This is a genomic window from Streptomyces sp. NPDC054813 (genome assembly GCF_053611365.1).
Genome location: NZ_JBSHAF010000001.1, coordinates 113,986 through 171,656 on the forward strand (window position 1 = coordinate 113,986; position 57,671 = coordinate 171,656).

General features: G+C 70.7%; 40 protein-coding genes and 4 pseudogenes (1 of these 44 running past the window's edge). 14 read left to right on the plus strand and 30 right to left on the minus strand.

The window, feature by feature from the left end; all coding sequences use genetic code 11:
• From ACWGJB_RS00515 to ACWGJB_RS00545, 7 genes are all read right to left on the minus strand, one after another.
• The coding region (locus tag ACWGJB_RS00515) for an amidohydrolase family protein (protein ID WP_453378097.1) at positions 1 to 530 on the minus strand (530 nt) is incomplete at its 3' end.
• A gap of 40 nt (positions 531 to 570) precedes the next feature.
• Complete coding sequence (locus tag ACWGJB_RS00520; protein WP_453378098.1) at positions 571 to 1,557, minus strand: aldo/keto reductase; 987 nt, start codon at positions 1,555 to 1,557, stop codon at positions 571 to 573.
• Entirely contained in the window at positions 1,554 to 2,309 is a 756-nt protein-coding gene (locus ACWGJB_RS00525) for an SDR family NAD(P)-dependent oxidoreductase (RefSeq protein WP_453378099.1), read from the minus strand. Before ACWGJB_RS00525 ends, ACWGJB_RS00520 begins: the two co-directional genes overlap by 4 nt.
• Complete coding sequence (locus tag ACWGJB_RS00530; protein WP_453378100.1) at positions 2,306 to 3,679, minus strand: L-fuconate dehydratase; 1,374 nt, start codon at positions 3,677 to 3,679, stop codon at positions 2,306 to 2,308. Before ACWGJB_RS00530 ends, ACWGJB_RS00525 begins: the two co-directional genes overlap by 4 nt.
• A 41-nt stretch (positions 3,680 to 3,720) precedes the next feature.
• On the minus strand, positions 3,721 to 4,755 hold the full coding sequence (locus ACWGJB_RS00535; protein WP_453378101.1) for an ABC transporter permease: 1,035 nt from the start codon (positions 4,753 to 4,755) through the stop codon (positions 3,721 to 3,723).
• Positions 4,748 to 6,280, minus strand: coding sequence for a sugar ABC transporter ATP-binding protein (locus ACWGJB_RS00540; protein ID WP_453378102.1), 1,533 nt, complete (start codon positions 6,278 to 6,280; stop codon positions 4,748 to 4,750). Before ACWGJB_RS00540 ends, ACWGJB_RS00535 begins: the two co-directional genes overlap by 8 nt.
• Positions 6,277 to 7,347, minus strand: a complete 1,071-nt coding sequence (locus ACWGJB_RS00545; RefSeq protein WP_453378103.1) for a sugar ABC transporter substrate-binding protein — start codon at positions 7,345 to 7,347, stop codon at positions 6,277 to 6,279. Before ACWGJB_RS00545 ends, ACWGJB_RS00540 begins: the two co-directional genes overlap by 4 nt.
• A gap of 162 nt (positions 7,348 to 7,509) precedes the next feature.
• Between ACWGJB_RS00545 and ACWGJB_RS00550 the strand changes: the two genes are divergently transcribed.
• Positions 7,510 to 8,211: a FadR/GntR family transcriptional regulator gene (locus ACWGJB_RS00550; protein WP_453378104.1), complete on the plus strand. Its 702-nt coding sequence runs from the start codon at positions 7,510 to 7,512 to the stop codon at positions 8,209 to 8,211.
• 135 nt (positions 8,212 to 8,346) lie between these two features.
• Here ACWGJB_RS00550 and ACWGJB_RS00555 read toward each other — a convergent pair whose 3' ends face one another.
• The 6 genes and pseudogenes from ACWGJB_RS00555 to ACWGJB_RS00580 form a co-directional block, all read right to left on the minus strand.
• The gene (locus ACWGJB_RS00555; RefSeq protein ID WP_453378105.1) at positions 8,347 to 11,364 is read right to left on the minus strand and encodes an alpha-mannosidase; all 3,018 of its coding nucleotides are present in this window, start codon (positions 11,362 to 11,364) and stop codon (positions 8,347 to 8,349) included.
• Between the two features lie 28 nt (positions 11,365 to 11,392).
• A pseudogene (locus ACWGJB_RS00560) lies at positions 11,393 to 11,704 on the minus strand (endo-beta-N-acetylglucosaminidase); the annotation flags it as partial.
• Positions 11,705 to 11,736: 32 nt separating this feature from the next.
• Positions 11,737 to 12,984 carry a glycoside hydrolase 5 family protein gene (locus tag ACWGJB_RS00565; RefSeq protein WP_453378106.1) on the minus strand — a complete coding sequence of 416 codons (1,248 nt, stop codon included), beginning with the start codon at positions 12,982 to 12,984 and terminating at the stop codon, positions 11,737 to 11,739.
• A 25-nt stretch (positions 12,985 to 13,009) separates the two neighbouring features.
• A complete protein-coding gene (locus tag ACWGJB_RS00570) occupies positions 13,010 to 13,876 on the minus strand; it encodes a carbohydrate ABC transporter permease (RefSeq protein WP_453378107.1) in 867 nt (288 codons plus the stop codon).
• Positions 13,873 to 14,760 carry a carbohydrate ABC transporter permease gene (locus tag ACWGJB_RS00575; RefSeq protein WP_453378108.1) on the minus strand — a complete coding sequence of 296 codons (888 nt, stop codon included), beginning with the start codon at positions 14,758 to 14,760 and terminating at the stop codon, positions 13,873 to 13,875. Before ACWGJB_RS00575 ends, ACWGJB_RS00570 begins: the two co-directional genes overlap by 4 nt.
• Positions 14,761 to 14,770: 10 nt before the next feature.
• Positions 14,771 to 16,063, minus strand: a complete 1,293-nt coding sequence (locus ACWGJB_RS00580) for an ABC transporter substrate-binding protein (protein WP_453378109.1) — start codon at positions 16,061 to 16,063, stop codon at positions 14,771 to 14,773.
• A gap of 265 nt (positions 16,064 to 16,328) precedes the next feature.
• Here ACWGJB_RS00580 and ACWGJB_RS00585 point away from each other — a divergent pair, with 265 nt between their 5' ends.
• Genes ACWGJB_RS00585 through ACWGJB_RS00595 form a run of 3 tightly spaced genes read left to right on the plus strand, consistent with a single transcriptional unit; the run spans position 16,329 to position 22,414 of the window.
• Positions 16,329 to 17,354 carry a LacI family DNA-binding transcriptional regulator gene (locus tag ACWGJB_RS00585; protein ID WP_453378568.1) on the plus strand — a complete coding sequence of 342 codons (1,026 nt, stop codon included), beginning with the start codon at positions 16,329 to 16,331 and terminating at the stop codon, positions 17,352 to 17,354.
• A 21-nt stretch (positions 17,355 to 17,375) separates the two neighbouring features.
• A complete protein-coding gene (locus ACWGJB_RS00590) occupies positions 17,376 to 17,711 on the plus strand; it encodes a CU044_2847 family protein (RefSeq protein WP_453378110.1) in 336 nt (111 codons plus the stop codon).
• A 2-nt stretch (positions 17,712 to 17,713) separates the two neighbouring features.
• Positions 17,714 to 22,414: a trypsin-like peptidase domain-containing protein gene (locus ACWGJB_RS00595; protein WP_453378111.1), complete on the plus strand. Its 4,701-nt coding sequence runs from the start codon at positions 17,714 to 17,716 to the stop codon at positions 22,412 to 22,414.
• Here ACWGJB_RS00595 and ACWGJB_RS00600 read toward each other — a convergent pair.
• From ACWGJB_RS00600 to ACWGJB_RS00610, 3 genes and pseudogenes are all read right to left on the minus strand, one after another.
• Positions 22,411 to 23,690, minus strand: a pseudogene (locus tag ACWGJB_RS00600) (alpha-L-fucosidase). The gene ACWGJB_RS00595 and the pseudogene ACWGJB_RS00600 overlap by 4 nt on opposite strands.
• 16 nt (positions 23,691 to 23,706) lie before the next feature.
• Positions 23,707 to 25,558 (minus strand): annotated as a pseudogene (locus tag ACWGJB_RS00605) (family 20 glycosylhydrolase).
• Complete coding sequence (locus ACWGJB_RS00610; RefSeq protein ID WP_453378569.1) at positions 25,551 to 27,926, minus strand: alpha-L-fucosidase; 2,376 nt, start codon at positions 27,924 to 27,926, stop codon at positions 25,551 to 25,553. Before ACWGJB_RS00610 ends, ACWGJB_RS00605 begins: the two are co-directional and overlap by 8 nt.
• 254 nt (positions 27,927 to 28,180) lie before the next feature.
• Between ACWGJB_RS00610 and ACWGJB_RS00615 the strand changes: the two genes are divergently transcribed.
• On the plus strand, positions 28,181 to 29,524 hold the full coding sequence (locus tag ACWGJB_RS00615; RefSeq protein WP_453378112.1) for an amidase: 1,344 nt from the start codon (positions 28,181 to 28,183) through the stop codon (positions 29,522 to 29,524).
• Positions 29,525 to 29,594: 70 nt separating this feature from the next.
• Here ACWGJB_RS00615 and ACWGJB_RS00620 read toward each other — a convergent pair whose 3' ends face one another.
• Entirely contained in the window at positions 29,595 to 30,176 is a 582-nt protein-coding gene (locus tag ACWGJB_RS00620; RefSeq protein ID WP_453378113.1) for a TetR family transcriptional regulator, read from the minus strand.
• Between the two features lie 105 nt (positions 30,177 to 30,281).
• On the opposite strand from ACWGJB_RS00620, the gene ACWGJB_RS00625 reads away from it, so the two are divergent.
• Genes ACWGJB_RS00625 through ACWGJB_RS00635 form a run of 3 tightly spaced genes read left to right on the plus strand, consistent with a single transcriptional unit; the run spans position 30,282 to position 33,221 of the window.
• Complete coding sequence (locus tag ACWGJB_RS00625) at positions 30,282 to 31,265, plus strand: aldo/keto reductase (protein WP_453378114.1); 984 nt, start codon at positions 30,282 to 30,284, stop codon at positions 31,263 to 31,265.
• Between the two features lie 48 nt (positions 31,266 to 31,313).
• Positions 31,314 to 32,201 (plus strand): MBL fold metallo-hydrolase, encoded by an 888-nt coding sequence (locus ACWGJB_RS00630; protein WP_453378115.1) that lies wholly within the window; start codon positions 31,314 to 31,316, stop codon positions 32,199 to 32,201.
• Between the two features lie 54 nt (positions 32,202 to 32,255).
• Positions 32,256 to 33,221 carry an SDR family NAD(P)-dependent oxidoreductase gene (locus ACWGJB_RS00635; protein WP_453378116.1) on the plus strand — a complete coding sequence of 322 codons (966 nt, stop codon included), beginning with the start codon at positions 32,256 to 32,258 and terminating at the stop codon, positions 33,219 to 33,221.
• A gap of 6 nt (positions 33,222 to 33,227) precedes the next feature.
• On the opposite strand, the gene ACWGJB_RS00640 is transcribed toward ACWGJB_RS00635, so the two are convergent.
• Positions 33,228 to 33,710, minus strand: coding sequence for an N-acetyltransferase family protein (locus ACWGJB_RS00640; RefSeq protein WP_453378117.1), 483 nt, complete (start codon positions 33,708 to 33,710; stop codon positions 33,228 to 33,230).
• Positions 33,711 to 33,768: 58 nt separating this feature from the next.
• Positions 33,769 to 33,942 carry a hypothetical protein gene (locus ACWGJB_RS00645; protein ID WP_189267454.1) on the minus strand — a complete coding sequence of 58 codons (174 nt, stop codon included), beginning with the start codon at positions 33,940 to 33,942 and terminating at the stop codon, positions 33,769 to 33,771.
• A gap of 483 nt (positions 33,943 to 34,425) precedes the next feature.
• Between ACWGJB_RS00645 and ACWGJB_RS00650 the strand changes: the two genes are divergently transcribed.
• Together ACWGJB_RS00650 and ACWGJB_RS00655 are read left to right on the plus strand one after the other, a co-directional pair.
• Positions 34,426 to 34,803: a hypothetical protein gene (locus tag ACWGJB_RS00650; RefSeq protein WP_453378118.1), complete on the plus strand. Its 378-nt coding sequence runs from the start codon at positions 34,426 to 34,428 to the stop codon at positions 34,801 to 34,803.
• 25 nt (positions 34,804 to 34,828) lie between these two features.
• Positions 34,829 to 35,587 (plus strand): SDR family oxidoreductase, encoded by a 759-nt coding sequence (locus ACWGJB_RS00655; protein ID WP_453378119.1) that lies wholly within the window; start codon positions 34,829 to 34,831, stop codon positions 35,585 to 35,587.
• Between the two features lie 155 nt (positions 35,588 to 35,742).
• Here the strand turns inward: ACWGJB_RS00655 and ACWGJB_RS00660 are convergent, their stop codons facing one another.
• The 6 genes from ACWGJB_RS00660 to ACWGJB_RS00685 all read right to left on the minus strand — a co-directional run bounded on the left by ACWGJB_RS00660 (position 35,743) and on the right by ACWGJB_RS00685 (position 44,609).
• Positions 35,743 to 37,236, minus strand: a complete 1,494-nt coding sequence (locus tag ACWGJB_RS00660; protein ID WP_453378120.1) for an SDR family NAD(P)-dependent oxidoreductase — start codon at positions 37,234 to 37,236, stop codon at positions 35,743 to 35,745.
• A gap of 103 nt (positions 37,237 to 37,339) precedes the next feature.
• Positions 37,340 to 38,668, minus strand: coding sequence for a wax ester/triacylglycerol synthase family O-acyltransferase (locus ACWGJB_RS00665; protein WP_453378121.1), 1,329 nt, complete (start codon positions 38,666 to 38,668; stop codon positions 37,340 to 37,342).
• A 148-nt stretch (positions 38,669 to 38,816) separates the two neighbouring features.
• A complete protein-coding gene (locus ACWGJB_RS00670; RefSeq protein ID WP_453378122.1) occupies positions 38,817 to 41,138 on the minus strand; it encodes a GH92 family glycosyl hydrolase in 2,322 nt (773 codons plus the stop codon).
• Between the two features lie 182 nt (positions 41,139 to 41,320).
• Positions 41,321 to 42,541, minus strand: coding sequence for a glucose-1-phosphate adenylyltransferase (gene glgC, locus ACWGJB_RS00675; protein WP_453378123.1), 1,221 nt, complete (start codon positions 42,539 to 42,541; stop codon positions 41,321 to 41,323).
• A gap of 92 nt (positions 42,542 to 42,633) precedes the next feature.
• The gene (gene glgA / locus ACWGJB_RS00680; RefSeq protein WP_453378570.1) at positions 42,634 to 43,785 is read right to left on the minus strand and encodes a glycogen synthase; all 1,152 of its coding nucleotides are present in this window, start codon (positions 43,783 to 43,785) and stop codon (positions 42,634 to 42,636) included.
• A gap of 38 nt (positions 43,786 to 43,823) precedes the next feature.
• Positions 43,824 to 44,609, minus strand: a complete 786-nt coding sequence (locus ACWGJB_RS00685) for a (2Fe-2S)-binding protein (protein WP_453378571.1) — start codon at positions 44,607 to 44,609, stop codon at positions 43,824 to 43,826.
• A 213-nt stretch (positions 44,610 to 44,822) separates the two neighbouring features.
• Between ACWGJB_RS00685 and ACWGJB_RS00690 the strand changes: the two genes are divergently transcribed.
• Complete coding sequence (locus ACWGJB_RS00690) at positions 44,823 to 46,112, plus strand: DMT family transporter (RefSeq protein ID WP_453378124.1); 1,290 nt, start codon at positions 44,823 to 44,825, stop codon at positions 46,110 to 46,112.
• On the opposite strand, the gene ACWGJB_RS00695 is transcribed toward ACWGJB_RS00690, so the two are convergent.
• Positions 46,102 to 47,277: a transglycosylase family protein gene (locus tag ACWGJB_RS00695; RefSeq protein ID WP_453378125.1), complete on the minus strand. Its 1,176-nt coding sequence runs from the start codon at positions 47,275 to 47,277 to the stop codon at positions 46,102 to 46,104. The two genes, ACWGJB_RS00690 and ACWGJB_RS00695, sit on opposite strands and share 11 nt — an antisense overlap.
• Positions 47,278 to 47,630: 353 nt before the next feature.
• On the opposite strand from ACWGJB_RS00695, the gene gndA reads away from it, so the two are divergent.
• On the plus strand, positions 47,631 to 49,070 hold the full coding sequence (gndA, locus tag ACWGJB_RS00700) for an NADP-dependent phosphogluconate dehydrogenase (RefSeq protein ID WP_453378126.1): 1,440 nt from the start codon (positions 47,631 to 47,633) through the stop codon (positions 49,068 to 49,070).
• A 349-nt stretch (positions 49,071 to 49,419) separates the two neighbouring features.
• On the opposite strand, the gene ACWGJB_RS00705 is transcribed toward gndA, so the two are convergent.
• The 3 genes from ACWGJB_RS00705 to panD are packed head-to-tail and all read right to left on the minus strand — an operon-like array spanning position 49,420 to position 50,853.
• A complete protein-coding gene (locus ACWGJB_RS00705; protein WP_453378127.1) occupies positions 49,420 to 50,052 on the minus strand; it encodes an aspartate/glutamate racemase family protein in 633 nt (210 codons plus the stop codon).
• Positions 50,053 to 50,067: 15 nt separating this feature from the next.
• Entirely contained in the window at positions 50,068 to 50,412 is a 345-nt protein-coding gene (locus tag ACWGJB_RS00710; RefSeq protein WP_360479393.1) for a GNAT family N-acetyltransferase, read from the minus strand.
• 21 nt (positions 50,413 to 50,433) lie between these two features.
• The gene (gene panD, locus ACWGJB_RS00715; protein WP_362722714.1) at positions 50,434 to 50,853 is read right to left on the minus strand and encodes an aspartate 1-decarboxylase; all 420 of its coding nucleotides are present in this window, start codon (positions 50,851 to 50,853) and stop codon (positions 50,434 to 50,436) included.
• Positions 50,854 to 52,594: 1,741 nt separating this feature from the next.
• Here panD and ACWGJB_RS00720 point away from each other — a divergent pair.
• Positions 52,595 to 54,703 (plus strand): FUSC family protein, encoded by a 2,109-nt coding sequence (locus ACWGJB_RS00720; RefSeq protein ID WP_453378128.1) that lies wholly within the window; start codon positions 52,595 to 52,597, stop codon positions 54,701 to 54,703.
• Between the two features lie 520 nt (positions 54,704 to 55,223).
• On the opposite strand, the gene ACWGJB_RS00725 is transcribed toward ACWGJB_RS00720, so the two are convergent.
• Positions 55,224 to 57,182, minus strand: coding sequence for a glycoside hydrolase family 15 protein (locus tag ACWGJB_RS00725; RefSeq protein ID WP_453378129.1), 1,959 nt, complete (start codon positions 57,180 to 57,182; stop codon positions 55,224 to 55,226).
• Between the two features lie 142 nt (positions 57,183 to 57,324).
• Between ACWGJB_RS00725 and ACWGJB_RS00730 the strand changes: the two are divergent.
• A pseudogene (locus ACWGJB_RS00730) lies at positions 57,325 to 57,671 on the plus strand (winged helix-turn-helix domain-containing protein) (its annotated part continues 328 nt past the right edge of the window); the annotation flags it as partial.

Consider the following 57,671-nt stretch of genomic DNA (forward strand, 5'->3'; position numbering starts at 1 on the left):
ACTGTGTTGTTTCTTTTTGTTTTTCTGTGTGTTCTTTTCCCTCTTTTCTTTGGGGGGTTTTCTCCTGCCTCTTTTCCGTCGCCCGGCAGCTGGTGGGCCTGTACGACCAGGTCGTAGACGAGGCCCGCGTCGGCGATCGCGGCCAGGCCCCGGTGGACGTCCGGGCGCAGCAGCCACTCCGGGTCCGGTTCGCCCTGGACCTGGTGGCGGATGCCCTTCAGGTAGGCGCCGCCGGGGAGTTCGCTGAGGCGGGCGAGTTCGTCGGCGATCCCCGGGTCGGTCAGGTCGGTCCAGCCGACGACTCCGGCGACCAGGTCGTGGGTGTCGGCGACGGCCAGGAACTCGGGGGTCTCCTCCGGGACGGTGACCGTCTGGACGAGGACCGTGCGGGTGACACCGGCCGCCCGTGCCTCGGGTTCCAGGTCCTCGACGGTGAAGTTCCGTCTGAGCGGCTGGAGTTCAGGGCCGGTGATCCAGTCCTGGTCCCGTACCGAGAGGTCCCAGACGTGGTGGTGGGCGTCGACGGTCATGGCAGCTCCCATACGACGGGCAGAGTGTGCAGTGCGGCTCTCATGACGGCTCCTGCGTCGGGAGCGGGGTGTCCACGCGCACGAGTCCGCTGTCGCGCAGCTCCTGCCAGAAGGCGGCGGGGACCGGGGTGGCGAACTGCCTTGCCCCGTCCTCGATCTCCGCCGCCGAGCGGGCGCCGACCAGCACGCTCGCCACGGCCGGGTGGGCCGCGCAGAAGGCGAGGGCGGCCGCGCGGAGCGTGGTGCCGTGCTGTTCGGCGAGTTCCTTGAGGCGCAGGGCGCGGGCGAGCAACTCCTTGGAGACCTGGGCGTAGTTGTAGGTGGCGTCGGGCTTCGGGTCGGCCAGCAGACCGGAGTTGAAGGCCCCGCCGATCACCACCGACGCACCGCATTCCCCGGCGGCCGGGAGCAGGTCGGCCAGGGCGCTCTGGTCGAGGAGGGTGTAGCGGCCGGCGCACAGCACCACGTCGATGTCGGTGTCGCGGACGAACCGGGTGAGCATGTCCGTCTGGTTCATGCCGGCGCCGATCGCACCGACGACACCCTCGGAGCGCAGCTTCTCCAGGGCCGGGTAGCCCTCGCGGAAGGCCTGTTCGACGTGGTCGTCGGGGTCATGGAGATAGACGACGTCGATCCGGTCCAGGCCGAGCCGCTCCAGGCTCGACTCCAGGGTGCGGCGGATGCCGTCGGCGGTGAAGTCCCAGACCCTGCGGTAGCTGTCGGGCACGGCGAAGCCGTGGGCGAGGTCGTCGCCGTCTCCGGGCCCCGGCTCCAGGCGGCGGCCCACCTTGGTGGAGAGGGTGTAGGCGTCCCGGTCGTACTCCCGCAGCGCCTCGCCGAGCCGCCGTTCGGACAGGCCGAGGCCGTAGTGCGGGGCGGTGTCGAAGTAGCGGATGCCCTGCTGCCAGGCGGCGGTGACGGTGTCGTGCGCCTGCCGGTCGGAGACTTCGGTGTAGAGGTTGCCGATGACGGCGGCGCCGAGGCCCAGGGGGCTGACCCGGACGCCGCTTCGGCCGAGGGTGCTCACTGGCCCGCCGGGCGCAGCCGCAGGCCCTGCATGCCGCCGTCGACCGCGAGGGAGGTACCGGTGGTGGCGCCGGACAGCGGGCTCGCCAAGTAGGCGATGGCGCCGGCGACTTCAGCGGCGGAGACCAGGCGGCCGGAGGGCTGGCGGGCCGCCAGGGCGGCACGTTCGGCGGCCGGGTCGGGGGCCTTGTCGAGGAGACGGCCGACCCACGGGGTGTCCGCCGTACCGGGGTTGACGCAGTTGACCCGGACGCCCTCGCGGAGGTGGTCGGCGGCCATCGCGAGGGTCAGGGAGTACACGGCGCCCTTGGTGGCGCTGTACAGGGCGCGTTGCGGGAGACCCGCGGTGGCGGCGATGGAGCAGGTGTTGACGATCGCCGCGTGGTCCGAGCGGCGCAGGTGCGGCAGGGCCACGCGGGCGGTGCGGACCATGCCGAGGACGTTGACGTCGAAGACGCGGCGCCATTCGTCGTCGTCGTTGTCCTCGACCGTGCCCTGGGCGCCGATGCCGGCGTTGTTGACCAGGACGTCGAGGCCGCCGAGGGCTTCCACCGCGCTCTCCACGGCCGTACGCACGGAGGCGTCGTCGGTGACGTCGGACCGGAAGCCGAGCAGCGGCTTCTCGACGGCGGACGGGTCGAGGTCGAGGACGGCGACCTGGGCGCCGCGCTCGGCGAGGAGTTCGGCGGTGGCCCGGCCGATCCCGGAGGCGCCGCCGGTGACCAGTGCTTTCAGGCCCTCGAAGTCGGTCATGCCGCCTGTCCCTTCCGCGTCTGTGTGCGCGTCTGCGTCTGCGTCTGTGCGTCGGTGGCCCAGAAGGTGCCGCCCGGATAGGTGTACTCCGCGATGGACTCCGGTCGCATGGCGGCCGAGAAGCCCGGTGCGGTGGGTGCCGTGTAGTGACCCTCCCGGATCACCACCGGGTCGCGGAAGTGCTCGTGCAGATGGTCGACGTACTCGATGACCCGGTCGTCGGTGGTGCCGGCGACCGCGAGGTAGTCGAACATCGAGAGGTGCTGGACGAGTTCGCACAGTCCGACACCGCCCGCGTGCGGGCAGACGGGGACGCCGAACTTGGCGGCGAGCAAGAGGATGGCGAGGTTCTCGTTGACGCCGGCGACCCGGGCCGCGTCGATCTGGACGATGTCGAGCGCGCCGGCCTGGAGCAGTTGCTTGAAGACGATCCGGTTCTGCACGTGTTCGCCGGTGGCGACCTTGACCGGGGTCACCGCCCGGCGTACGGCGGCATGGCCGAGGATGTCGTCGGGGCTGGTGGGCTCCTCGATCCAGTACGGCTCGAACTCGGCGAGCGCCTTGGTCCACTGGATCGCCTCGTCGACGTTCCAGCGCTGGTTGGCGTCGATGGCCATCCGGATGTCCGGGCCGACGACCGCGCGGGCCACCCGGCAGCGCCGGATGTCGTCCTCCAGGTCGGCGCCGACCTTCAGCTTGATCTGCCGGAATCCGTCGGCCACCGCCTGGGCGGCGAGCCGGGTGAGCTTCTCGTCGTCGTAGCCGAGCCAGCCGGCGGAGGTGGTGTAGGCGGGGAAGCCGACCTCCAGCAGCCGGGCCCGGCGCTCGCCGGCGCCTTCGCGGGCGCGCCGGAGGATGCCGAGGGCCTCCTCGGGGGTGAGGGCGTCGGTGAGGTAGCGGAAGTCGATCTGGCGGACGATCCACTCGGGTTCGGCGTCGGCGAGCAGCTGCCACAGCGGCTTGCCGGCCCGGCGGGCGGCGAGGTCCCACACCGCGTTGATCACCGCGCCGATCGCCATGTGCATCACCCCCTTCTCGGGGCCGAGCCAGCGCAGCTGGCTGTCGCCGATCAGGTCCTGGTAGAGGGTTCCGGGGTCGTCGCAGATCTCGTCCACCGGGCGGCCGAGCACATGGTTCCGCAGCGCGTCGATCGCGGCGACCTGGACGTCGTTGCCCCGCCCGATGGTGAACGTGAACCCGTGTCCCTCGTGCCCGTCGGCCGCGTCGGTGCGCAGCACGACGTAGGCCGCCGAGTAGTCGGGGTCCGGGTTCATCGCGTCCGAGCCGTCGAGCTCGCGCGAGGTGGGGAAGCGGATGTCGTAGGTGTCGACCGCGGTGACGCGACAAGAGGGGCCGGGGCTCGGGGACACGGATTGCCTTTCCGTCAGGGGGAGTTCGGGACGCGGGCCGCTCAGTCCTGCGCCCGTCCCGTGGTGACACGGGCGATCATGAGAGCGACGAGGATGATGCCGCCGTAGATGGCCTGGATCCAGAACGAGGGGACCTGTGCCAGGGTGAGCAGGTTCTGTACGACACCCAGCAGGAGTACGCCGGTCAGGGCGCCGAACATGGTGCCCTTGCCGCCGTCCAGGCTGATGCCGCCGATCACCGCGGCCGCCATCACCGTGAAGATCATGTTGTTGCCCTGGTTGGCGCTGATCGCGCCGACGTAACCGGTCTGCATGATCCCGCCGACGGAGGCGAGGACGCCCGCGACGACGGAGACGCCCAGCACCACCCGGTCGACGCGGATACCGGCCGCGCGGGCGGCCTCCGCGTTGCCGCCGATGGCGTACAGGGCGCGGCCCACCCGGTGGTACTTGAGGATCAGCCCGGCCACGCCGAAGGCGACCGCGGCGAGCCACACCGACAGCGGGACCCGCAGGAAGGTGGAGGTGGCCAGGGAGAAGAACGCGTCGGGCATGCCGAACAGCGTCTTGCCCTTGGTGGCGCCGACGAGCAGCCCGCGCAGCACGATCAGCATGGCGAGGGTGACGATGAAGGCGTTGAGCTTGAACTTCACCACCAGGACGCCGTTGAAGGCGCCGATGACCCCGCCGACGACGAGGACGGCGAGCAGCGCGAGCCCGGCCGGCCACCCGGTGCCCCAGCCGGACTCCGCGGTGGGCAGCACCAGCAGGGCGCCGACGGCGGGGGCGATGCCGACCACCGACTCCAGGGACAGGTCGATCTTGCCGGTGATCAGGATCAGCGACTCGGCGAGGACCACCATGGCCAGGGCCGCCGAGGCACCCAGGATGGAGATCAGGTTCCGTTCGGTGAGGAACGAGTCGTTGACGATCGCGCCGAGCACCAGCAGCACCAACAGCGCGGGTACAAGGGCGAGTTCACGGACCCTTCGGAACAGTACGGCCTTGGCGGCACGGGCGTCGGGGACGCGTACGGGGCCGGCGGTCGAGGCCGACGGGGCCTTCGTGTCAGCCATGGTCCACTCCTTCGGCCGGGGCGCCAGCTCCTGGGGGCATGGAGTCCACTCCTTCTATGGAGGCGATCAGCTCATGGTCGCGCCAGCCCGCCGGGTGCTCGGCGACGACGCGGCCGTGGAAGAGGACGAGGACCCGGTCACAGCGGCGCAGGTCGTCGAGTTCGTCGGAGACGACCAGTACGGCGGTACCGTCCTCGCGGGCGTTGTCCATGCGGGCGAGCAGCGACTCCTTGGACTTCACGTCGACGCCCGCGGTCGGGTTGATGAGCACGAGCAGCCGGGGGTCGGAGGCGAGGGCGCGGGCCATGACGACCTTCTGCGCGTTGCCGCCGGACAGGTCGGAGACGGGCTGCTCGGGGCCCTCGGCGTGGATGTCGAGGCGCTCGATCAGCTCGTCGGCGAAGCGGCGCTTGCGGTCGCCGGCGACGAAACCGAAGCGGCCGAGCCGGTCGAGGACGCTCATGGTGGCGTTGTCGCCGATGCTCATCCCGAAGACCAGCCCCTGCCCGTGCCGGTCGCGCGGCACACAGCCGACACCGGCCTTGAGTGCGGCCTGCACATCGCCGAACGGCAGCCGCTCGTCGCCGAGTTGCGCGGCTCCCCCGGTCGGCGTGTACAGCCCGGCGAAGGACTCCGCCAGCTCGATCTTGCCGCTGCCGCTGGATCCGGCGATCCCGACGACCTCGCCCCGGCGCACGGTGAGGTCGATGCCCTGGTACGTCGGCGAGGTCAGCCCCCGCGCGTCCAGCACGACCGGGGATCCGTCCGCCACCGCGTCGCGGCTGTGGTCCTGCTCGGCGATCGACTCCCCCGCCATGGCCTCCACCAGGGCCCGGCGCGGGAGTTCGGCGACGGGCGCGGTGGTGATCCAGCGGGCGTCACGGAGCACCGTGACGGTCTGGCAGACCTCGTAGACCTCCTGGAGATGGTGCGAGATGAACAGGAAGGTCACGCCCGAGTCCTGGAGCGCCCGCATCCGGCTGAACAGCCGCTCGATCTCCCGGTTGTCTAGCTGCGCGGTCGGCTCGTCGAGCACGATGAACCGGGCGCCGAAGCTCAACGCCCTGGCGATCTCGACCATCTGGCGGTCCTCGACCTTGAGGTCGGCGGTGCGGGCCTCGGGGTCAACATGGACGTCCCAGGTGTCGAGCAGGGCGGCCGCCTCGCTCCGCAGCCGCCGCCAGCTGATGAGACCCCGGCGCAGCGGCTGCCGGTTGATGAACAGGTTCTCGGCGACCGTCAGCTCCGGTACGACCGTGGGCTTCTGGTAGACGCAGGCGACCTTGCTCCGCCAGGCGTCCCGGTCGGTGAGCGGGGGCGCGGGCTCGCCGTCGAAGCGGACCGTGCCCCCGTCCGGGGCCTGGAGGCCGGTGAGGACGCCGACCAGGGTGGACTTGCCGGCGCCGTTGCGGCCGACGAGGGCGTGGGACTCGCCGGGCAGCACGGTGAGCCGGCCGTCGGCGAGGGCGACGGTGGGGCCGTACCGCTTGACGATGTCCCGGGCCTCAACAAGTGGCGTGCTCATTTGACGGTGTTGCCCCACAGCTTCGGGTCGTCCACGTTGTCCTTGGTGACCAGGGGCGCGGGGAGCTGGTCCTCCAGGATGCCGCTGGGCAGCTTGACGATCGTGGAGTCGTGGTCGGTCGGACCCGGCTTGAACGTCTTCCCCTCCATCGCCGCCTTGATGTAGTACATGCCGTACTTGGCGTAGGCGTCGGCGGGCTGGGAGACGGTCGCGTCGATCTGGCCCTTGCGGATGGCGTCGAACTCCTGCGGGATGCCGTCGTTGGAGACGATCACTATGTGCCCGCTCTGCCCGGCCGTCTTGAGCATGCCCTTGGACTTCAGGGTCTGCAGGGTCGGCGCCAGGTAGACACCGCCGGCCTGCATGTAGATGCCCTTGATGTCGGGGTTGGCGTTGAGGAGCGTGTCCAGCTTGGACGCGGCGGTGTCGGACTCCCACTTGGCGGGGATCTCCAGCACCTTGAGCTTCGGGTACTTCTTCTTCACGCAGTCCCGGAACGCCTCGGAGCGGTCCCGGCCGTTGACCGAGGCCAGGTCGCCCATGATCTGGACGACCTTGCCGCTGGTGACGTGCGAGCCGAGGTAGTCGCAGGCCTTGGTGCCGTAGGCGACGTTGTCGGCGCGCACCACCATGGCGACCTTGCCCTTGTCGGGCGCCACGTCCACGGCGACCACCGGCACGCCCTTGCGCTCGGCCTGGTCGAGACCCGCCTCGATGGCCGCGCTGTCCAGCGGGGCGACGACGAGACCCTTCACGCCCTGGTTCAGCTCGTTGTTGATGTCGGTGATCTGCTGCGAGGGGTCACTGTTGGAGTTGACCGTCTTCAGCGCCTCGACGCCTTCCGACTTCGCCATCTTGGGTACGTAGTCGTTGTACGACTGCCAGAACGGCGAGGTCAGCAGGGGCAGGATCACCCCGACCTTGCCGGTGCCGCCGCCTCCGGCGCTGCCGCTGCCGGTGTCCTTCGTGCTGCCGCACGCGGCGAGCGCGAGCGAGGCGCCTACGGCCACGGCCGTCGCGCCGATGATCCGGGACCTGTTCCACTTCCTCAGTGTTCTGCCGGGCATCTGGCAGCTCCTCATCGAGCGTGTTCGAGCAGATGCCCGCATACTTATCAGACCACTCGGCGCCGTCAACACCCCGTGGACGCGTTTTTCCGCGAAACTGGCCGTAGTGGTCCGACCACATCGCTGATTAGACTGCGGCGCACCGGCGAACGGAGGAGCGGTGTGGACGAGACAGCCCCGCAGAAGGGCACGGTGACGCAGCGCGCCATCGAGCGGATCAAGGCGATGATCGGGGAGGGCCGCCTGGAGCCGGGCCAGCGGCTGCCGACGGAACGGGATCTCGCCGCACAGCTGGGCATGTCCCGCAGCTCGATGCGCGAGGCGATCCGCGCGCTGACGGTTCTGGGCGTCCTGGAGGCCCGGCACGGCTCCGGCATCTACGTCACCCAGCTGGAGGCGGGTGACCTGCTGGAGACGTTCGGTGTGGTCGCCGATCTGTCACGTGGACCGCAGCTGGTGGAGCTGCTGGAGGTACGGCGGGTCCTGGAGTCGACGGCGACGGCACTGGCCGCCGCGCGGATCACGGCCGACCAGCTGGCCGAGGTGGAGAAGCATCTGACGGCGATGAACGCGACGGACGACCCCGAGGAGATCCTCGCGCACGACCTCGCCTTCCACCGGGTGATCGCGGGAGCGGCGGGGAACGACACGATGGCCGCGATCCTGGAGGGACTGTCGTCGCGGACGTTCCGGGCCCGGGTGTGGCGGGGGTTTCAGGAGGAGGGGGCGTTCGCGAGGACGCGCCGCGAGCACGCCGCGATTCACCGGGCCCTCGTCGCCCGGGATCCGGAGGCGGCGAGGGCTGCGGCGGCTTCGCATGTGGGTGAGGTGGAGGAGTGGTTGCGGGCTCAGCTACGGGGGTAGGCCGAGGGTTTTCGGCTGCGGGTGCGCCGTGGCTGGTCGCTCCTCCACTCTCGGCTTCGCTCGAGCGGGGGGACCCCCATCGCGGCGGTGGCCGCATGCCGGTACAGCCCCGCGCCCCTTTCGGGGCGCTCCGGCTCAGGTCCTTTTGAAGCGCAAGGTCATCAGCTCGAACGGGCGCAGTCGTACCGTCATGCTGTCACTCTCTCGATCCGGAATCGGCGAGTCCAACGGTCGTTCCAGCAGGTCCGTCACGCTGACCCCCGCGACCTCGAAGCCCGTCGTCAGTGTCGTGCGCGCCCGGCCCCCATGCGCCTCGTGGAACCGCACCACCACGTCGCCGCTGCCGTCGTCCGCCAGCTTCACCGCCGTGACGACGACCGCGTCGTTGTCGACCGTGACCAGCGGAGCCGCCTCCCGCGCACCCGTCACCCTTCGCTCCGGCAGGTTGATCCGCCAGCCCTCCCGTACCGCGTCCGCGATTCCCGCGCCCGGTACCAGTGCGTGCCGGAAGCGGTGGACGCCCTGGTCGGTCTCGGGGTCGGGGAAGCGCGGGGCGCGCAGCAGGGAGACGCGGACCGTGGTCGTCGTACCCCGGTCGCCGTCCGTGCGGACCGCGCGGGTCACGTCGTGGCCGTACGTCGAGTCGTTGACGATCGCCACGCCCCAACCCGGCTCGTCAAGGTGGATGAAGCGGTGGTTGCAGGCCTCGAACTTCGCGGCCTCCCATGAGGTGTTGGTGTGGGTCGGACGGTGGAAGTGACCGAACTGGGTCTCCGACGCATAGCGTTCGGCGTGCAGGTCCAGCGGGAAGGCCAGCTTCAGGAACTTCTCCGTCTCGTGCCAGTCCACCTCCGTGTCGATCAGCAGGCGGCGCTCGCCCGGCGACAGTGACAGCACCTGGGTGACGCGGGAGGAGCCGAAGGACCGGGTGATCCGGACCGAGCGGCCGTCCGCGCCGGCCGTCAGCTCGTCGGTGTCGGTGAGGTCCGTGACCGCGTTGCGGTAGAAGGCGTCGACGTCCCAGGCGTCCCACATGTTCGGGAAGTCCGGGTGGAGTTGGAGCAGGTTGGCGGCACTACCGGGGGCGATGGTCTCTCGGTCGGCGGCGAGGTCGTACGCGGATACGACCAGGCCGCGGGCGTCGATCTCGATCCGGAGCAGGCCGTTGGAGAGGATCCGGCCGCCGTCGGGGCGTTCCGAGACCGTCACCTCCCCGGGCGGCGCCTCCTCGCCGGCGCCCCCGGCCGGCACGCCGTTCCTGCTGTGCGGCGCCGCGTTGAACAGGAGGGGCCGGTCGCCCTCCCCCGCCAGGGCTCGCTGGGCCGCGTCGATGATCCCGTCGAGTTCGGCGGCGACCCGCTGATACGTCGCCCGGGCCTCGCGGTGCACCCAGGCGATCGACGAACCCGGCAGGATGTCGTGGAACTGGTGGAGCAGGACCGTCTTCCAGATCCGGTCCAGGTCCTCGTAGGGGTAGGGGAATCCGGTGCGGACAGCAGCCGTCGCGGCCCACAGCTCGGCCTCCCTCAGGAGGTGCTCGCTGCGCCGGTTGCCCTGTTTGGTCCTGGCCTGGCTGGTGAGGGTGGCGCGGTGGAGTTCGAGGTAGAGCTCGCCCACCCAGACGGGCGGGTCCGGGTATTCGGCCTCCGCTTTCTTGAAGAACTTCTCCGGGGTCTCCCAGACGACCGTCGGAGCGCCCTCCAGGTCCCGTACCCGGGCCGCCTTCGCGACCATCTCGCGGGTGGTGCCCCCGCCGCCGTCACCCCAGCCGGTCGGCGCGAGGGAGTGCCGGGCCCGGCCCTTGTCCTTGAAGTTGCGGGCAGCATGCGCGAGTTCGCTGCCCTTCATGGAGCAGTTGTAGGTGTCGACGGGCGGGAAGTGGGTGAAGATCCGGGTGCCGTCGATGCCCTCCCACTGGAAGGTGTGGTGCGGGAACTTGTTCGTCTGGGACCAGGAGATCTTCTGGGTGAGGAGCCGGGTGGAGCCCGCCGCCCTGATGATCTGCGGGAGCCCGGCCGCGAAGCCGAAGGTGTCCGGCAGCCAGGCCTCGTCGTTCTCGATCCCGAACTCGTCGAGGAAGAACCGTTTGCCGTGCACGAACTGACGGGCCATCGCCTCCGAGCCCGGCATGTTGGTGTCCGACTCCACCCACATGCCGCCGGCCGGCACGAACCTGCCGTCCGCGACCGCCTTCTTCACCCGCGCCCACACCTCGGGCCGGTGCTCCTTCACCCACGCCCACTGCTGGGCCTGGGACATGGCGAACACGAAGTCGGGCTCGTCCTCGATGAGGGCGGTCATGTTGGCGGTCGTACGGGCCACCTTGCGGACCGTCTCGCGCAGCGGCCACAGCCAGGCCGAGTCGATGTGCGCGTGGCCGATCGCGCTGATCCGGTGCGCGGAGGGGACGGCGGGGACGGACAGGACGTCGGTGAGCCGTGCACGCGCCTGCTCCGCCGTGCCGTTGACGTCCTGGAGGTCGACCGCGTCCAGGGCCCGTTCGACCGCGCGGAGGATCTCCCAGCGGCGCTGGGCGTCCGCCGGCAGCTCGGCCATCAGCTCGCCGAGCACCTCCAGGTCGATCACCAGCTGCCACACGGTCTCGTCGAAGACGGCGAGGTCCATCCGGGTGAGCGTGTACTGCGGCTCGTGCCCGGCGGTGTCCTTGTCGCCCAGCCGGGTGGGCCGGAAGGGGTGGTAGTCGAGGATGACGGGGTTGGAGGCGGCCTCGATGTGCAGCCGTACCTGCTCGCCGCCCGTCACCGGGGCGCCGATCCGGACCCACTGGTTGCGCGGGTTGAGGCCCTTCACCGGGGTGCCGTCGGGCCGGTAGACCAGGCCTTCGCACTGGAAGCCGGGCATGTTCTCGTCGAATCCGAGGTCGAGCAGGGCCTCGACGGTCCGCCCGGCCCACTCCTCGGGAACGGTTCCGGTCACCCGGAACCAGCTGGTGCCCCACGGAGCACCCCACCGGGCGCCCACCTCGATCGCCCCGGGCTCGGCCGCGAGCCCTTCGGCGACCGGCACGGGTTCGCCGGGTGCGTCCCACACGGCGACGTCGAGCGGCACGGACTCGGGGTACACGGCGGGACGGATGCGCTCATCGAGGACGCGCCTGAGGCGGGCTTCGACCAAGCTGCGGTCGTCATGCATGTGGGGTGCTCCGTTTGTTCGTTACCGGTTACCAGGTGTGCGTGACGGTCACTGGGGCCGACGAGGTGTACAGCTCCCCTACGGCACGCACTTCGAACCGTGCCGTCACCTCGCCCTGCTCCGGCTGCAGCCCGGCCAGGTAGCAGGCCCGCCGGCCGGTGGCGCCGAGGAAGCGCCGGGTGCCGTCCGGGAGCAGCCGGTGCAGGGTGTACTGCCGTATCTCCCCGGGCGCCGCGTCCCGGACGAGGCGCAGGTCCCCTCCGTCGGCCGCGGTGATCCGCGGATCGGCGGGTGCTGCGGGGTTGCTGACCGAGTCCCGTACGGCGATTCCGCCGAGCCGCCGGGCACGATCGCGTCCCAGTTCACGGAGGTTCACGAGCGGGTGCCCCCTGGTGGGGTGGGGAGCACCTGATCGGGAGTGACGACCTCGGTGATGCCGCGCGCGACGAGATGGTCCTGGTCGTCCGCGCGGGTGTCGAGGACGGTGGTGGGGCGCGCGCCGTCGGCGACCAATCGGAACCAGGCGTCGAAGACGGGCCCGCCGGGCGCGCACCGGGAGCGCCGGGCCGGGTCGGAGGGCACCACGAGTGCCGTGTGGCGCGTCTTCGCCGCCTTGGGCTCGGCCGCCGCGAGGGCGTGCGCGAGGTCCTTGGGTCTGCGGTCGTTGGTGAACAGACCGAGCCCGTATTCGAGTTCGGGGAAGTCGGCGAGGCTCCGGCTGACGTCGTGCGAGCACCACCAGGTGACGCCCCACAGGTCGGGGCAGTCCAGTACGGCGGTGAGCGTCGCCTCGGTGAACGCGGCCGCGTGCTCGGCGGGGATCAGCGGCGCGGGCGCGCCCACTTCCTGGAGCCATACGGGCCGGTGCGGATCCTCGGCCCAGGCCTTGCTGAGCTCAACCAGGTACGCGGCGTGCTGCTCGGTCTGCGGGGCGGTGCGGCCGTGGCGCTGGGCGGTGCCGTTGAACACCCAGGAGTGCACGGCGGTGAGGTCGCCGAGGCGGGCCGAGTGGGCGGGCGTGAAGGGCTGGTCGTCCTGGTACCAGGCGGCGTCGTAGGAGGCATGCAGATGCAGCCTGCCGGGGGCGGCCTCGGCGCAGGCCGCCAGCAGCCGGGCCAGCCAGCGCTCGGCCTCCGCCTCGGTGGCCCGGTCCGGATCCGGATGCGGGCCGGCGGCGAACTGGTTGACCTCGTTGCCGATCGTCATCCCGATGAAGTTCGGCCGGTCCGCGAGCGCGGCGGCCAGGGTGCGGAGATAGGCGGCCTCCCCCGCCACGACCTCCGGGTCGGTGAAGAGGTTGCGCCGGTGCCAGGTCCGGGTCCAGGCCGGCAGGAAGTCGAAGCTGCTCAGGTGCCCCTGGAGGCCGTCCACGTTGACGTCGAGCCCGCGTTCGGCCGCCGCGTCGGCGAGGGCGACCAGTTGCTCCACGGCCCGCGGCCGGATCAGGGTGCGGTCGGGCTGGAAGTAGGGCCACAGCGGAAAGACCCGGATGTGGTCGAGTCCCAGGGCGGCGATCGAGTCGAGGTCGGCGCGCACCGAGTCCAGGTCGAAGTCGAGCCAGTGGTGGAACCACCCTTCGCTGGGGGTGTAGTTGACGCCGAAGCGCACGGCAGGAGGCATGCGGTCTCCTTGCGGGAACGGGGGTTCAGCCTTTGACGGCGCCTTCGCCGACCCCGCGGAAGAAGTACCGCTGGAGGCAGGCGAACAGGGCGATGAGCGGGGCCACGGCGATCACGGTGCCGGCGGCGACGAGGCGTTCGTCGTTGGCGAAGGTGCCGTGCAGGTAGTTGAGGCCGATGGTGAGCGTAAACCTGGACGGGTCGCTGAGCACGATCAGCGGCCAGAGGAAGTCGTCCCAGGCGCCCATGAAGGCGAAGATCGCGACGACGGCGACGGTGCCCTTGACCGACGGGAGTGCGATCCGCAGGAACCGCTGCCAGACGTCGGCGCCGTCGACGTAGGCCGCCTCCTCGATCTCGTAGGGCAGGTTGAGGAAGGCGTTGCGCATCAGCAGCACGTTCATCGCGCCGATGGACCCGGGCAGCACGACGCCGATCAGGGTGTTGTTGAGGCCGAGTTCCCGCATGGTGGTGAACTGGGCGATGATGATCCCCTCCACCGGCACGAGCATCGCCAGGATGAAGACGAGGGTGGCGATCCGGCGGCCCCGGTAGCGCAGCCGGGCCAGGGCGTATCCGGCGAGCGCCGAGCCGACGCAGTTGGTGACGACACTCGCGCCCGCCACCTTCAGCGAGTTGAGGGCGTAGTCCCAGACCGGGATGGTGTCGGCGACCCGCTGGTAGTTGTGCAGGGTGGGATGCTCGGGCAGGAAGCTCGGGGGCGAGCTGAAGATGTCCTCGGTCGGGCCCTTGAGCGAGGTGGACAGCTGCCACAGGAACGGTCCGACGGTGACCGCCAGCACGAGCAGCAGCAGGGCGTAGCGCAGGACCAGTTCGCCGGTCCGGATGCGGCGGCCGTGTTCGTCGGTGAAGCGGGCCCGGGTGACGCTCATGGGCGGTCCCTCCGGTCGGCGCGCAGCACCAGGAGCATCAGCACGACGGTGACGACGAAGACGACGACGGAGAGCGCCGAGGCGTAGCCGACGCGGCCGGTCAGCCCGGTGCCGGTGCGCTGGACGAGCATCACGAGGGTGGTGTCCTCGCCGGCCGGGCCGCCGCTCGGGCCCGCCATCAGGTACACCTCGGAGAACACCTTGAAGGCGGCGACCGAGGAGAGCGCGGCGACCAGCACCATCGTGGAGCGTACGGCGGGGACCGTGACGGAGAGGAAGCGGCGCACCGCCCCCGCGCCGTCCACGGCGGCGGCCTCGTGCAGCTCGCGCGGGACGTTGGCGAGCGCCGCCAGATAAATGATCATGTAGTAGCCGAGGCCCTTCCAGACCGTGACCGCCATCGCGCTCAGCAGAAGCAGCCACTGGTCGCTGAGGAAGCCGATCCGGCCGATCCCGACCGTCTCCAGCAGGGAGTTGACCAGGCCGCGTTCGTCGAGGAGCCAGACCCAGATGAGCCCGACCACGACGATCGAGGCGACGACCGGGGTGTAGAAGGCGGACCGGAAGAAGGTGATGCCCGGGATGTTCTTCTGCACCAGCAGTGCGAGCAGCAGCGGCAGGACGACGAGGGCCGGTACGACCACAAGGACGTAGAGCGTGCTGTTGCGCAGGCCGGTCCAGAACATGTCGTCGTGGATCAGCTCACGGAAGTTGGCGAGGCCGACGAACCGGCCCGGGATCAGGGTGCGGCGGTCGGTGAAGGAGTTGACCACCGTCGAGACGAACGGATAGAGCACGAAGGCGCCGATGACCAGCAGTCCGGGCGCGGCGAACAGCCAGGGACTGGTGGGGAGTTGGCGCCGCACGCGGGACACGCCGGCCATGCCTCGCCGCTCAGCCCTGCTGCTGGAGCAGCTGGTCGCAGGACTTGACAGCGTTGTCCAGAGCCGTCTTGGGGCTCTCCTTGCCCTGCAGGGCCTTGGCGACCTCGTTGCGCAGCGCGGTCTTCATCTGGTCGCTGAACAGCACCGGCGTGTAATTGACCGCGTTCTTCAGTGACTTGGCGGCGGCGATCCGCACCCGGGTCTCGTCGGTGCCGTCCTCCTTGGTGAAGTACGGGTCGTCGAGGGAGCCGGCGGTGCTCGGGAAGATGGCGACCTTCTTGGCGAAAGACATCTGGTTCTGCGCGTCGGTCACGAAGTGCGCGAAGGCGACGGCGGCCGCCGTGTGCTTGGTCTTCGAGTTGACCATCACGCCCATCACGTACATGTTGACGTGCCCGGTGCTGGTGATCTGGTCGGTGATGCCGATGTTCTTGTACAGGTTCGGTGCCTGCTTCTGGAAGTTGGCGAGGTCGAGGGCGCTGCCGGGGTTCATGGCGACGGCCTCGGTGAGGAACTTCTTGCCGGAGGACTCCGGGGTCGCGGTCAGCGCCTGCGGGTCCAGCGCCTTGGCGTCGTACAGCTCCTTGTACTTGGTGAGCAGTTCGATGCCCTTGGCGTCATTGAAGGCGAAGCCGGTCCCCGCCTTGTCCATCAGCTCGACGCCGTAGCGACCGAAGTCCTCGATGGTGGGGACGTTGGCGAGGGTGGCGACCTTGCCGTCGCTCTGCTGTGCCATCTTCAGGGCGTCGGCGAAGAGGTCGCCGTAGGTCTTCGGCGGCTGCGCGGGATCGAGTCCGGCCTGCTTGAACAGGGCCTTGTTGTAGAAGAGCGGCCCGGTGTTCAGGTACCAGGGAAAGGCGTACGTCCCGCTCATCCCCGGTATTTGATGGCTGGCCCAAGCCCCCGCCAGATACTCGGACTTGTACTTGCTCGCCGCCTTGTCGAGGTCGAGGGCGAGGCCCGCCTCGGCGAGCGGGGCGGCGAGGTCCGGGGAGACGTTGACGACGTCGGGCAGGGTGCCGCCGGCCGCGTCCGCGCTGATCTTGTCGGCGTAGCCCTCGGCGGGCTGGTCGATCCACTTCACGTGGGTGTCCGGGTACTTCTTCTCGAAGTCCGCGATCAGGCCTTCGAAGTACGGCTTGAAGTTCGCGCGCAGGTTCCAGGTCTGGAAGGTGATGTCGCCCTCGACCTTGCCCGAGGCGTCGGTGGAGCCACCGCCGTCCGCCCCGGAACCGCAGGCGCTCAGCGGCAGGGCGAGGAAGGCGGCAGCGGCGAGGGCGAGGGCTCTGCGGGAGATACGCATGGTCCGTTGCTCCTTTGCAGCGGGGGGGCGGCCGAAGGTGCCGCGCCAGACCTTGCACGCCGTTTCCGCGACGAGTCAATGGATTCGGCAGAGCTAAAGTCATTAGTGACTCAAAGCCCCTGCTCAGCAAGGCGTTACGAACGTATTGCGGTCGATCACTAATACGCTTTAGGGTGTTCGAACTCAAGCGCATTAGCGGATCACGGTCCCGACCGAATGAGGAGCTGAGTTGGCGGAGAAACGCACCCCCGCGCGCCGGCCGACGATGAAGGACATCGCGCGCCGGTCCGGAGTCTCCGAGAGCGCGGTCTCCTTCGCGCTCAACGGCCGCCCCGGGGTCTCCGAGACCACCCGGGCGCGGGTGCACCGGGTCGCCGAGCAGCTCGGCTGGCGGCCCAGCACGGCCGCCCGCGCGCTGTCCGGCGAAGGCGCGGCCACGGTGGGCTTCGTCCTCGCCCGTCCCGCGCACTCGCTGGGCGTGGACTCGTTCTTCCTCCAACTGGTCTCCGGCATCCAGGAGGTGCTCGCCGAACGCCATCTCGGCCTGCTCTTCCAGATGGCCGAGGACGTGGCCGACGAGTGCGCGGTGTACCGCCGCTGGTGGGCGGAACACCGCGTCGACGGCATCCTGATGGTGGACCCGCGCGCCGACGACCCCCGCCCCGACCTGCTGGACGAGCTGGGCCTGCCGGCGGTGGTGATCGGCGGCGCCCCCGACGAACGCCACCCGGGGCTGTCGACGGTCTGGGCGGACGACGCAGCCGCGATGGCGTCGGTGGTGGACGAGCTGACGGCGCTGGGCCACCGCAGGATCGTGCACATCGCGGGCCTGCCCGGCCTCGCCCACACCCAGCGCCGGATCCGCACCCTGCGCACCGAGGCGGACGGCCGGGGTCTGACCGAGGTCCGTTCGGTCACCACCGACTACTCCGACGCCGAGGGCGCGGCCGTCACCCGCCGCGTGCTGCGTACCACCCCGCCCCCGACGGCCCTGATCTACGACAACGACGTGATGGCGGTGGCCGGGGTCGCGGCCGCCGCCGAACTCGGCTACGCGGTCCCGGACGACGTCTCCGTGGTCTCCTGGGAGGACTCGGCACTGTGCCGCATGGTCAAGCCGTGGCTGTCGGCGCTCTCCCGGGACAGCGCCGAGTTCGGCCGGGTGGCGGCCCACGAGCTGACGGCCCTGCTGGACGGCGGCTCGGCCCGCGCGGTGCGGGTGCCGGTGCCCCGACTGACGGTACGGGGCAGCACGGCGGCCGCCGCTCGCTACGATGAGCCGTCTACCTGAGGACTGTTACGGGGGAAGCCAGTGGACGAGGGTGCGCGGACGACGGTCCCGGTCGAGATCGACGGCCAGACGATCCTGATGTCGGTGGCTCCCGGCGAAGGCACGCCGGCACTCGCCCTGGGCGAGGAACAGGAGATCGGCTGGCGCCGCCCCAGCCTCGCCCCGGTCCTCGACGGCCTCACGGCGGTGGCCCGTGCGATGGGCACGCGGCTCCAGCAGACGGGAGCGTCGAAGGCGACGGTCGAGTTCGGCTGCGACGTCTCCTTCGACACCGGGCAGTTCCTGGCGGTTGTGGGCAAGGCGTCGTCCAAGTCCACGTGGAAGGTGACCCTGGAGTGGACCGCGCCGGGAGCGTAGACGTGGACGGCTGGAGGAGGTTGCTGGAGTCGGCGACCGTCGCACTGGACCTGCCCGGCGCGAACGCGGGCGGGACCGGGTTCGTGATCGCGCCGGGGGTGGTGGTGACGTGTGCGCACGTGGTGGCCGGGGCGGACGAGGTGCGGGGGCGGATCGGGGCCGGCGCGGAGTTCACGCTGACGGTGGCGGACGAGGAGCGCTACCGGTCGGCCAATGGACTGGACGTGGCGTTCCTGCGCTGCGCGGCCGAGGCACCGCATGTGCTCACGTCACCGGCCGCCACCCTCGGCGACCGGCTCCGGGCCTTCGGTCATCCGAAGGGCGACTACCCGGCGGGACAGTGGGCCGCGCTCGAGTACCAGGGCGACTCGCGCCTGAGTTTCGAGGACGCCATCGCCATGCCCCGGGGCTACGGCGTCCCCGTCGGCGAGGGCTTCAGCGGCAGCCCGGTGGTGAACGAACGCACCGGCGCGGTCTGCGGAATGCTGGCGCGGTCCAACAAGGCGGGCAGCGCCCACCTGGTCCCCGTCACCGAGATCCTGACCCGCTGTTCGGTGCCGTCGGCACCGGTCGACTGGCTGGGCAGGCTCACGGACGACCAGTTGCGGGCGGGCGGCTTTCGGTATCCGGGTGCGCTGGTGCGTGACTACCTGGCCGCGGCCCGTGATGCGACCGACGAGCACCCGTACGCCTCCCTCCTCACCGACGTCGGGCACATCCCGCTCTCGACCGTCTACGTCCGCCAGGAGGCTTCGCCCACCGGCGACGCTCCGACCCGCCGCTCCCGGCGCGATGATCTGACGGCGGCCACCAGCGTGCTGGACACCGGCCGCCACGTCCTCTTCACGGGCGGGGCCGGATCCGGCAAGTCGAGCGTGCTGCGCCGGCTGACGTTCACGGCGGCGTCCGAGTGGCTCGGCGATCCGGCGAAGGCGCCGTCGTATCTGCCGGTGCGGGTGACGGCGGAAGCGCTTCTGGGGCTGCCGTTCGCCGAGGCCCTGTCGGGGGCCGTGGGGCGGGACCTGCCCGGGCTGCGACGGTCGCTGCCGCCGGAGCTGTTCGAGGCCGCCCCGATGCCTGAGGTGGACTGGCTGGTCTGCGTGGACGGTCTGGACGAGGTGCTGGATCCGGAGCACCGCGGCCGGGTCATCCAGTTGATCCAGCGGTGGGCCCGAGAGCCGTATCTGCGGTTCGCGGTGGCCAGTCGGTCGCTGGTCATGGCGGAGATGGACCGGCTGGACGCGCTGCGGCGGTATGCGCTCCTGCCGTTCGACGAGACCGCGATGCGGGGCGTCGCCGAGGCGTGGTTCACGGTGCTGAAGGTGCCGGACGCGGTGCGGCAGGCGGGCAGACTGGTGGCGAGCCTGCGGCAGGGGCGGCTCAGCGAAGCGGCACGGAATCCGCTGTACCTGACCATGATCTGTGTGGTCGCGGCGAGCGCGGACCTGCCGCGCAACCCCGCCGAGTTGTACAGGCAGTTCGTGCGCATCCTGCGGGACAAAGGCGCGCGGCGGCTCAGGCGCGGTGATCCGAGGGTGGACGGCATTACGCCAGAGCTGCTGGACGCGGTGCACGACGTACTGCGTCAGGTGGCCGAGTCGAGACAGGGTGGAGACGCGCGGCCACTGCTCGATCAGACACTGGAGCGCCTCGACACGGCCTTCCCTGGCGTGGCAGCCTCCAAGGACCTGGTCTTCCGTGCCCTCGCCTTCACCGGGTTGGTCACCGAGCGCGGTGGGGAACTGGTCTTCCCGCACCACACCATCCAGGAATATCTGGGCGCAGGTGCGATCGCCGACCGGCTGAACCCGAAGGAGCCGGAGGCGCTCGCGATCGTACGCGAGGCGATCGCGTCCGAGCGCCCCAATGTGGTCCTCTTCCTGGCCGCGCGCTGGCACGAGAAAGGCATGTCGCTCGACGAATTCCTGCGCACCGTCGTGGAGGTGGGCGGCTGGCGCGATCTGTTGCTGTGCGCCACGATTCTGAGTGACGGCCTGGTGATCGACGAGGGGCTGAAGGTCCGCTTCACCAGAGCGGTGCTCAAGCTCGACGGCCGGGATGTGGCAGTCGGTGATCTCAAGGCCGATACGGTACTCGACCGGTTGTACGCCATCCTCGACCCGCGTGATCTGACGTCGATCGTCCGCGATCCGGACGTTCCGCACGGTCCGCGGCTCAACGCGTTGAAGCACTGCGTGCCACGCGGTGTCGAGCGAGCCGCCGAACTGGCCGCGGAGTTCGCCGAAGGGGCGGATCTCCCCGCTTCCGCGCGCATCGTGGCGGCGCGGCTGCTCGCCGATGCCGGTGAACGGCCGGCTGCCTGCCGCATCCTCACGGCCATCGCGCGCGACCCCGACCACCTGCCGGAGATGAGGTTCAAAGCGGCGGAGTTCCTGCACAAGCTGGATCGTCAGGCCGGTACCGAAGTGCTCGCGGATTTCCTGGGGACCGTCGACGCGTTCCAGCAGAACATCGAACTCAGCTTGGGGCTCCTGAATTCGTCCACTGACCGCGCCTGCCGGACCGTCATGGCCGAGGCGCTCTCGGCCAATGAAACGCTGACCCGCACCCATCCGCACAGGTGCCGGTACCTAGTGAGCAGCCTGCTGTCCATGGAGCGGCCGGAACTGCTGGAGGACTTCAGCCAGGACTCCACGCTTCCCGTACACATTCGCTACATGGCCGCATTGGCCCTGATCAGGAAGCGAGACTCGGCGGACGCAGTCTGGGAGGCAATGAGTTCCGACATTCTCCGCCACCCGGACGCGTCCGACGACGCGGTCGAGGCAACGATCGACAGCTGTCGGGACCCCTCCCTCGTGGAGATCGCGGCCCGCAATGGGCGGCTTGCCCTCTCCACGCGCATCATGGCTGCGCAGCGCCTCGTGCACCTCGGTGCACGAGCTGCGGCCGCCGAGTGTGCGCGGGATCTCGAGGACGCCCCGGATTGGCAGGAGTGGGCCGTCCAGTTGTCCGATGTGTTCCGGGAACTGGGCGAGGGATTCCGGGCGAGGCGACTGCTGTTGGATGTCTTCGGCGATCCGGAGCAGGCCACCCACGATCGCCTCTCGTGCGCCGCCCCTCTCGTCGAGCTCGGAGAGTCACCGCATGTGCACGAGGTCCTGTCCCGGCTGGCCCAGGACAGCGGCATCGCCGCGGACGACCGGCTCTCCGCGATCCGCGCACTCCGTCAGGTGGATCCCGCCGCTTCGGTGCGTCTGCTGACCGACATGGCGGCCGATCCGGCCATGCCCGGAGCCGTGCGCCTCGACGCTGCGATGCGCCTCCTCAAGGCCGGCCACCGGAACACCGCTTCGGATCTGCTGCGCCGGGTCGCCCAGGATCCGTTCTCCGGCATGGCGCGGCGTATCCAGGCCCTCAGCGCCCTGGCCGAGGTCGACATCCGTGCGGCCTCCGAGACACTGCACCGGCTCATGGACGAGTCCGGGCTGACGGCAAAGGACCAGTGGAGGGTGCTCGACCTCGCTGACGCGCTCGTCCCCGACGCGACACTCCGCGAACGACTCGATGCGCTGCTCGGCGACACCACGGTCTCCCCGGACGAGTTCCTGGGCATCGAGGTCGCGTACTTCCGGCATCGCACGGCCGCGGTTCCCCTCATCCGGCGAACGCTCGGCCATATCGTGGACGCCCCGGACACCGAGCCGGGTACCAGGGCCCTCGCCGTGGCACGTTCCTTCGGGCTGATCCCCTACACCCGGTGGAAGGAGCTCATGGCCGGTCTGTCCTCCGACCCCCTGCACCGTCTCAGCCTGCATGCCGGCACCGGCGGACTCGGCTCTTCCGGTGTCTACTCCGGAACCTGGGAATACCTGTCGTACGAGCGGGACTCGGACACGGTCACTCCCGTCCTCGGTGCTCTCGCGGAGGTGGATGCCCTGACGGCCGTCGAAGAGTGGATCGAACTTCTGTCATTGCGTCGCCCGGAAGCAGTCAAGGAACTGAGGCAACTGTCGTACGTCGTGCACAGAAGCCGCCTCCGCGATCAAGCTGACGGCCTGCTCCTGGCCTGGGCCAGGGACCCGGAGGCCTCCGTGTCCGACAGAATCGCCGCAGCCGAACTCGCCGAAGGCGCCGGCCGGGCCTCCTGGTACCGCCTCAGCGTCGACGAGTCCACACCCGCCCGACTCCGTACGGCGATCTGCGAGCACCTCCCGGGCTGCGGCGCGTACAACCGCATCCCCCTCCTCCGTACCCTGGCAACAGACCCCGCCACCGACATCCGCGCCCGAGCCACCGCCGCCGCCCTCCTCGCCGAGGACCTGGGTGAGGAAGGCCGCCGCATCCTCCAGGAGATCTCCGGCCCGCAGACCACCGACCCCGAAGCCCACCTCGCCGCGGCCGCGGCCTGGAAGAGACTGGACATCGGCCGCGAAGCCGTGGCCGCCTGTCGCCGAGTCCTGGACGACGAGCGAGCGGACCCGGCTCAGCGCACCACCGCAGCCGGTGAACTCATCAACTGGCCAGCTCTGCGCAGCCGTGCGAAGGAAGCGTTGGTCGCGTTGCTCAACGCGCCCGAGGTCCCCGTCGCCACCCGCATCACAGCGGCCGAAAAGCTGCTCACGGCCCGCGAGTCCGCCGAGGCCCACCTCGGTCTCCTCCGTCTCTCCCGCACCTCCGGGCCAACCGCCTCCGAGCGGAAGCGCATCACAGCCCTGCTCCCGCCCGACCTCGCCGGCTAGACGGACGCCGACCGGAACAGCGCGAACCGGGCCAGCCGTACCTCCCCCCTGGCCGCCGTCACCCGCACCCGCCATCGCCGTGCCCGTACCGGCTGGGCGAGCCGCAGGATGCGGCTGGCACCGACCGTGCCGGCGGTGACCACCGTGGACCACGTGCCGTCCGCATACACCTCGACGGCGAACGCCTCGACCTGCTGCCCGTACCGGATGTCCTCCGCGAGCCGGATCCGGTCCACCTCCAGCTCGCGGCCCAGGTCGAGGGTCACCCGTCCCTCGCCGACGGTCCTGCGCGCACCGCGCGCCACGTCCTCGGGCAGTTCCCGGTCCACCCGTTCCCGGAACTCGCGCAGCCGGACCACGTCCGTGTCGTGCAGCAGGCCGTCCGTGTCCGGCGGGACGTTGAGCAGCAGGACCGCGTTACGGCCGACCGAGCCGAAGTAGATCTCCGTCAAGTCATCCACGGATTTCGGGAGTTGGTCCGGGTGGTAGAACCAGCCGTCCCGGATGGAGACATCGCACTCGGCCGGCCACCACTGGAGGTAGTCGGTCTTCGGCCGGGCCGCGACCAGCGCGGCCCGGCTGCCCTCGTCTGCGGTGTCGTAGGAGAGCGCCCAGTCCGTGCGGCCGTACTGGTTCTCCTTGACCGGGATGACACTCCACTCGTTCTCGCGGGCCAGGCCGCCCTCGTTGCCGACCCAGCGCACGTCGGGACCGGCGACGGCGATCGACGCGTCGGGGGCGAGCGTGCGCACCAGTGTGTACCAGCTGTCCCAGTCGTAGTTCTCCACCTTGTCCGGCGGGATGTGGCCGAGGCGGCGAAGGAGCGTAGTACGTCGCCGTGACCGCCCTGCCAACTGCTCGGCGCCACCGTGTGGTCGGTGTAGCGGGACGGGTAGAGGACGAAGCCGTCGTGGTGTTTGACGGTGAGGATGGCGAGCCGGAAGCCGCCGTCGCACAGGGCGCGGGCCCACTGGTCGGTGTCGAGGCCGGCAGGCTGGAAGACGTTCGGGTCCTCGTCGCCGATGCCCCACTCCAGACCGGTGAAGGTGTTCACGCCGAAGTGCAGGAACGCGGTGCGTTCCAGCCGCTGCCAGGCGATCTGGCGTGCGGTGGGGCGGACTTGGGCGGCCTTGCGGACCAGTTCCGCCGGGGAGTCGTCGGGGCCGACGGGGATGCGGGAGCGGTCGGTGTCCGCGGCGGCCGGGAGGACCGGCAGGCCGCCCGTCACCGCCAGGGCTGCGGCCGAGGTGACGAAGACGCGTCTTGAGAGATCCATGGGCGTGCTCCTCGGGTCAGGAAAGGTGCCAGAGGGCAGGGGTGCGCTGGTCCGGCGGGTACTGGACGAGCCGGCCGTCGTCCGTCACGGTCACGGCCATCCGGGTGATCGCGTTGGTCAGGTGATAGCCGTCGGCCGTGGGCTCCAGCTCCCAGCGCTGCAAGGTGTTCTCGCTGTCGCAGGGTTGCCAGGTCGCCTCGACGCCGGGCTGGAGCGGGACGTTGAGCGTGAGCTTGCCGCCGCGTATCTCCAGGCAGCCGCCGGCGGTGCGCAGGGTCGTATAGCCGTCGGCGGTACGCGCCACTTCCGCCGGGTACGACACGCCGTCCGCCCGGAAGGTGTACGTCCCGTCCGGCACCGGCACCTTCGTCAGGTCCCGCCGACCGGGCGCGTGCCCGACTGCCGTACCGCGCGCCGTGAACTGTGCGTAGGTGGCGTCGGGGTGGGGATCGCCCCAGGTGGCCTGGGGCGATGTGGCGCAGGGCGGGCCAGAGTTCGGCCGCGACCTCGTTCTCCGTCTGGCCCCGGCCGTTGTCGGGCCAGAGGCTGATCTTCGCGCCGGTGACGCCGGCGGAGGAGGTGAGCTTCTCGCCCTCGAAGGAACGGGGGTCCCAACTCTGGTCGTAGAGCGCCTCGGTGTCGCTGTGGAAGCCGCCCCGGACGAGGTAGAGGGAGTACGACGCGTTCATCACCGCATAGCCCTGGGCGAAGAGTCGGCTCGGCTTGACCGCTACGTTCAGCCAGTGCTCGACCGTCGTCCCGGCGGCCACCGGGACGGTGTTGGCGCCGGTGAGGCCGTCGTTCCAGATGCGCAGCCGCTTGCCCTTGCTCGCCGCGTAGGCCTTAACGCGGTTGACGAAGTCGACGTACGCGTCCTGCGGGGTGGCGTTCGGTCCGTACTTCTCCTGCGCGTACTTCAGCATCTGCGGGTACTTGGCGTAGTCGGAGCCGAGCATGTACTCGTCGGCGCCCATGTGCCAGGACTTCGCGGTGAAGACCTGGGCGTACTCGTCCATCAGGCTGGTGTAGTAGTCGAAGGCGGCCTGCTGGGTGACGTCGAGCCGGGCGGGCTGCTTGATGCCGTCGGAGTCGGTGAGCTGGAGGTCGGGGCGGTTCTCGATCCACGGGTCCATGTGTCCCGGGGAGTTGATCTCGGGGATGATCTCGACGTGGTACCGGTCGCCGAGGGCGACGAGTCGCCGTATCTCGTCCTTCGTGTAGTAACCCCACGTGTCGGCCTCGGGATGGGCGTCGCTCTTCACCTTCAGCTCCAGGAGCAGCTGGTTGAGCTTGTGGTACGCCATCTCACGGACGAGGTCCTCCAGCCAGGGCAGGGAGACCTGGATGTAGCAGGCGCAGACGCCGACGCCCCCCTCGCGGTAGCGCGGTACGTCGGTCGTGTGCCCGGCGGGGAGCCGGTCGCCCTGGGTGAGGAGTTGAAGGAGGGTGCGGGTGCCGTAGAAGGCGCCGGTCGCGGTGGCACCGGTCACCGACAGCCGTCGGCCGGAGCTGAGTTCGTAGCCCTCGGTACCGAGCGTGGGCCGTGCCGACGGGCGGACGTCGATGACGATGTCGCCCGGGCGGGACGCACCCGCGACGACCGGGACCACGCCATGTCCGGCCGCGCGAAGATCGTCGGCGAGGGTATCGGCAACCTTGCGTTCGGCGGCGCCGGAGGCGACAAGACGCGTATCCGAGTCGAACGTGTAACTCCCCAACTTCGGCGTCCAGTTGATCAGCGCGGGCACGGTGACCGGCGGGGCCGCCTGCCGCTGGTGTGCGACCGCCGGGGTCGGCGCCGCCAGCAGCGTCAGTGCCGCCACGGCGCCGAGCAGGCGCAGCACTCTCCCGCCGAGTGCCTCAAGCATGCCATTCGACCTTGAACACCCACACGTGCCGTCCCGCCCGCCGGGCCGCCTCGGGCACGTCGATGACGAGCGAGCCGTTGCTGACGGTCCAGGTCAGCGGCCGGTGGTAGCCGAGCATGGTCACCTTGTCACCGGCCCGGACCGGCACGGGTGCCTCGACGGTGAGCTTGGCGCCGGGCCGGGTCAGGGAGTGGATGTAGAAGGCCTCGTTCGGGCGGACCGTGAACCGCAGGTCCTCGCCGAGCTGGCCCATGCGCGACCAGTACGTGGTGCCGTAGATCGCCTCTCCGTTGACCGCGAGCCAGGCGCCGGTCTCCCGCAGCCGGGTCTGCATGACCTCCGGGATGGTGCCGTCGGCGCGGGGGCCGATGTCGAGCAGGAAGTTGCCGTTCTTGGAGACGATGTCGACCAGGCTGTGCACGACCTCCTCCGCGGTCATGTAGGCGTCGTCCGGGGTCGCCCGGTTGTAGCCGTAGCTGCGCGGGTCGAGACCGCGGCTGGCCTCCCACTTGGCGACGACCGTGTCGGCGTACGTCGTGTACTCGGGCGTGGTGAAGTCGTGGAAGCCGATGCCCGAACGGTCGTTGACGGTCACGTCGACCGGACGGGCCCGGTTCTTGGCGTGGTTGAAGTACTCGGCGAGGACGTGGACGCTGTCGTTCGCGCCGCCGATGTCGCACCAGATGATCTCCGGGTCGTAGCCGTGGATCAGTTCGAGCATCTGCGGGGCCTGGAAGTCCCGTACGTAGTCCTTGCCGGAGGTGTATCCGGTGTAGGGCAGCGGCTCCAGCGTGTACGGGTTGCGCGGGGCGTGTCCCATCCAGGGGTTGTCGGGGTTGAACCACTCGGGCATGGAGAAGTAGAGGCCGCGGTGGAGTTCGGGGGTGTGCCGTCGGGACGCCTCGAAGAGCTCCTTGACCAGGTCCCGTCTCGGGCCCATCTGCACGGCGTTGCGGTCGGAGAGCTTGGTGTCCCACAGGGCGAAGCCCTCGTGGTGCTTGGAGGTCAGTACATGGTACTGGGCACCGGCGTCCCGGAACAGCTCCACCCACGCCCGCGGGTCGAACTTCTCGGCGGTGAAGCGCGGGATGAAGTCGTCGTAGGCGAAGTCCTCGCCGTAGGTGTCCCGGTGGTAGGCGTAGGTGGGGTTGTTCGGGTCCTGCATCTGGTCCCAGTACCACTCGGCGTACTGGACCCCGACCGGCGCCCACGCGGGCACCGAGTAGACGCCCCAGTGGATGAAGATGCCGAACTTGGCCTCGTTGAACCAGTACGGGGCCTGATGACCGGACAACGAGGTCTCGGTGGGCTGGTAGTCGGCGGTCCCGATTGTCAACGAGCGTTTACTGGACGTCACTTGGGTGCCGCGTCCGTGCACGCTCACCGTGCCGTCGCGCTCGGTGCCCGGCGCGGTGCCGGTGCGGCTGCGGATGCCGACGCGGACGCGTGCCTGTTCGCCGGGGTCGAGGCGGCGGATGCGGGCGGGCTCGACGGTGCGGGCGCCGGGGACGTCGACGCGTACGGACACCGCGTCGCGGGCCAGGATCGCGACGGTGCCCGCGTTGACGACGGTGGCCTCGACGCTCTGGGCGCCGGTCGCGTCCAGCAGGGAGCCTGTGGAGCGGGCGTCGCGCAGAGCCAGCGCCCGCCCCTGGGCGACCGGCTGGAGGGAGAGCGCGAAGACGTGCAGGGCGGTCTTGCCGGCCTCGGCCGGGTTGGTGACCGGCAGGGTGAGGGCGACGGCCTCGCGCTGCGGGTCGATCCACACCTCCGAGGTGCCGATCCCGACACTGTGCTGGTCCTTGCCGCCGTCCGGCTGGTAGCGGTACGGCGCCGCCAACGGGCCGCCCACCGCGTACCAGTCGCCGCCGCTCAGGCCGGCCGTGGTGGTCGTCCCGTCGGCGTAGTGGACGGTGGCCCGGCCGGAAGCGGTGCCGTAGCTGCCGGCGGTGAGGAAGACGGCGGACAGGTAGTGCCCCTTGGGCAGGTCGACGCGCTGGCCCAGCGCGACAACGTTGTTCTTGGCACCCGGCGTCGCGGCGGGGAAGTCGAAGGGGATGCCGTCGACCTCGATACGGCCGGCCGGGAGTTCCTCGCCCGGGAACGTGTAGCCGGAGCCGTCGAAGTCACCGCCCCTGGCGTCGGCGATGTCGATGCCGTCGTTGTCGTAGAGGGAGTCGAGCGGTACGGGGACCGCAGCGGGGACGGGGACCCATGGCGACGCGGCACCCGCATCGGCCGACCCGGCGGCGCGAGCCTCGGCAGGCTCGGCGGCGTGGGCCTGGGTCGTCGCGGCGAGCGGCAGCGCGGCCGCGGCGGCGACTCCCGCGGCGGCCCCCAGGACCTGGCGTCTTGGATAGGGAGACATGCTCATGCGCGGCTCCATTCATCGGATGTCTGATGATTGAGCGGGCCCAGAAGCCTGTCAATGGGGCGCGCATGGGCGGGAGTTGAGAAAGTGGTCGGAGGACCTGGGGGAACAGCACAGACGCCGACGGCCGGCCCTCGGCACACCCCGCCCGCGCGTCCGGGGGCGGATGCTCTCGACGCGAAGCCCGCGGCGGGGCAGAGTGCCCTTCGTACCGACGAGTAAGCCTCTCTCCCGCACCACCAGGAGCGCCTGTGACCAGCTGGGTCGGCCGGACCGCCGCCGAAATCGCCGCCGCCGTACGCGAGAAGCGGGTCACGCCCCGCGAGGTGGTGGCCGAGCATCTGGAGCGGATCGCGCGGCTGGACGGACGGATCGGCGCGTTCCGGAAGGTCCGGGCCGATGCGGCGCTCGCCGAGGCGGACGAGGTCGCGGCCCGCGCCGACCTCGACGAACTTCCCCTCGCCGGTGTGCCGTTGGCCGTGAAGGACAATCTGGCGGTGCGCGGCGAGGCACATCTGGACGGTTCGGCCGCGACACCGGACACACCCGCCGACGCCGACCATGCCACCGTGGCCCGGCTGCGGGCCGCGGGCGCGGTGGTCGTCGGGCTGACGAACGTGCCCGAACTGTGTGTCTTCGGTACCACCGACGGAGTCCACGGCGTCACCCGCAACCCGTGGGACACCCAGCGCAGCGCGGGCGGCTCCTCGGGCGGCAGCGCGGCCGCGGTCGCCGCCGGGCTGGCGCCGATCGCTCTCGGCAACGACGGCATGGGCTCGCTGCGCATCCCGGCGGCCAACTGCGGTCTGGTCGGCATCAAGCCGGGGTTCGGGGTGGTCCCGGCCGGGATCGGCCACGGCGACTGGTTCGGCATGTCGGAGAACGGGCCGCTGGCGACCAGCGTCGAGGATGTCCGGCTGGTGCTCTCGATCCTCGCGGGCAAGGGGTTCGAGAACACCACGCAGGGCGCTCCTCTGAAGATCGCCGTCTCGCGGCGCAGCCCCCTGGTCGGGACGACCGTCAGCAGGCCGTATACGAACGCGGTGGCGCAGGCGGCCGGACTGCTGGCGGGGGCCGGGCACCAGGTGCGGCGCGCCGAGCCGCCGTATCCGGCGTCGATCGGTGTCACCGCGCTCCGGCACTGGACCGCGGGGACGGCCGTGGACGCGGCCGACCTGGACCCGGCGCTGCTGACCCGGCGGACCCGGGTGCACGCGGCGATCGGCCGCCGCTTCCTGAGCGGGGTCCGGGCGAGCGACTCCCGCGAGCGGCTGCGCGCCCGGCTCACCCCGTTCTTCGCCGAGTACGACGTGCTGCTCACCCCGGCGCTGGCGCGCCGCGCCCCGGAGGCGGCCCCCTGGCACGAGCGCGGCTGGCTGCGCAACGCGCTGGCCGGCTCCAACTACTCGCCGCTGACCCCGGCCTGGAACCTCACCGGCTGGCCGGCGATGTCGGTGCCGTTCGGCACGCTGTCCTCGGGCGCCCCGTGCGCCGTACAGCTGGTGGGCCGGCCGGGCTCGGAGGCGGTCCTGCTGGAGGTGGCCCGGACACTGGAGACCCTGCGGCCGTGGCAGCGGACGGCACCCGTCGGCTAGGACTTCTTCGGCTCAGCCTTCTTCGGCCGACTCATCTTCGGCCAGGGCTTCTTCGCTGAGCCCTCTTCGGCTAGGGCTTCTTCGGCTCCGTCATCCGGCGGGCCGTCTCGACGACCGCCGCGCGGTGCAGGGCGAGACGCTCCTGCGGCCAGGACTCGCTGACCTCCCTGGGGTCGACCCCCTCGGCGGCCCAGAACCAGGCCTGGGCCGCGGCGAGCACCATGGTCAGCAGGTCGTCGGGCGCCATGTCCCCGTCGAGGTCGCCGCGCCCCTGCGCCTCGGCCACCAGTGCCACCTTGTCGCGGAACGCGTCGTGTTCGAGTCCGGTGGCGGAGGGGCGCTCCAGCAGCTTCCACAGCCGCAGGCGCATCAGGTCGGGCCGTGCCACCAGGTGGTCGAAGATCGCGCCCGCGTAGCCGGGCAGGTTCTCGACGTCGAACGGCACGGATTCGGCGCCCGCCGTCATCGCCCGCCGCAGCACCTCGTCGAAGAGCTGCTCCTTGTTGCCGAAATAGACGTAGATCAGCCGCTTGTTCGCCCCCGCGGCCTCGGCTATCCGGTCCACCCGGGCACCGGCGATGCCGTAGGCGGCGAATTCGCTGAAGGCGGCGTCGAGCAGCCGGGCCTTGGTGGCGCTGGAATCGCGTGACATGCCCACCACCCTACCAAGTAACTATCTAGTTATTGACATCCCTCGCGGTCGGGTCTACGGTCAGGGTATCTATCCAGTTAGTTATGGAATCGAGGAAACCTCACCATGGAACAGCGCGCACTCGGCGATCAGGGCCTGACCGTCGGCGTCCAGGGCCTCGGCCTCATGGGCATGAGCGTCTTCTACGGCGCCACCGACGAGACCGAGTCCCTGGCCACCATCGACCGGGCGCTGGAGCTCGGCGTCACCCTGCTGGACACCGCCGAGAGCTACGGCCCCTTCGTCAACGAGCAGTTGCTCGGCAAGGCCCTGGCCGGACGCCGTGAGGCCGCCGTGGTCGCGACCAAGACGGGGGTCGAGATCACCGACGACGGCCGGATGGTCGGCCTCAACGGCAGGCCTGAATACGTGCGCCACGCACTGGAGCGCTCGCTGCGGCACCTGGGCACCGACCGCGTCGACCTCTACTACCTGCACCGGATCGACCCCCAGGTGCCCATCGAGGAGACCGTCGGCGCCCTGGCGGAGCTGGTCGCCGAGGGCAAGATCGGGCACATCGGCCTGTCCGAGGCCTCCGCGGGGACCATCCGGCGGGCCCACGCCGTCCACCCGGTCACCGCCCTCCAGATCGAGTACTCGCTCTTCGAGCGCGGCATCGAGCACGACGGTGTCCTGGACACCCTCAAGGAGCTGGGCATCGGCCTGGTCGCCTACTCCCCGCTCGGCCGCGGCTTCCTGTCCGGCGCGATCACCAGCCCGGACGACTTCGCCGAGGACGACTGGCGCCGTACCGACCCGCGCTTCCAGGGCGAGAACTTCGGCCGCAACCTCGACGTCGTCCGCGAGGTCCGCCGGATCGCGGCCGAGAAGAACGTCACTCCCGGTCAGCTCGCCCTCGCCTGGGTCCAGCAGCAGGGCGGGGTCGCCATCCCCGGCACCAAGCGCCGCCGCTACCTGGAGGAGAACGTCGCCGCGACCGAGGTGACGCTCACCGCCGCCGACCTCGCCGCCATCGAGGCGGTCGCCCCGCACGGCGCGGTCGCCGGCGACCGCTACGCGCCCGAGCACATGGGCACCCTCAACGGCTGAGCGCCCGCCGTCCCGGACCCGCAGCGATTCAGAAGGAAATTCACGACCATGCCCCAGCCCGCCAAGCGTTCCCGGATCTCCGTCGGCGACACGACGATCACCTATCTGCCCGACGGTTTCGGCGCCCACAACCCCGACACCCTCTTCCCCGGCGTGGACTGGACGACGCGCCCCGGCCATCTCGACGACGGGCAGTTGATCCTCACCTTCGGATCGTTCCTGATCCAGGCCGGGTGCCAGCGGATCCTGGTGGACCTGGCCACCGGGAAGATCGATGTGGACGTGCCCGGCGTCGCTCACCTCGAAGGGGGCGCGCTGCTCAGGAACCTCGCCGCCGAAGGGCTGTCCGCCGCCGACATCGACACCGTCGTCTACACGCATCTGCACCTCGACCACGTCGGCTGGACCAGCGATGTCGCCCCGCTGCCCGGCACACCGGCCGCCCACGCGCCCAGCGGTCTCACCTTCACCCGGGCCCGCCACCTCATGTCGCAGGCCGAGTGGCAGTACTGGACGACGCGGGAAGCCGACCTGGGCGGACCGGACGCCGAGGCGGTGCTCAAGCCGCTCACCGGTGTCGTCGAGTTCGTCGCGGGCGGCGAGACGATCGCGCCCGGCGTGACCGTCGAGGCCACGCCCGGTCACACCCCCGGCCATCTGGCGGTCGTCGTGCGGGACCCGTCGGGCGCCGGCACCGAGGAGGTCTGGATCGTCGGGGACATCCTGCACTCCCCCGCCCAGATAGCGGACCCCGACCTGGCCTTCGCCTCCGACGTCGCTCCCGGCCAGGCCCGGCAGGTACGCGACCGGGTGCTCGGGCGGCCGGACACGGTGATCGCCGCCGGGCACTTCACGGACGAGGTGTTCGGCCGGGTCACCCACGAGGGCGACAACCAGCGCTGGACTCCCGTCGCCGACACGCCGGCGTCCCGGTAACCGGGCCGGACGCCGCCCGTGCAGAACCACCTCTCACCTCAGGAGACACACCTCATGTCCGTACCCGCAACCCCCCACACCTTCAGCACCTTCAGCTCCACCACCACCGCCGCCGAGGCCGTCGACGGCGCCGACCTGCACGGCCGATGGGCCGTGGTGACCGGCGCCAGTTCCGGGATCGGAGTGGAGACGGCCCGTGCGCTCGCCTCGGCCGGCGCCGACGTCACCCTGGCCGTGCGCGACACCGCCGCGGGCGACCGCGTGGTGGCCAGGCTGGAGGCCGAGCTGCCGCCCGGGGCGGGGAAGCTGACCGTGGGACGGCTCGACCTGGCCGACCGGTCGACGGTCGCCGCCTTCGTGGCCGGCTGGCATGGCCCGCTGCACATCCTGGTCAACAACGCCGGAGTGATGGCGCCGGCGGAGATCACCCGCACCCCGGACGGCCGGGAGCAGCAGTTCGGCGTCAACCATCTCGGCCACTTCGCCCTCACCACCGGCCTGCACGCGGCGCTCGCGGCGGCGGACGGCGCGCGGATCGTCTCGGTCAGCTCCACCGGCCACCTCTTCTCGCCCGTCGTCTTCGACGACCTGGACTACCGGTTCCGCCCCTACGACCCGTGGACCTCCTACGGTCAGTCGAAGACCGCCAACATCCTGTTCGCCGTGGCCGCCGCCGAGCGCTGGGCCGACGACGGCATCACCGCCAACGCCCTGATGCCGGGCAACATCGCCGACACCAACCTGGCCCGGCACATGGACATGCAGCAGGTCGCCGACTTCATCGCCTCGGGCGAACTCACGCTGCCGCCGCAGAAGACGGTGGAGCAGGGTGCCGCGACCTCGGTGCTGCTGGCCGCCTCCCCGACGGTGGCGGGCGTCACCGGCCGCTACTACGAGGACTGCGCGGAGGCCGAGCCGGTCACCGAGCGGGCCGGTGCCGTCGGCGGGGTCGCGCCGTACGCCCTGGACCGGGACAACGCGGCCCGGCTGTGGGCGGTGTCCGAGGCGCTCGTGGCGTGACCGCGCTCAGAGTGCGCGGTACATGATGTGCAGGCCGACCCGTCCGTGGCTCGGATGGTCGAAGGCCTCCGGGACCGTACCGATGATCCTGAAGCCGAGGGAGGTCCACAGGGCCACTGCGGGGTTGGTCTCGACGACGGCGTTGAAGACCATGGACCGGTAGCCGTGCGCCCGGGCCTCGGCCACGACGTGTTCGGCCAGGGCCCGCCCGATGCCCAGGCCGCCCCGGTCGGGGTTGACCATGAAACCGGCGTTGGCGACGCCCGCGGCGGGGCCCCCGTAGTTCGGGGTGAGGTAGGCGGAGCCGACGACGGCTCCGGTGGGGTCCTCGGCGACGTAGACACGCTTCGCCGGGCTCATCCACAGGGCGCGGGCCGCCTGCTCCGAGGTGTCGGGGTCCCAGCCGTACGTCTCGGCGGCGGCGACGATCCGGTGCCAGAAGGGCCAGATCTGCGGCCAGTCGGCCGCGGTGGCTGCTCTGATCAACATGGGCGTGAGTCTCGCACGCCCATGCGCATCGGCGATCGCGACAGGACTGACCGGCCGGTCAGTCCACGCTGGGCAGGATGTGGGGCTCGGCGAGGTCCTCCTCGTACCCCGCGAGGCGGATCGGGGCGGACCGGGCCCACACGTCGAGGCTGCCGAGCTGTCCGGGCCGGCTGCCCGCGCGCTCCGTGCGTTCCTTGGGGCGCTGCTCGCGATTCGTCTTCTCAGGTGTCACCGCGCACTCCTTATGTGTCGGTCACCCTCGGGGCGTACCGGACGGTCTGCGTTCCGGTGCCGGGCGCCCGCTCGGGTCTGGGTGGAAGGCCGGTTCGGACGCGGTGGCGCCGGTAACTCACAAGAGAGCAGGCCGTTGTCGACCGGCTTGTCCCGGGACGGACCTTGGGTGTGGGTGGGACCCCTTGCTGCTGTCCGTCCCCTATAGATTAACCAAATGAGCGCAGGTCCGCTCGATAGGGAGTGCAAACAAGGTGTAACTATCGCGAGTCGCTCCGTACTTCGGGCGCCCGCAAATACACCTGTTCGTAACATGATGCCCCGTTTAGACTCCGCCCGCTCGACCCAAGTGAGCGAACACTCGTTCGATCGGGCAGGCGCCGCTCCCTCACGGGCCGTGCAGTTCAGGTTGCGTTGGCCGGGTCGAAAACTCGACATGATCCGATGGCACAGGACAACGGCTGTCTCGCGGAAGGACTGACGCATGGAGCTGCGCAGCGTCGAGGAGCTGATGGATCTGCTGTACGCCTGTCGGCACCAGCGCGCCCTGCGCACCGCGGCCCTGCTGCGCCGCAGCCGCCCCGCCGACAAGGAGCTCCAGGTCGCGGGCCTGGTGCACGGCATCGAGGAACTGCTGGGCCCCGCCGACGGCGCCGCACAGGCGGTGCGGCATCTGCTCGGGGAGCGGGTCTACCGCCTGGTACGCGGGGACGGCACCCCCGCCGACGACGACGTGCTGCGACTGCGGCAGGCCGACGAGGAGAGCCGCACCGCGGGGTTCGACGCGGGCGTCCTGGAGGACTGGCGAACCGTCCTGGAACTGGTCGCGACCCGCAACTCCCGCCTCGGGGCTGTCGACTGACGGTCCGTCATGAGACGGTACGGCGATGACGTCGTCGTACGGGCTCAGGGGCAGGGCGGCCGTCGTCACCGGCGGCACGCGCGGGATCGGGCGCGCGGTCGCCGGGGCGCTCGCGGCGGCCGGGGCGCTGGTGTGCGTGAGCGCGCGGGACGCGGACGAGGTCCGGCGTACCGCCGCGGAGCTGGGCGGGACCGGCCTGGCCGGCAGCGTCGCCGAGCCGGAGCACGCCCGGGAGCTGACCCGGCTGGCGCTCGACGAGTTCGGACGCCTCGACATCATCGTCAACAACGCGGCCACCAATCGTCCCTACGGACCGCTCATGGACGCCGATCTCGGCACGTGGCGGGAGGCTTTCACGGTCAACGTCGAGGGGCCGCTGCGGCTGACGCAGTGCGCGTGGCGGGGCTGGATGCGGGAGCACGGCGGCTCGGTGGTCAACATCTGCACGGAGGGCGCGGCGCATGTCGGCCCCGACGTGGGCGCCTACGGCACCAGCAAGGCGGCACTGCTGCATCTGACCCAGCAGCTGGCGGGGGAACTGGCACCCCGGGTGCGGGTGAACTCGGTCTCGCCGGGACTGGTGCGCACGGAGATGGCCCGCTTCATGTGGGAGCCGCGCGAGCGGGAGATCGCGGCGGGGCTGCCGATGGGGCGGATCGGAGAGCCCGAGGACGTGGCGGAGGCGGTTCTGTGGCTGTGCTCGGACGCCGCGGCGTGGGTGACCGGAGCCGACTTGCTGGTGGACGGCGGTACCCGGGTACGAGCGGCACACCGGCTTGCCTGAGGGGGCGCGGGGAACTGCGCGAGCAACCACGCACGACCCGCACCGGCCCCCGACCCGCACCCCTCCTCGACCGGACCGCCGGAGGCACCCGCACACCGGCACCTGTCCGAACAGTAGGGCGCCGGTGCCGGTGGCCGCCCATGATTAAGCGGGGCCTACCACTTGCCCGGCTCGTAGTCCTTCAGGAAGACCCCGTACACGTCCTCGCCCTGCTCGCCGCGGACGACCGGGTCGTAGACGCGGGCCGCGCCGTCGATCAGGTCGAGCGGGGCGTGGAAGCCGGCCTCGGCGAGGCGCAGCTTGTCGTAGTGCGGGCGCTCGTCGGTGATCCAGCCGGTGTCCACGGAGGTCATGAGGATGCCGTCGGTCTCGAACATCTCCACCGCGCTGGTCCGCGTGACCATGTTCATGGCCGCCTTCGCCGCGTTGGTGTTCGGGTGCCCGGCGCCCTTGTAGCCGCGACCGAAGACGCCCTCCATCGCGGAGACGTTGACCACGTACGACCGTCCGCGCGCCGCCTGCTTCGCGGCCGCGGCCATGGCCGGCCGGAGCGCGCTGATCAGGATGAACGGCGAGGTGTAGTTGCAGAGCTGGGTCTCCAGGAGCTCGACCGGGGAGATCTGGTCGATGGTCTGCACCCAGGTGTTGCTGTCGACGACGTCGGGGACGAGACCGCCCGCGTCGATGGCGGTGCCGTCGAGGTGCCGGGCGACGCTGGCGTTGCCCGCGACCAGCGCCAGGTCGGCGACCTGCTGGGCGTCGAGGCCGCTGGTGCCGAGGGGCAGCGCGGCGAGACCGTCCACGGCACCCGAGTTGAAGGCGCCGATGACCTGGTGGGCGGGGAGTTCACCGGCGGGCAGCGGGGCGCTCTCGCCCTCGACCAGGGCCGCGTAGGCCGAGGGCAGCCGGCGTACGGTCTGGGTCGCGTTGTTGATCAGGATGTCGAGCGGGCCCGCCGCGGCGACCTGCTCCGCCAGGGCGACGGCCTGGGCGGGGTCGCGCAGGTCGATGCCGACGACCTCCAGGCGGTGCAGCCAGTCCGCCGAGTCCTCCATCGCCTTGAAGCGGCGGATGGCGTCCTTCGGGAAACGCGTGGTGATCGTGGTGTGCGCGCCGTCCCGCAGCAGCCGCAGCGCGATGTACATGCCGATCTTGGCGCGGCCGCCGGTGAGCAGGGCGCGCTTGCCGGTCAGGTCGGCGCGGGCGTCCCGCCTGGCGCGGTTCAGGCCGGCGCACTCCGGACAGAGCTGGTGGTAGAAGTAGTCGACCTCGACATAGCGGCTCTTGCACGTGTAGCAGGAGCGCGGGCGCTGGAGTATCCCCGCGATCCTGCCCTCCTCGGTCCGCGAGGAGGGCAGCAGGCCCTCGGTCTCGTCGTCGATACGCTCGGCGGAGCCGGTCGCGGTGGCCTCGGTGACCGCCTTGTCGTGCGCGGTCTTGGCGGCCCGGCGCTCCTGGCGGCGGCGCTGCTTGACCGTGCGGTAGACGCCGGCCGTGGCCCGGCGCACCGCGATGGCGTCCGGGTGGTCGACCTCCAGCTTGTCCAGCTCGTCGAGCACGCTGAGGCAGACGGCGAGCCGCTCCGGGTCGATGCCCGGGCCGTAGACCACCTGGTCCTCGGCCGTCGGGCCGTCCTGTGTCACCGTCATCGCGCCGCCGCTTCCCTGATCCACCAGCGGCGCTCCGACTCGCGCCCGCTTTCGAAAAGGGAATTTTACGGAGCGCCGGGCAATACCTCCAAACCCGACCGGATCATGGCTCGCAGACCGAGATCAGCGAGTCCACCTCGTCGGTCACCGCGCGGGCCAGCACATCGAGGTCCGGGACGGCGGCCGCGTCCGCGACGAGGCCGTAGTGGACCTGGTTGCGGTAGGTGGAGATGGCGACCGCGAGGGACTGGCCGGGCGCGAGCGGGGCCAGCGGGTAGACGGCCGTCAGCGGGTGACCTCCCAGGCGCAGGCCCAGGCCCGGCAGCGGGACGCTGGTGACCAGGATGTCGAACCAGAGCCGGGCGGCCTGGCCGACGAGCGGTCCGCCGAGCCGGTGCCCGAGGGCGGGCACATGGTCGGCGAGCAGCGCGACGGCACCGGCGCCCCGGTTCGGGCCGGCGTCCTTGTTGCGGACCATCGCCGTGCGGACGCGGTCGAGGCGGGCGAGCGGGTCGGGGTTGTCGACCGGAAGCCGTATCAGGTAGCCGGAGAGCCGGTTGCCCTGTGGGGTGGCGGTGCGCGGCCGGCGTTTGGAGACCGGGATCAGGGCGCGCGGGGCGACGCCCTCGGTGGGGTCGCCCCGCTCCTCCAGCCAGCGGCGCAGCGCACCGGCGACGACGGCGATGAGGACGTCGTTGACGGTGCCGCCGACGGCCTTGCGGACCCGGTGCACATCGTCGATGTCGAGGTCGACGCCGGCGATGCTGCGGGTGCCGGTCGGCTCGGACCGCAGGGCGGCCGAGGAGCTCACCCCGAGAGCGGACAGGGCGACGGAGGCGCCGATGTCCAGGGCCCGGCCCACGTCCGAGAGCGCGCCGCGCACCAGCTCGGGGACCCTGCGCAGGTCCGGCAGCGCCGGCAGCGTGCGCGGTGCCTCGATCGGGCGGGGGGCACGCTCGGGCAGGTCGAGCGGGTCCATGACCCCGGCGGCCAGCTTGAGGGCGCGCAGCCCGTCGGCGAGGGCGTGGTGGAACTTGAACAGCACCGCGAAGGACACCCCGTCCTCGCCGGGCAGCACATGCGCCTCCCACGGCGGCCGGCCGCGCTCCAGCGGGCGTTGCATCAACCGGCCGGCGACAGCCTGGAAGTCGTCGGTCGGGGCGTGCAGCCGGACGTGGTCGAGGGGATCGAAGTCCGGGGCGGTCTCGCGGGCGGCGCCGCCGAACGCGAGCGGCTGCCAGACGTCTCTGATGCGCATGCGCAGTCCGGGCACGGCGGCGGCACGGGCCGCGAGCAGGTCGGCCGCGTGGGCGCCGGCGGTCGGCGAGTGCGCCGAGAAGACGCCGAGCGCACCGAGGTGCATCGGGTGCCGGTCGGACTCGATGTTCCAGAACGCCAGATCGAGAGGGGCGAGCAGGTCATTCGCATTCATCAAAGGGGGGCCTCGCGTCGACGGACGGTGGATCAGCAGTCAAACGCCGACACCTGATTACGGTCAAGTACGATCACGCTACGCTCAGTTAACAGCAGATTAAGCCCCGCCTCCCCCGAAAGAGACGGGACTCATGGGACACCTGAGGTCATCTCAGCGCCGGTGGCGCCGCCTGGGGTGACGTACCCCACTCTGACGGGCGCGGGCCGACCGTGAACGCCAGCGAGCGCAGGGTGCGCAGCGAACCGTTCGTCAGATAGGTCCGGCCGTACTCCGATCCGTCGACCCGGGCGGTCTGGACGTACCGGTCGGCGGCCGAGGTGCCGGGCGCGGTCACCGTGAAGCCGCCGCTCGGCCAGTAGCGGCGGTCGAGGCGGACGTCGACCCGGTCGAAGACGGGCGTCGACAGGCCCCACGTGCCGTATCCCGGCTGGACGGGGAAGAGACCGATGGACGACAGCACGTTCCAGGCGGACATGGTGCCGAGGTCGTCGTTGCCGGTCATCCCGGACGGCCCGTCGGTGAAGAGGGTGAGCGCCGCGTGCACCACGTCGGTGGTCTTCCAGGGCTGGCCGGTGGAGAGGTAGGTGTACGGGGCGATGAGGTCGGGCTCGTTCATCGGGTTGTAGACGGCCGCGCGGTAGTAGTCGTAGGCGTTGCCGTGCACCCAGACCTCGCGCGCGGTCTTCTCCGGGTCGGCGAGCAGCCTGTCGTAGGCGAAGAAGGAGTCGAGCCGACGGTTGGTGGCGTGCTCGCCGCCGATCAGGGAGATCACCCCGGGCAGGTCCTGCGGGACCAGCCACTGGTACTGCCAGGCGGTGCCCTCGTGGAAGCCGATGCCGCGGGCCGGGTCGGGGTCGCCGGTGAAGGCGCCGGAGGCGTCCCGGGCGCGGAAGAAGCCGGTGGAGGGGTCGAAGACGTTGCGGTAGTTCTGGGCCCGGGTGGCATAGCGGGCCGCGTCCGCGCCATGGCCGAGGTCCCGGGCCATCTGGGCGAGCATCGCGTCGGACAGCGCGTACTCGAGGGTGACCGAGGCGCCGTGGTCGTAGTCGGAGTCGCCGACCTTGGTGTGCGGGCGGCCCTTGGCGTAGGGCGCGAAGCCGTCGGCGAGGTACTCGGCGTTGGCCTCGCGGCCGACGCCGGGGTTGGCGGCCGGGGGCACACCGTCGGCGTTCTTCCGCAGCACCCGGTACGCCCGCTCCTCGTGCCCCTTGAGCAGGCCCGCCTGGTAGGCGGTGGTCAGGAACGGGGTGACCGGGTCGCCGGTCATGATGTTCGTCTCGACCGTGCCGTAGCCCCACTTGGGCAGCCAGCCGCCCTCCTCGTCGACCTTCAGTACCGACAGCGCCATGTCCCGGGCCTCGCGCGGCGCGAGCAGGGCGAGCAGCTGGGCCTGGGTGCGGTAGGTGTCCCAGAGCGACCAGTTCTGGTAGTAGGTGAACCCCGCCGAGCGGTGGATCCGGCGGTCCCAGCCCGCGTACCGGCCGTCCGCGTCGTCGCCGACGTTGGGCGCCAGGAAGGCGCGGTACAGGGACGAGTAGAAGGTACGACGGAGGGTCGCACCGCCGCCCTGGACGCGCACCCCGCCGAGCCGCCGCTCCCAGGCGTCCCTGGCCTGTCCTCGTACCGCGTCGAACGAACGGCCGCCCTCGGCGCGCAGGTTGACCTCGGCGCCGCGCGCGTCGACATACGACAGGGCGGTGGTCGCCTCGACGGTACGGTCCCGGGTGGTGTCGAAGCGGACATAGGCGCCGTCGGCCCCGGTGCGGGCGCCGGGGGTGATCGCGGTGCCGTTCCAGGTGCCGTAGGCGGTGAAGGGGCGGCTGAAGCGGGTGACCGTGTACACGGTGTAGGGGGCGGTCTCCCGGCAGAAGCCATGACCGGTGATCTTCGTACGGACGGTGTGGTCGTCGAGGATCTCGACCTCGCTGCTCACCGGCTTGTGCAGCGCCTGGCCCGCGTTGAGCAGGACGTTGGCCTTGTCGGTGGCCGGGAAGGTGTAGCGCTGGACGCCGGTGCGGGCGGTCGCGGTCAGCTCGGCGCGGACGCCGGAGTCGAGGCCGACGCGGTAGTAGCCGGGGCTCGCCTCTTCGTCGGCGTGGTCGAATCCGGCCGCGTACCGGGCGTAGTCCGTCTGGGTGACGTCCCCGGTGGTGGGCAGGACGGGCAGGTCGCCGCCGATGCGGCAGCCGACGCCCGAGAGATGGACCAGGGAGAAGCCGCGGATCTGGTGCTGGGCGTAGTCGTAGCCGGTGCTGTGCCCGGTGTCCGGGGAGAGCTGCACCATGCCGAAGGGCACGGCGGCGCCGGGGAAGGTGTTGCCCTCGTTCTGGGTCCCGATGAAGGGGTTCACCAGGTCGGTGAGGTGGCCGTCGGTCGGTTCGGCGGCCCCTGCGGCGGGGACGGTGAGCAGCGCGGACGCTGTCAGCACCCCGGCCAGGCACAGCCGTGTGCGCCGGGTCCCTCTCATGTCGGATGACCTCCGAAGGTTCGACGTCGTTGTCTGCATCGTGAAGGGGAAAAGCCGCAAAGCCCGGCACATAGGGGTTTTCACACGCAGCGCGTCGCACGAAGGGACCGGGACGGGACGCGAGGGGCAACGAGTCGGGCCCGGCGCGGGAACGGCGCCGGGCCCGGGGTACGCGGAGGGAGCTACGAGACCAGCTGCCCCTTCCCGAGGGCGATCACCCCGCGCTTGGAGACGGTGTACAGCTCGGCGTCCCGGTCCGGGTTGACGCCGATGGTGGCGCCGGGCGGGACCTCGACGTTCTTGTCCAGGACCGCGCCGCGCACCACCGCACCCCGGCCCACGACCACGTTGTCGTGCAGGATCGACCCCTGGACCACCGCGCCCGGGTCGACGCGCACGCCCGGTGACAGCACGGACCGGGTGACCTGACCCCGGATCAGGCAGCCGGCGCTGATGATGGACTCGCTCGCCATGCCGCCGGCGTTGAAGCGGGCCGGGGAGAGCTGGTAGGAGTGCGTGTAGATGGGCCAGCTGCGGTTGAAGAGGTTGAAGGCGGGCCGTTCGGCGATCAGGTCCATATGGGCGTCGTAGTACGCGTCGAGGGTGCCGACGTCCCGCCAGTAGCCGCGGTCGCGGCTGGTCTCGCCGGGGATGTGGTTGGTGCCGAAGTCGTAGAGCTGGGCCTCGCCGCGGGCGGTCAGCTGGGGCAGTATCGAGCCGCCCATGTCGTGCACGGAGTCGTCGTCCTCGGCGTCCCGGTGCAGCGACTCGACGAGGGCCTTGGTGGTGAAGATGTAGTTGCCCATCGAGGCGAAGACCGTGTCGGGGGCGTCCGGCAGCCCCGGCGGGTCGGTGGGCTTCTCCAGGAAGGTCTCTATCGTCTGCCCGTCCGAGGCCGGGGTGATCACACCGAACGCCGAGGACTCCACGCGCGGGATGCGGATGCCCGCGACCGTGACCCCGGCGCCGCCCTCGATGTGCTGCTGCAGCATCTGCCGGGGGTCCATGCGGTAGACGTGGTCGGCGCCGAACACCGCGACGTAGTCGGGCTGTTCGTCATGGACGAGGTTGAGGGACTGCAGGATGGCGTCGGCGCTGCCCAGGTACCAGCGCGGGCCGAGCCGCTGCTGGGCCGGGACCGGGGTGACGTAGTTGCCGAGCAGGCTGGACATCCGCCAGGTGGTGGTGATGTGCCGGTCCAGCGAGTGCGACTTGTACTGGGTCAGCACACAGATGCGCAGCACGTCCGCGTTGACGAGGTTGGACAGCACGAAGTCGACCAGACGGTACGTCCCGCCGAAAGTGACAGCTGGTTTGGCTCGGTCGGCGGTCAGGGGCATCAGGCGCTTGCCTTCCCCGCCCGCGAGCACGATCCCGAGTACCGAAGGCCCACCACGACGCATGGCCGCTCCCCTCACCCTGGTGCTCCATGCCTGCCCTCGAAGCACTCCCGCTAAGCCTGTACCCCGATCGCGTCGAACAGGCGGCCTGCCAGTTACGACTGCTTGAGGATCTCCTCGTAGAGCCGGACCGTGCGCCGGGCCACCGCGTCCCAGCCGAACTCGCCCACGGCGCGCTCCCGTCCGGCCTCGCCCATCCGCCGGGCCGTCTCCCGGTCGCCGACGACGGCGTCCAGCGCCCGGGCCAGGCCCGCCTCGAAGTCGTCGTCGAGATCGACCAGCAGCCCCGTCTTGCCGTCCTCGACGACCTCCGGGATACCGCCGACCCGGGACGCCACCACGGGCGTGCCACAGGCCATCGCCTCCAGGTTGACGATGCCGAGCGGTTCGTACACCGAGGGGCAGGCGAACACGGCGGCGTGGGTGAGGAGTTGGATGACGTCCGCACGCGGCAGCATCTGCGGGATCCAGTGCACGCCCTCGCGGACCCGGCGCAGCTCCTCGAACAGCTCACGGAACTCCCGGTCGATCTCCGGGGTGTCGGGCGCTCCGGCGCACAGCACCACCTGCACCCCGGGGTCGATGTCCCGTACGGCGCGCAGCAGATGCGGCACGCCCTTCTGCCGGGTGATGCGGCCGACGAACAGCACGTACGGGCGGCCCGCGTCGATGCCGGTCCGGGTGAGGACGTCGGTGGAGCGGTCCGGCCGGTAGAGGGCGGTGTCGATGCCGTTGTGCACGACGTGGACCTTCGCCGGGTCCAGGGCCGGGTAGCAGCCGAGGATGTCCGCGCGCATGGCCCCGGAGACCGCGATCACCGCGTCGGCGGCCTCGATCGCGCTGCGCTCGGCCCAGCTCGACAGGGCGTATCCGCCGCCGAGTTGCTCGGCCTTCCAGGGGCGCAGCGGCTCCAGCGAGTGCGCGGTCACCACGTGCGGGACGCCGTACAGCAGCTTGGCCACATGGCCGGCGAGGTTGGCGTACCAGGTGTGGGAGTGGACGAGTTCGCGGCCTTCGAGGCCGGCGGCCATGGCCAGGTCCACGGAGAAGGTGCGCAGCGCGTCGTTGGCGGTGTCCAGCGCGGACCAGGGGCGGTGCCTGACGACGCCGACCCCGCGACCCTCGCCCCAGCAGTGCACCTCCAGGTCGACCAGCGGCCGCAACTCCCTGGCGAGGAACTCCACATGAACACCCGCGCCGCCGTAGACGTCCGGAGGGTACTCCCGGGTCAGCAGTCCCACTCGCACCCGCAACCCCCTGATCTCCACGGCCGGTTGTTCCATGGTCACCCAGATGCGGCGCGCGGGGAAGAGCACGGTGGTTGTGTGAAACAACAGTCACCGCAGACCCCGCCGCCGGGTACCCGGTAGTACAGACAGCAGCTGCGCCGCCGGAACGCCGGGCCGGTACGGATGCCGGTGGCACTCAGCAGGGGGTGCGCGAAGAGCCCGTCGACGAGGGTGCGGGTCCGGTCCGCGGCCTCGGTACGGCCGTCGGCACGGGCCCACCGCTCCAGCTCGCGGGCGGCGCCGGCCAGCGCGGAGCCCGCGTTGCCCCACAGCAGGCCGGCGGCGACGCCGTAGCGGGCCCGCAGGGCCTCCGCCAAGGGTTCGAGATGACCGTGCACGACGGCGTCCACGAGCGTGTCCGGTCCGGCGCCCCCGGGCAGCGGGCGGACCTCGGTGAGCCAGAGGTCGTCGGGGGCGCCGGCACCGACGTCCCAGCGGAGCAGACGGGGGTCCAGATCGGGGAGGCGGCCGTAGCGGGCGGCGCAGCCGAGGGCGACGGACCAGAGCCGGGCGGCCAGTCCCTGATGGGCGATGGAGGCGGCGACCCGGAGCTCGGGGGCGCGGAGACGGCCCGCCACCACCCCAACACGGAAAGTTAGGATATTTTCGTAAACATCCGATGTGCCTTTTTTATAAGCTTTTGCAAGGCTTGGCAGTTTGGTGATCCGCACCGCCTCCGGGTCTCCGGCCGCCGATCGGAGCGTCCGCAGCACGAAGAAGCCGCCGAGCGGCCGGAGCGCGGCGAGATCAGGGTCCAGGTCCACGAACAGCAGTAGTACCAGGCTTCTTAGGACCCCGGGACCCCGGCTCTCCACCCGCCGACACCCACCCTGGGGATGATCAGAGACCTCCCCTACTCCATCGGTAGTACGAGGCATTGGGTGCTCAGGTACGACGACGGGAAGCGATCGGGCGGGCACAGTGTTGCTCATGGAAGCCGACCGTTCACCGTGCGGGACCGCCCTGCGGATCCGCCTGACGCTGAGGAGCCCTGCATGAGTTCCCTCGCGTTGTCCGTGTTGCTGTCCTTCGTGTCCGCCGTCGCCTACGCCGGCGGAGCGATCGTGCAGGAGCAGGTCGCGGTCACCTCCCCCGACGAGCAGTACGCGCCGCTGAGCCGCCCGAGCTGGTGGGGGGCGATGGCGCTGAACGGCCTCGGTGGCCTGCTGCACGTCGTGGCGCTGGCCTACGGCCCCCTCAGCCTGGTCCAGCCGCTGGGCGCGCTCACCATCGTGTTCGCGCTGCCCATGGCGGCCCTGTTCGTCGGCCGCAAGGCCGGCTCCACCGCCTGGCGGGGGGCGATCATGGCCACCGTGGGTCTGGCCGGCCTGCTCTCCCTGGTGGGCTCCTCCGACTCCCACACCCTGGACTCCGCAGGCCGGACCGGGGTCGCGGTGGTCACCGGCGGGGCGATCGTCGCGCTGATGGTCGCGGGCCGGGCCGCGCACCGGCACCCGGCGGTGCGCAGCGTGCTGCTCGCCGTCGCGTCCGGCATAGCCTTCGGCATGTCCTCGGTGTTCACCAAGGTCGTGGCGATCGACTGGGACGGCGGGATCGCCGTGTCCGACGCGCTCTGGCTGGCCGTGATCGGCGTCTACGCCGTCGCCGGCGTCATGATCTCGCAGTCCGCCTACCGCGGTGGTGGCCTCGCCGCGCCGCTGGCCACGCTGACCGTGGTCAACCCGGTACTGGCCGCCGCGGTCGGCATCACGATGTTCGACGAGACGTTCCGCTACGGCACGACCGGCACCCTGCTGGCGCTGGCCTGTGGTGTGGTGGCGACGGGCGGCCTGATCCTGCTCACGACCGAACGCATCGAGAGCACCCCGCACCCGGCGCACTCCACACCGGAGCCCGAGACATCCCCCGAGCCACTGGTCGAGGCACTTGTGGAACTGGCGGAGGCGGGCCTGGCGAGGGCCTCGGCGGCCGAGGCGAGCCTCACGAAGGCAATGCCGGCCGAGGCAGGTCTGGTGGACGACGCGGGCCTGGCGCGCGTCACGCTCGCGGAAGCAGGTCTGGCGAGGGCCGGTGTGGCCGAGGCGGGGCTGGTGGACGCCGGTCCGGCAGAGGCAGGCCTGCCGGAGGCCGAGTCGGCGGCGGCAGGTCTGGTGGACGACGTGGACCTGGCGCGCGGCACGCTCGAGGTGGACGGCGACGTGCTCCCGGTGCTGCCCGAGATGCCCCAGCAGCGCACCACGTCCGTGCCGGACGTGCTGCTCCCCGCCGTCGGCTATGTGCCGGCACCGGTGGTGAACCAGCACCGGATGCGGGTCAAATCCTGACGCCGCCGGCCCGGAGATAGGCGACCGGGTCGATGTCCGTGCCGAAACCGGGCCCCGTCCGCACCTCGAAGTGCAGATGCGGGCCCGTGGCATTTCCGGTGGACCCCGAGCGGCCGATCCGCTGTCCCGTGGACACGCTCTGCCCCGCCCGCACGGAGATGGCCGAGAGGTGACCGTACTGCGTGTAGCGGCCGTCGGCGTGCCGGATGACCACCTGGTAGCCGTACGAACCGCCCCAGCCGGCCGTGACGACCTGCCCGGTCTCCACCGCCTTGACGGAGGTGCCGGTCGGCGCCAGGAAGTCGACGCCGGTGTGGTAGCCCTTCGACCAGTGGGAGCCGGACGCGTGGTACGGCGTACCGATCGGGGCGTCGACCGGGGCGACGAGGGAGTGGTCGCTGTGGGAGGAGGCCTTCTTGGTCCGGGCCTCCGGCTTGGCCTTGGACTTCGTCCTAGCCGGCTTGGACGTCTTGGCCGCCGTCTTCTTCGCCGACGATTCGGTCTTCGTGGCCTCGGTCGCGTGGCCCGTCAGGCTCAGCCGCTGACCGGGCAGAATCAGGTCGGGGTCGGAGCCGACCGTCGCACGGTTGGCCGAGTACAGCCGGTGCCAGCCGCCGGTGACGTCGTGTTCCTCGGCGATCCCGGAGAGCGTGTCGCCGTGCACCACGGTGTACATCTCGGCCTTGCCGGCCCGGGACTGCGGTGTGGTCTGCGGCTGTACGTCCCGTACCGAACTCTTGGCGGGGCGGGTGGAGGCGCTCTCGGTGTGCACCTCGGGCGTGCCGCCGCCGCGGGTGAGTCCGGCCTGGACCGAGCAGACGGGCCAGGCGCCCGGCCCCTGCCCGCCGAGGACCTTCTCGGCCACGGCTATCTGCTGGTCCTTGGTGGCGAGGTCGGCACGCGGTGCGTACCGGGTGCCGCCGTAGGCCTCCCAGGTGGACTGGGTGAACTGGAGCCCGCCGTAATAGCCGTTGCCGGTGTTGATGCCCCAGTCGCCGCTGGACTCGCAGGCGGCGACCTTGTCCCAGGTGGACACGGAGGCAGCGTCGGCGCTTCCGGCGGCGGCCAGCGGAAGCGCCAGCCCGGCGCCGCCCGCCGTGACGGTCAGCGACGCGCGGTTGATCCTGTTCGGCTGGTACCGGCGGTGCCGGCCGCGTTCGGCCATGTCTGAGATCCCCCTCGCCACGCGCGTCAGGAGGGCCAAAAGTAAGCGCCCCGAACAGGCCATGACAAGACGGCAATCAGCCGCCTCTCGCACCTGGGGGCACGGTCGTCACGCCGTGAAGCGGGGCAGCACGAAGCGGAATTGATCCTCCGTCAGCCCGGAGAGCCGCACGGCACCCCCGCGAAGTGTCTCGTGAGGCTACTGAGGCGTCGGCCCCTGTGGTCCGTATCTGCAAGTGCGGCCGGTCGAACGGCGAGTCAGGATGGCCTTTGGGCAATACTGGCGGGCATGAGGGGCGGCAGCATCCCTTGCACGTTCTACGGGATCGACTTGATCTTTGAGGAGCAGGCGGTATGAGCACTTCGGCGCAGATCGGCGTCACGGGTCTCGCGGTCATGGGCCGCAACCTCGCCCGGAACTTCGCGCGCAACGGCTACACGGTGGCGTTGCACAACCGCACGGTGTCCAAGACACACGAGCTGGTGGAGAACTTCGGGGACGAGGGCGACTTCATCGCGGCCGAGACCGCCAAGGAGTTCGTGGAGGCGCTGGAACGGCCCCGCCGGCTGGTCATCATGGTCAAGGCCGGTGACCCGACGGATGCGGTGATCGAGGAGTTTGCACCGCTCCTGGAGCCTGGCGACATGATCATCGACGGTGGCAACGCGCACTTCGCGGACACCCGGCGCCGCGAGAAGGCGCTGCGCGAACAGGGCATCCACTTCGTCGGCATGGGCGTCTCCGGCGGCGAGGAGGGCGCGCTGCACGGGCCGAGCATCATGCCGGGCGGCCCGAAGGAGTCGTACGACTCGCTGGGGCCGATGCTGGAGAAGATCTCGGCGAAGGCGGCCGACGGCGCGCCGTGTGTGACACACATCGGCCCCGACGGTGCCGGGCACTTCGTGAAGATGGTCCACAACGGCATCGAGTACGCCGACATGCAGCTGATCGGCGAGGCGTACCAGCTGCTGCGGGACGTCGCCGGGTACTCCCCCGCGCAGATCGCGGACGTCTTCCGGACCTGGAACACGGGCCGCCTCGACTCGTACCTCATCGAGATCACGGCGGAAGTGCTGGCGCACGTGGACGCGGCGACCGGCAAGCCGTTCGTGGACGTGGTGGTGGACCAGGCCGAGCAGAAGGGCACCGGCCGCTGGACCGTCCAGATCGCGCTCGACCTGGGCGTGCCGGTGTCGGGGATCGCCGAGGCGGTCTTCGCGCGTTCCCTGTCGGGCCACGCGGATCTGCGCGCGGCCTCGCGCGGCCTGGCCGGCCCGAAGCCGACGGCGCTGTCCGAGGCGGAGGCGGCGGCGTTCGCGGACCGGGTGGAGCAGGCGCTGTACGCGTCGAAGATCGTGTCGTACACGCAGGGCTTCCACGAGATCCAGGCGGGCAGCGACGAGTACGACTGGAACGTCGACCTCGGTGCGGTGTCCTCGATCTGGCGGGGCGGCTGCATCATCCGGGCGGCGTTCCTGGACCGGATCCGGGCGGCGTACGACGCGCGGGCGGATCTGCCGAGCCTGCTGTCCGACGAGACGTTCGCCCGGGAGATCGCCGGGGCGCAGGACGACTGGCGTGAGGTGATCATCGCGGCGACCCGGGAGGGGGTCGCGGTGCCCGGCTTCTCGGCGGCGCTGGCGTACTACGACGCACTGCGGGCGGAGCGGTTGCCCGCGGCGCTCACACAGGGGCAGCGGGACTTCTTCGGAGCGCACACGTACCGGAGGGTGGACCAGGAGGGTGCGTTCCACACGCTGTGGGGCGGGGACCGCAGCGAGGTCACCGCGTAGGCGGACCTGACCGCCGGAAGCGGGCGCGGGTGAGCTGCGGGTTCGCGCAGTTCCCCGCGCCCCTTCGGTCGTGTGTGCCCGTTGTCAGGTGAGGGGTGGGCCCGGTTCCGGGGTGGGGTCCGGGTTCGGGGGGCCGGGGGACGGGGTGGGGGTCGGCGGTGGTGGGGTGGGGACGGGGCCCGGGGACGGGGGCGGTTCCGGGGTGGGGACCGGGCTGGGGTAGGGGTCCGGAGGCTGGGGGGTGGGGGGTACCGGGGTGGGCTGCGGGTTCGTCATGGCGTCCTCCGGCCAGTGGCTCGACTTCACCTCTGGGTCTACTTCCTCGCGTACCCGAACGCGGCGCGTGCACTCACTCTGCCGCCCGTGCCGCCGCCGCGAGGCCGGGGCGCGGGCTGGAGAGGATCGGCACGGTCGTGGTCGTCAGCTGCTGGGCCGAGGTCATCGAGGCCTGGGCCAGGACGATCACGTCGGCGTCGGTCACGGTGTCCGCGGCGGCTGCCACCAGGCGGGCGCATCCCTCGATGTCGCCGGCCTCGAAATGGGTCCAGGCGTCGGCCACGACCTGGGCGCGGGCACGGATCGGGCGGTCCGCGCGCCGGGCCTCGTCCTCGATCAGGGCCAGGGTCGGAGCCAGGGTGCTCTCGACCGTCGCCAGGACGGCGACGCGGGGGCCCGCCGTCACGGCCGCCGTCGCCATCGGGCGGTCGCCTCGGACTACCGGGACGCCGATCCTGTCGGCGGCCCGTTCCGCCACCTCGCCGATCGTCGAGCAGGTGCAGAGCACGGCCCGTACACCGTCCGCCGCCGCCCGCTCCAGGGCCGCCGTGACCTCCGGTGCCACCGCCTCGGGGCCCTCCCGGCGGGCCCGGGCCAGGAGTTCCGGTGCCACGAGGTGCCGTAGCGCCAGACCCGGGTGGTCCTCGTCGCGCAGGGCGTCGAAGACGGGGATGTGGAGGGGGGACGTGTGGAGGAGGGCGAGCACCTGTGGTTCCTCAGATCAGAAGCGACCGGGGTGGGCGACCAGCCACTCCTTCGCCGCGCGCAGCAGCTCGGGGTCCGCCGCCGGCGCCACCTCGGGGTGGCGTTCGGCCCACCTGACGACGTACGGGCAGAGCGGGGCCACCGGGGTGTCCTCGCGCTCGGCGATCGCGTACAGCTCGCGGGCGAGGGAGCCCGCGATGCCCTTCCCCTCGTGTTCCGGTTCCACGATGGTGTGGACCGGCACCAGGGCCCGGGAGGGCGACTCCAGCACGAAGTACTCGACGTGGCCGACGACTTCGTCGCCGGCGACCGCCTCCAGACGACCCGCCTGCCGGTCGTCGCGGATCTCGATGTCGCTCATGTCGCCCTCCTGGTCCGCCGGTCAGGCCGACACGGCCTGCGGGCTGCGCTCCTGGTCCGAGCCGGGTACCGGCTCGGACGGGTCGGCGCCGAGCGCCACGACGCGGTTGTCGTGGTCGACGTGCACGACCCGCGGCCGAAGCGTACGCGCCTCGGCGTCCGTGACCTGAGCGTAGCTGATGATGATCACCAGGTCGCCGGGGTGGACGAGATGGGCGGCCGCCCCGTTGATCCCGACGACCCCGGAGCCCCGCTCGCCCTCGATGACGTACGTCTCCAGCCGGGCGCCGTTGCTGATGTCGACGATGTGGACCAACTCACCGGGGAGCAGGTCGGCGGCGTCGAGAAGGTCGGCGTCGATGGTCACCGATCCCACGTAGTGCAGGTCGGCCTGGGTGACGGTGGCCCGGTGGATCTTGGACTTGAACATGGTGCGCAGCATTTTGAACTCCTGGAAGACGGCTCCCTGCTAGCTTTTTGCAGGTCAGGGGCGTCATTCACTGTACATCGGCATACCTTCGACTCGAAGACTTTCCATAACATCGTGCACCGTGGCGAGCAGGCTTCTGACCTGCGCGATCCCTGCAAATTACGCTGCCGCGGAGCCGTAGGCCAGGAGCAAGCAAGGAAGATCGTCCCGGCCCAATGCCGATTGGATGCCGACCTACCTGATTTCTCATCAGGCAAGCCGAAGGGAGCCAGAGCAGGAGCCTGCGGACGCTGTGTCTGGGGTCAGTGGCGAGCAATGTCGCCACGGCACTGCTGCGCAGATCGGTTTCGCCACTTCAGCGGCCAGAGTGCGCCGCACTCGCACGTCTGGGTCACGAGCCGGCAATGACCCGAGCTGGACGGGTGCCTCCGCATGCCCTGCCCACAAGATGGCGCTGAGTGATCGCACCGCCCAGTGCGGGAGCGGGCGAGCAGCAGGGCGTGGGGCGACGACCTCCCGCGGCAGGAACTGGAGAGCCTCTGCCAGGCGATAGCCGCCGTCGTCGGCGGGTGCCGGCCGGGGCAAGAAGGATTCGCTCACGGAGCTATTTGGCATGCTCCGTGGACCGGGCGACGACTGCCGCAAGCAGGAGCCAGTGGGCCCTGATGCCTGTTGATGCCAGGTTGAGGTGAAGCCGCTGAGCTGGTGGTTCATCCCTCTCATCGCCAGGTCGGCAGCGTTGGGGCCACCGTCTTGGTCGGCGGCCTCCAAGGCGGCCTCCCAGAGGCCATCAGATGTGGCTGCCGAGCTGAAACGGCCTGTCACACAAAACGCTCGGCTGGGAAACACCAGCCGAGCGCCTCGCAGATCCGGGCCATAGCCAGTTGATCACTTGTGTCGCAACGGCCTCGGGCATTCACCGGATCGCGGCGAGGCCGGGGCGGTTGACCCGCCCGCGCAAGGCAGGCTCAGGTTCGGGGCGACGTAGAGCACCCCGTCGTCCGAGACGGCCCTGATCTCGGCATGGCCAGTAGCCGACATCCGCCCGCGCGGAGGTCGCCGAGTGTTCGGTGTACTCCTGGCACAGCGCGCACGCGTGCCAGCCCCGGCTCCTGTGCTGTCGCAGTGAACCGAGATCGATGAGATGTGTGCAGCCTCTGCCGGACCGCGGCCAGGTCCCTGTCGTATCAGTGTGTTGATTCCGGACAGACCCACTACCGATTCCGATGCGGACAGTCACCAGGGACAGTAACTCGTCGTCCACGAGGACCTCTGGGAAGATCCGCTTGTCGGAGAGGGTGGTGTCCTTGCCCGGTCTGGTGCCCCCGGACGGTGCCGGAAGGGACGCCCGGCACCGTCCCTTTGTCAGGTGCGCGTCCGGTCAGCGTGAGTCGGCAGGGCACGTGAGGCCCTTGTCGTGGCCACCCTACGGAGAGTCATGCAGCCGAAGTACGGAAAGGCGTGCTCCCGCGACTGCACGATCTTCAATCGGAGCCGGTGTCGGAAGCGGCGACGAGTTCGGTGAGGGGTGCAGGAGCGTGATGAGCAGGACGCGCTCGGCCGGCGTGAACGCCTCGTAGGCGCGGGCCTGGCGCATTCCGCAGCCGGGCCCGGAGCTGTTCAGACGAACGCACGGTGACCGCCGGTCTCACGACCCTGAGTGGCGCCCTCCAGGGGGCGAGTGGCAGCCAGGCCGGAGCTGGCAGAGGATGAGAGCGCTGCTCCCGCGCCGCGCCGCCAAGGAGGCCCGGACATGCGCTGGTGGTCCTCGCTGGTCACGATCAGCCGGGACGGGCTGCGCATTCAACGGGCATTCGCCGCCCCGTCGGCGATCGCACGGGCCGTACTGTCCGTGCTGCTCGCCACGGTCCTCGGCCTGGTGCTGGACGACCCGGTGGCCGGGGCCATGGCCAGCGTCGGTGCGTTCATCTGCGGCATCGGTACGCTGCTGAGCCCGCTGCGACACCCTGTGGTGAACGCGCTCGGGATGGCCGCGGCCTTCAGCGCCATGGCGGTGCTGGGGGCTCTGGTGCACGGCACTACCTGGCTGTTCCTGCTGGTGCTCGCGGTCGCAGCGTTCGCCACCGGGCTGTGGCGGACGATGGGCATCGCGCCCGGCATCCGGGGTTGCCTCGCGGTCATCGGGCTGATGATCACGGCTGATCTCGCTCCCGACGTACATGGCGGCCTGGTGATCGCCGGCTGGATCGCGGTCGGGACCGGAGTCGTCGTGGGGGTGCAACTGCTCCCCCCGTACGGTCCGCGGTTCGCCGCCCAGCGCCGCGCCCTTGCAGCTCTGTACCAGTCGCTCGCCGAGGCTTCGGTCGCGGCCGGCTCCGCCGGCCTGGGCGGGTCCGCTCCGTTCACGGCGGCCCGGCAGGCCCTGGACGTGCTGCCGCAGTTGAGCCGACCGGCGGCGGCGGCCATGTTCGGACTGCTGGGAGAGGCCGAGCGCATCCGCCGCGCGCTGCACACGGTGCGGCTGACGGTAGCGGCGGCCGGGAACCAGGAGGCACTGGCCGCTGCGGCGCAGGTCCTGGGCGACATCTCCCGTACGGTGGCCTCCGGCCGCGAGCACCGCACCCCCGAGGAAGCTTGGACCCTCCTGGAGTCCTGGGCGGCCGTCTCGCCCGTGCGCGGCCCGCGCGATCTGGCCGCACGGCTACGGACGGCCGAGCAGCTGGCCCGACGCTCGACCGACGACCGCCTGGGCGATGTACTGGAACCCCACACCGAGGTGCCGGGCCTGTACGCGGGCACCCCCTCCGTAGCACGCACCGCCCGGCGGATCCGGGCGCAGCTGCACCCCCAATCACCGATATTCCGCCATGCGGTGCGGCTCGCAGTGGGCGTGGTGCTCGCCGAGGTCATCGGCCGGTCGATCGGCGGGTGGGGCGGGCTGGGCATCTCCACGCACGGCTTCTGGGTGGCCCTGACCACCATGCTGGTGCTCTTCCCCGAGTACGGTCATACCCTCGCCCGCGGCTGGGGACGTGCGGCCGGGTCCGTGCTGGGTGGCCTGTTCGCCTGGATTCTGTCCCTGCCGAACTGGACGCCCGTCAGCCTCGCGGTCGTGGCGGTAGTGCTGGCCGCTGCGTCGTTTGTGACCCTGCGGACTGGGCAGTTGATGCTCAATCTATGGCTGACCACCTGGATCGTCTTCCTGATCCACCACGTCGGCGGGCTGCCCGGGCCCACAGCGTGGGCGCGCGCCGCCGACACGGTGGTCGGCGCCGCGATCGCCGTGCTCATCTTCCTGGTCTGGCCGACCTGGTCCACCCGGCGGGTGCCGGGCCTGCTCGCGGAGTGGCTGCGGGTGCAGGACCGGCTGCTGCCAGAGCTGCTGACCGGCTACGCCGACGTCGGGGCGACCGACCCGGCAGCCGTCGACGCGCTGCGGGCGCGGTCACGGCAGGTCAGGGAGCACCTGGAGGCCGCGGTGGAGCAGTCGCACGCCGAGCCGGCAGAGCACCGCGGCCCCTGGTCGAGTGTGCAGCTGGAGCAGATCAGGACTCAGGTGTCCACGGTTGCCGAATGCGCCACCCTGCTGGGCGAACACCTGCCGCGTACTCCTCAGGACACCGTGCCGGAGCTGACCGAACTGGTCGATCCGCTGCACGAACACCTCACGGCCCTGGCCCGCGCCTCCGCCGGAGCCGAGACAGTGGCCCCGGGGGCATTGCGGTCGGTCTTCGACTCCTTCACCGCCCGCTCCGGCTTGCTGGCCGAGACACCCGACGGCTTCGGGAGCGCCACGACCAGCCGCGCCGTCGTCCTGAGCACCGCAACCGTCGACGCCGTGGAGGCCCTGACCGCCACCATCGCCTCCCGCCACCGCCGCGGTCGCCACTCGGCAGCCTGAAACTCCGCAAAGTCGCTGTCCGCCCTGACCGTGGGGTCCCTGCCGGGGGGACGGGCGAAGCCGGGTAGGCCCTGGGGATCGACGCCAGTGCAGGGCGGCGCGACGCGTGCCGGATCCCTACCCCGACCTGACCATCAAGCCGATTACCTGTCGAGTTGCGCGCACGCGCCAGGTCGCGCAACAGCAGCTCCGTGCCGATCGCCCCAGTAAGAATGGCCGACCCTTGCGTTCACCAGGCTGCCGGTGTCGTCAGCGGTCGGGCGAGGGCGTCGATGGTGCAGTCACCTGGCAACGGCAACCGTAGATCGGCAATCTCGATCAGCAGGATCCAACCACCGCGCAGCGATGCCGCAACAGGCTGGTCGGCCGTGGCCGAAGCCTTCTCAGTGGCGTGTTGACGGGCTTGCCCATGGTCATCGCGCACCCTGTAGCCGTGCCGGCTCTCACGACCGCCTTGCCATCACCGGTGGACGCGGCCTGCTACCGCAGGTGGCGGACCGATGGGGAAAGGGTGGTGCGCTCACCTGCGGATGACGTGGTCCGACGGATACGGGGTGGTCGGCGTGACAGGTGGACCTCCGGCCGCTGCCGCCATCGGTTGCGCGTAGAGAAAGGGAACCGGAACCGCAGAGGTGGGAGGGAAGCCCGGCCTGGCGGCGTCGAGATGGGCATCCAGGCTAAGCGCGGCGGTGACAAGGGCGAGGTGAGTCAATGCTTGTGGGAAGTTGCCGAGTTGCTCGCCGGTCAGCCCGATCTCCTCGGAGTACAGGCCGAGATGGTTGGCGTAGGTGAGCATCTTCTCGAAGACGAGTCGCCCTTCACGCAGATGGCCGGCGCGAGCGAGGGCTTCGACGTACCAGAAAGTGCACGCCGAGAAGGTGCCCTCGAAACCGAGCAGTCCGTCGGGAGAGGCAGAGGGGTCGTACCGGTATACGAGGCCGTCGGACACGAGATCTTTCCTGATCGCGTCCAAGGTCGAGAGCCACCGCGGATCCTGCGGGGGGATGAACCCTACCGTAGGCATCCGCAAAAGCGCGGAGTCCAGGACGTCGCTGCCCAGGTACTGCGTGAACGCTGCACGCTCCGGGCTCCACCCTCGCCGCAGGATCTGCCAGTAGATGGCGTCGCGTTCCTTCGTCCAGCGCTGCACCTCGGCGGGGCGGCCGCTCCGGGCGGCCATGCGTATGGCCCGATCCAGCGCGGTCCAGCTCATGAGTCGTCCATAGGTGAAGTCCTTGTCACCGCCCCGCGTTTCCCAAATACCGGCTTCGGGACGGCCCCAGTTCTCGCACACCCAGTCCACCGTGTTGATCAGCGTCTGCCAGATGCGGCAGGTTGTCGGCAGACCCTGCTGGTCGGCGAAATGGAGGCACTCCAGTGCCGATCCGTAGATGTCGAGCTGCAACTGGTCAGCGGCACCGTTGCCGACCCGCACCGGAGCGGAGTGCCGGTAGCCCTCCCAGTGGCCCAGGGTCTGCTCTGCCAGGTCGGAGGAGCCGTCGACGCGGTACATGACCTTCAGAGGGTGTTCGCCAGGACCGGTGTATTCCTGAACGCGGTCGCCCAGCCACTCGGTGAACGCCACGGCCTCCTCGGTGAATCCCAGCCCGAGCAGCGCGTGAAGGGACAAGGAGGCATCACGTACCCACGCGTAGCGGTAGTCCCAGTTGCGCTCGCCTCCGACCTGTTCCGGCAAACTGGTGGTCGGAGCCGCGACCATGGCCCCGGACGGGGCGTACGTCATGAGTTTGAGCGTCATGGCGGAGCGGTTGACCGTCTCCCGCCACCGTCCGGTGTAGCGCGAACGCGCCAGCCAGTTGTGCCAGAAGGCGATGGTGTCCTCCAGTAGCTGCTCGCATTCCTGCGGCGAAACGATGCGTGGCGGACCGTCAGCGAACGTCTCCAGCACCAGGCCGCGGGTCATACCAGCTCGTAGCCTTACAGTCATGCACACGCCATCTGACCGAATCCTGCGGTCGCTCACGCACTCAACGTCAGGTGTGTCCACCACATGGACGGTCACATCTGTACCTCGGCTGGCAAAATGCCAGCCGCCCATATGCGAGGTGACCTCATATGGTTGCTGCGCGTAGTCGAACCGAGGGGCGATCTCGATGTCGAACGAGATCTCGCCGCGTGTGCACCGCAGCATGCGGACCAGCCGGTGATTGCTTGTCGGATTACGTGGAGAAGCAGGCGGCATGAAATCCACGACCGATCCGACGCCTTGCTCGGTCATGAATCTGGTGAGCAGCACACAGGTGTCCGGGTAGTAGAGCTGCTTGGTCGCATACGTCGGCGCCCGGGGAGCAATCGTCCAGTGACCGCCGTTCGCACCGTCGAGCAGTGCTCCGAAGATACTTGGCGAGTCGAATCGCGGGCTGCAGAACCAGTCGATCGTTCCCTCGGTGGAGACCAGCGCGGCCGTCTGCAGGTCACCGATGAGTCCGTGGTCGTCGATCAGCGGATATTCGTTCATGGGGCCTCTTCCCGTCCCGCCTGGCGTGAGCGGTGACGTCACTGCTACCGCCGTGCCCCTCGCGGACACACCTTGCGCCCCCACCTCCAGACTGCCCGGCATGCCGCGGGTTCGCATTACTCCTCCGGTAGCTCCTGGGGAGGTGAGGTACGCGCAGGGTGGTGGGCTGACCGACGCAGAGAGGGCCGCGCGGGAGCGGATCAGGTTGCAGGCTGTCGTCCGCTTCGAGGCCGGGCGGTCCCGGCTCAGCGAAACGCAGATCGCCAGGCTGGAGCGAGAGTTGGAGCGTGGCACGCTGGTCCACGACCGGGCGGACCGGCGGTGGACGCCGGCGCGGATCAAGAGGTTAATCGGCCGGCTGTTCCACGTCTCCTGCACCGTCGAGGGCACGTAGCGGTTACTGAAGCGGCATGGCTGGAGCTGGCAGCAGGCCAGGCGGGCCATCGAGCGGAGCGGTCGGATCGGTCAGACCCCGGTCGTGCGGGTGCG

What these genes read in the sequence shown, in the direction of transcription:
- ACWGJB_RS00525 (WP_453378099.1), bottom strand. Translation starts at nt 2,309, where the DNA reads ATGACCGACTTCGAGGGCCTGAAAGCACTGGTCACCGGCGGCGCCTCC.
- ACWGJB_RS00535 (WP_453378101.1), bottom strand. Translation starts at nt 4,755, where the DNA reads ATGGCTGACACGAAGGCCCCGTCGGCCTCGACCGCCGGCCCCGTACGC.
- ACWGJB_RS00540 (WP_453378102.1), bottom strand. Translation starts at nt 6,280, where the DNA reads ATGAGCACGCCACTTGTTGAGGCCCGGGACATCGTCAAGCGGTACGGC.
- ACWGJB_RS00545 (WP_453378103.1), bottom strand. Translation starts at nt 7,347, where the DNA reads ATGCCCGGCAGAACACTGAGGAAGTGGAACAGGTCCCGGATCATCGGC.
- ACWGJB_RS00555 (WP_453378105.1), bottom strand. Translation starts at nt 11,364, where the DNA reads ATGCATGACGACCGCAGCTTGGTCGAAGCCCGCCTCAGGCGCGTCCTC.
- ACWGJB_RS00565 (WP_453378106.1), bottom strand. Translation starts at nt 12,984, where the DNA reads ATGCCTCCTGCCGTGCGCTTCGGCGTCAACTACACCCCCAGCGAAGGG.
- ACWGJB_RS00570 (WP_453378107.1), bottom strand. Translation starts at nt 13,876, where the DNA reads ATGAGCGTCACCCGGGCCCGCTTCACCGACGAACACGGCCGCCGCATC.
- ACWGJB_RS00575 (WP_453378108.1), bottom strand. Translation starts at nt 14,760, where the DNA reads ATGGCCGGCGTGTCCCGCGTGCGGCGCCAACTCCCCACCAGTCCCTGG.
- ACWGJB_RS00580 (WP_453378109.1), bottom strand. Translation starts at nt 16,063, where the DNA reads ATGCGTATCTCCCGCAGAGCCCTCGCCCTCGCCGCTGCCGCCTTCCTC.
- ACWGJB_RS00585 (WP_453378568.1), top strand. Translation starts at nt 16,329, where the DNA reads ATGAAGGACATCGCGCGCCGGTCCGGAGTCTCCGAGAGCGCGGTCTCC.
- ACWGJB_RS00610 (WP_453378569.1), bottom strand. Translation starts at nt 27,926, where the DNA reads ATGTCTCCCTATCCAAGACGCCAGGTCCTGGGGGCCGCCGCGGGAGTC.
- ACWGJB_RS00620 (WP_453378113.1), bottom strand. Translation starts at nt 30,176, where the DNA reads ATGTCACGCGATTCCAGCGCCACCAAGGCCCGGCTGCTCGACGCCGCC.
- ACWGJB_RS00625 (WP_453378114.1), top strand. Translation starts at nt 30,282, where the DNA reads ATGGAACAGCGCGCACTCGGCGATCAGGGCCTGACCGTCGGCGTCCAG.
- ACWGJB_RS00630 (WP_453378115.1), top strand. Translation starts at nt 31,314, where the DNA reads ATGCCCCAGCCCGCCAAGCGTTCCCGGATCTCCGTCGGCGACACGACG.
- ACWGJB_RS00635 (WP_453378116.1), top strand. Translation starts at nt 32,256, where the DNA reads ATGTCCGTACCCGCAACCCCCCACACCTTCAGCACCTTCAGCTCCACC.
- ACWGJB_RS00640 (WP_453378117.1), bottom strand. Translation starts at nt 33,710, where the DNA reads ATGTTGATCAGAGCAGCCACCGCGGCCGACTGGCCGCAGATCTGGCCC.
- ACWGJB_RS00650 (WP_453378118.1), top strand. Translation starts at nt 34,426, where the DNA reads ATGGAGCTGCGCAGCGTCGAGGAGCTGATGGATCTGCTGTACGCCTGT.
- ACWGJB_RS00655 (WP_453378119.1), top strand. Translation starts at nt 34,829, where the DNA reads ATGACGTCGTCGTACGGGCTCAGGGGCAGGGCGGCCGTCGTCACCGGC.
- ACWGJB_RS00660 (WP_453378120.1), bottom strand. Translation starts at nt 37,236, where the DNA reads ATGACGGTGACACAGGACGGCCCGACGGCCGAGGACCAGGTGGTCTAC.
- ACWGJB_RS00665 (WP_453378121.1), bottom strand. Translation starts at nt 38,668, where the DNA reads ATGAATGCGAATGACCTGCTCGCCCCTCTCGATCTGGCGTTCTGGAAC.
- ACWGJB_RS00670 (WP_453378122.1), bottom strand. Translation starts at nt 41,138, where the DNA reads ATGAGAGGGACCCGGCGCACACGGCTGTGCCTGGCCGGGGTGCTGACA.
- glgC (WP_453378123.1), bottom strand. Translation starts at nt 42,541, where the DNA reads ATGCGTCGTGGTGGGCCTTCGGTACTCGGGATCGTGCTCGCGGGCGGG.
- ACWGJB_RS00690 (WP_453378124.1), top strand. Translation starts at nt 44,823, where the DNA reads ATGAGTTCCCTCGCGTTGTCCGTGTTGCTGTCCTTCGTGTCCGCCGTC.
- ACWGJB_RS00695 (WP_453378125.1), bottom strand. Translation starts at nt 47,277, where the DNA reads ATGGCCGAACGCGGCCGGCACCGCCGGTACCAGCCGAACAGGATCAAC.
- gndA (WP_453378126.1), top strand. Translation starts at nt 47,631, where the DNA reads ATGAGCACTTCGGCGCAGATCGGCGTCACGGGTCTCGCGGTCATGGGC.
- ACWGJB_RS00710 (WP_360479393.1), bottom strand. Translation starts at nt 50,412, where the DNA reads ATGAGCGACATCGAGATCCGCGACGACCGGCAGGCGGGTCGTCTGGAG.
- panD (WP_362722714.1), bottom strand. Translation starts at nt 50,853, where the DNA reads ATGCTGCGCACCATGTTCAAGTCCAAGATCCACCGGGCCACCGTCACC.
- ACWGJB_RS00720 (WP_453378128.1), top strand. Translation starts at nt 52,595, where the DNA reads ATGCGCTGGTGGTCCTCGCTGGTCACGATCAGCCGGGACGGGCTGCGC.
- ACWGJB_RS00725 (WP_453378129.1), bottom strand. Translation starts at nt 57,182, where the DNA reads ATGAACGAATATCCGCTGATCGACGACCACGGACTCATCGGTGACCTG.